Here is a 56772-nt window from a genome sequence, read left to right as displayed (position 1 = left end):
CCACACGCCCTTGGCGTCCACATCGGGCGCGCCGAACAGAACCTCCAGAGGGCGCGTTGTTCCCCTGCCCTCGGAGAGCGTCGTGCCTTCGAGCATCACCGTACCTGCATAGCAGCGCGCCATGTTGAGGCTCGCGGCGTTGGGCGACGGGTTGATCCAGATGCGATCCTGAGGCCAGCCATACCCGCTCGCGACCGCGCCCGAAGGCTCGTCCGGCTGCCAGCCTTCCATCGCCACCACGCGGTAATCGACGTCGAGCGCGAAATGCTCGACGAACCAGTGCCCCATCTCGCCCAGCGTAAGGCCATGGCGCATCGGCATGGGAGCCGCGCCCACAAAGCTCTCCTGCCCCGGCACCAGCATCGTTCCCTCCACCGGGCGTCCGGCGGGATTGGGGCGGTCGAGCGCCCACACCGATTTGCCCGCTTTTGCCGCTTCCTCAAGCAGATAGAGCAGCGTGGTGACAAAGGTGTAGATGCGGCAGCCAAGGTCTTGCAGGTCAAAGAGAAAGACATCCGCGCTGGACATCATCTGCCCCGTGGGGCGGCGTACCTCGCCATACAGCGAGAACACCGGAATGCCGTATTGCGCGTCGGTCTCATCGGCGGTTTCGACCATATTGTCCTGCTTGTCGCCCTTCAGCCCGTGCTGCGGGCCAAACGCGCTGGTGATGTTGACCCCGGCGTCCATCAACGCATCAAGGCTGTGGGTCAGGTCTTGCGTCACGCTGGCGGGATGCGCGACGAGCGCGGCGCGCTTGCCCTTGAGCTCTTCGAGCATGGCCGGGTCGGCGAGGAGGCGGTCGATACCGAATTTCACAGATGAGGTCATGGAAGCCGGGTTGGAACACGCCGCGCGCAAAGGCAAGCGCGGGCTTGGAACCGAACCCGCCTTGCGCTGGTTTTAAAGGTATGGATTACACCGCTCTCACAGCCGCGCTCCTATACGGTGTTGGCCTCAACATCGCTGGCGGCCTGCTCACCGATGTGGGCGAGTGGTACCACAAGCTTGAAAAACCTTGGTTTCAGCCTCCGGGATGGGCGTTTGCCCCGGCCTGGACGATCATTCTGGGTCTGGCTGGCTGGGCGCTCTATATCGGGCTGACCCAGGCGGAAACCTCCGGCCAGTTCACCGCGGTCGCGGTCGCCTTCGGGATCAACGCCCTGCTGCACTTCTTGTGGTCGCCGCTGTTCTTCACCTTCAAGCGCCCGGACTGGTCGCTGATGGAGAATTGGGCTCTGATCGCCTCGACCATCGCGCTGGCGTTCGCCCTGGCGCCGATTTCAAGCTTCGCGGCCTGGTTGATCCTGCCCTATATCGTGTGGACGTGCTTTGCGCAGGCGATCAACTGGGAAGTGGTCAAGCTCAACGGTCCGTTCGGTCCAGCGGCTAACAAGCCCTCCTAGCGCTCGACGATCAGTTGCCGACACGCCTCGGAATGAAACTCGGGCGGTCCGGGCGGAAAGGCGAGCGCCCAATACTGCAAGGCGCCATCCGCGTGTTCGACAATGGCGTTGAGGGCGACCTGAGCGGGTGTGGGCAATTGCGCGGCAACGCTGGCGCTTAACACCAGCTCCCCGGCCCCATCGCTCTCGCGGTGCGAGCAGGAGAGTGAAATGGCGTCGACCGGCGCATCGCGCATGCCTTCACGGAAGCTGTCAAAGTCGTAACTCGCCCAGCGCCCCGAGGGCGATAGGTTGAATTCGACATAGCCGGGCTGTCCGATCGGCTGCCAGAAGATCTCGAAACAGGTCGTCTTCCACAGATTGTCGGTGCGAGCGGCGGGCGCGGGCTCGGGCACCTTGATGCCCGAAACGCGGCCATCGAGGCGAAACTCAGCCTCGCAGCCCGTGTCGGTGGGCGTAATCGCCGCGGTGACCGCACGGATCGGTCCGAGATCGCAGGTTCGATGGAGCATGAGCGGGTGCATGGCCCCCGCGCTATTGCCGAGCGTGCGCGCGCGAGCAAGAGACTTCCCGCGCCGTGTCCACGCTGTTAAGCGCGCGGGCACAATGTCCGACACCGCTTTTGATTCCGACCTTCTGCGCCTCCTCTCGACGCGCGGTCACCTGCACCAGATCACCGATCCGGGCGCGCTGGACCAGCTGGCCACGCGCGAAATCGTAACCGGCTATGTCGGCTTCGATCCGACCGCGCCATCGCTCCACATCGGCAATCTCGCTTCGATCATGCTGCTGCGTCGGCTTCAGCAGGCGGGCCATCGCCCGATTGTGATCATGGGCGGCGGCACGGCAAAGGTGGGCGACCCATCGGGCAAGGACGAAACCCGGCAGCTGCTCACCGAAGAGCGCCTTGCCAGCAATATCGCTTCGATAAAGGGTTCGTTCGAGCAAATCCTGCGCTTCGACGACAGCGACACGGGCGCGCTGCTGATCGATAACGACGACTGGCTGAGCAAGCTGGGCTATATCGAGATGCTGCGAACCGTGGGACCGCACTTCACGCTCAATCGCATGCTGACCTTCGATTCTGTGAAGCTGCGCCTTGAGCGTGAGCAGCCGCTGAGCTTCCTCGAATTCAACTACATGATCATGCAGGCTTATGACTTCCTGGTGCTCGCGCGCGATTACAATTGCCGCTTGCAGCTTGGCGGAAGCGACCAGTGGGGCAACATCGTCAACGGGATCGAACTCAATCGCCGGATCGACGGGCGCGAAGTCTACGGCTTTACCGCGCCGCTTATCACCCGCGCCGATGGTGCCAAGATGGGCAAGTCGGTCGACGGCGCGATCTGGCTCAACGAAGACGCGCTTCCGGCCTACGATTTCTGGCAATATTGGCGCAACACCGATGACCGCGACGTCGGCAAGTTCCTGCGGCTCTTCACCGATCTGCCGCTCGACGAGATTGCGCGGTTGGAGGCGCTGGAGGGCGCCGAGATCAACGAGGCCAAGATCGTGCTCGCGAACGAGGTGACGGGTATGGTGCGAGGCCTCGACGCAGCCAAGGCTGCCGAAGCGACGGCGCGCGATACCTTTGCCGGCGGCGGAGCGGGCGAGGATCTGCCGACGCTGGCACTGGGAGAAGACGGGATCAGGATCGGCGCTGTTCTGACGCAGCTCGGCTTCACCGCTTCCAACGGCGAAGCCAAACGCAAGCTGGCCGAAGGCGCGGTGAAGCTGGATGGAGAGACCATTTCGGATCCGGGGCGTGTGATTACGGCCAGCGAGGGCGCTTCGCTCAAGCTCAGCCTGGGCAAGAAGCGTCACGCGATCCTCACCCGATAAAAGACACGCAATCCGCTCGAAAAATCGGTCTTGTCCGGTGCGCCCGTCCGCTCACCGCATTTCCTTAACCGCCCTCGATTTCCCGCTTTACCAAATATCAGCCTTTATGGCGCATAACCAAGAGAACTGATTTCAACGGACAAGGACGGGGCGCAGTGTCTGGAGCGAACTTGAGTGTGACCGATTTGCGCCGCGCGGCGCGTCATCCGGTCGATTTTCCAGTCATCGTGGAGCATTACACACAGGGCGATCTGAACCTGCATGTGTGCAATCTGTCTGCGCACGGCTTCATGGTCGACGACGCCAAAGAGCTGGCGCGCGGCGATCGGGTGATCATTCGCCTGCCCGTTGTCGGTCGTATCGAAGCCTATGTCATCTGGACCAGAGACGAGCGCGCGGGATTTCAGTTCGAGCGGATCATCCGGCTCGATGATTTCATGGCGATCATAGACACGCTTCAGCCGAATCCGCGCCTGCGCCGCAAGCGTTGAGCCCGCTTATGTGAACGGCGTGGCTTGGCAGCCCGCCGCGCGCCTGCCATGGGCTCGGCGTGACCGTCACCAAGCCTACCGACCCCGAAACGTTAAGCGGACCCCGGCGCGAACCAACGCACCCGGTCCAGATTCACAACTTTCGCGCCTATTGGCTGAGCCGTCTCGCCATGACGCTCGCGCAATACGCGATGATCCTGGTCATCGGTTGGCAGATCTACAATCTGGCGCGCGACGCAGGGGCCACTATCGCCGAGGCCTCCGGACAGCTCGGGCTGATCGGTCTTCTGCAATTTCTCCCGCTGTTCGCCCTCGCCCCCATTACGGGCCTTGCCGCCGACCGGTTCGATCGTCGCGCCATCGCGCGCCTGACCGTGCTTTTGCAATTCCTGTGCGCCGGCGCGCTAGCGTGGGCCACTTACGTCGAAGCCGTGAGCGCGGCGGTGCTGTATGGCGTTGCCGTGGCGCTTGGTGTTGCGCGCGCGTTTGCAGGGCCCGCCTTCTCTGCGCTCTCCCCTAATCTTGTCCCCAAGGCCCTGCTCCCGACCGCCATCGCGATTTCAACAATAGCGTGGCAGGTGGGCGTGATCATGGGCGCGGCGCTGGGGGGGTATCTGTACGCCATCGCGCCCGTCCTGCCCTACGCGGTCGCCAGCGGGTTGTTCGCGCTGGCCATCGTTTCGCTTAGCACCATTGGCAAGGTGCCCCAACCCCCACTGCGCAAGGACAGGCGCCCGCTCGGGCAGATCGTCGATGGCCTGCGCTATGTGGTTCGTAACAAGATGGTGCTGGGCTCGATCACGCTTGATCTTCTTGCCGTCTTTCTGGCGGGGGCAAACGCGTTGCTGCCGGTGTTTGCGCGCGATATTCTGCAAGTGGGTGAGCAGGGGCTGGCGCAGCTCGCCATGGCGCCAGGCGTCGGTGCGCTGACGACAGCGGCGTGGTTCTCCTGGCGTCCCCTTAAGAACAATGTCGGGCCCAAGATGCTGATTTCGGTGCTGATCTTCGGGGTCGCCACCATCGTCTTTGCGTTCTCGCGCAGCATGACGCTGAGCCTGGCGATGCTGTTCGTAATCGGCAGCGCGGACATGCTCAGCGTCTATGTGCGCCAGTCGCTGGTGCAGTTGCACACACCCAATGACAAGCGCGGACGAGTCTCGTCGGTCAGCATGCTGGCCATCGGCGCGTCGAATGAGGGCGGCGACGCGTTTTCCGGCGCTCTTGCGTTCTTGATCGGGCCGATTGCTGCCTTGGTAGCCGGGGGGATCGGCGCGGTCGTCACCGTCGCCGTTTGGTCGCGGATCTTTCCGGTGCTGCGAACGACGAAAACCTTCGATCCGCCCGAAGACCTGCTAGAAGGGTCGACAGGCTAAGAACCAGTGATCACCAGCCTTAAGGAGAGGGACCATGCGAGCTGGCAATATTCTCGAGACCATCGGTAACACCCCGCATATTCGACTGGCGCGCCTGTTCCCGGATCACGAGGTCTGGCTGAAGTCGGAACGCGCCAATCCGGGCGGTTCGATCAAGGACCGCATCGCGCTCGCCATGGTCGAGGACGCGGAGGCTTCGGGCAAGCTCAAACCGGGCGGCACGATTGTGGAGCCCACCAGCGGCAACACCGGCATCGGCCTTGCCATGGTTGCGGCGGTCAAGGGTTACACGCTCGTCTTGGTCATGCCCGAATCGATGTCGATCGAGCGGCGTCGGCTGATGCTGGCTTACGGCGCGACCTTCGATCTGACGCCGAAGGAAAAGGGCATGAAGGGCGCCATCGAACGCGCGACCGAGATCGTGGAGACGACCGAAGGCGCCTGGATGCCCTCGCAGTTCGAGAACCCCGCCAATGTCGCTGTGCACGCTCGCACGACTGCGCAGGAAATCCTGCAAGACTTCGCCGATGAACCGATTGACGTCATGATCACCGGCGTTGGCACCGGCGGCCACCTGACCGGCTGCGCGGAGGAAATGAAGCGCGTCTGGCCGCAATTGAAGGCCTATGGCGTGGAGCCCGCGCTCTCCCCGGTCATCAATGGCGGCCAACCCGGCCCGCACCCGATCCAGGGCATTGGCGCGGGCTTCATTCCCGGCAACCTCCACACCGATTCGATTGATGGCGCGATCACCGTCGAGGCTGACGAGGCCAAGGAAATGGCGCGCCGCGCCGCGCGTGAGGAAGGCATGCTGATCGGTATTTCATCGGGCGCGACGCTGGCCGCCATCGCCAAGAAGCTGCCCGAACTCGAAAGCGGATCGCGCGTGTTGGGCTTCAATTACGACACCGGGGAGCGGTATTTGTCGGTTCCCGAATTCCTGCCGATGGAGTAAGCTTGTCTCCGGGGAAGTTTGGGGGGGAACGGACATGCGACGGCTTCATTCGGGATTGGCGTTGGTTTTCAGCGCGCTGGCTCTGGCGGCCTGCGGAGAGGAGATCAGCGCCACATCGGACATCACTGCTTCGGATAGCGGGCGCGCTGGCGCAGGATCGCCCTTGGCGACTGGATCGCAGAGCGCAGGCGCGTCAGACGCAATAGCGCTCGACGCCGAGGGCGAGCCCATTGATTTTCTCACCTACGGCGCGGGCGCCTTCCCCATTCGGTTTGACGAGGACGCGCAAGGCACTGCCGCCACGGCTGTGCTCGATGGAAGGCTGGGTTACGTCAATGTGACGCGCAGCCCCACCGGGCCCGAAGAGCCGATCGCGCTGCTCATCGAATTGCCCGCCATGACGACCTTCGCTGCGTTCGGCGTTCCGCCGCAGTCGCGGTTCGGGTGCTGCAAGGACGCGCATATCGCGACCGTCACCCTCGAAGGGTCCGCGACGTCGCCCGAAGGCGATTTCGAAACGCTCGCGCGGTTTGATATTGCGGCTGACACATACAAAGAGAGCCAGCGTTTTCCCGCCAGCCAGAAAACGCCCGTGCGATGGGTTCGCGTGACGCTGGAAGGGCGCCAGGTCCCCGACCCGGAGGATTATCGCGGGACGGCTTTCACCGAGCTTTTCGGCTATGGCGTTCAGGATCCCATCACGCCCGAAAAGGACCGCTTCACAGGCCGCTGGTTGACCGGCGGTGGAGGCGGCGGGCCTGAGGGCAACCGGATGGAGCTGATACAGGATGGCGCCCTGGTGACGGGATGCGGCATCTCGGGTGGCTCGAACTACACGGTCTCGGGCGGTATCGAGAACGGCCTGCTGAAATACGTGATCGACAGCGACACGATCCCGCGCGTGGCGGTGATCAATTCCGAAGACCAGTTTTCCGGGGCGCTGATCGGCCGGTCTTTCACCCGAACCATTGGCGAACCGGGCGGCGCGCCCACGCCGTGCACGCCGGGCGAGGAGCCGCCACCCAATCCGGTGGGGCAAGCCATCGATCAATGCCGGGTGGCGGTTGTCTACGGGATCAATTTCGATGTCGATTCCGACGCCATCCGCGAGGACGCCATCCCCGCGCTTCAACAGATTCTGGACGCTCTGGTCGCGCGCCCGGACAGCGCGGTGACGATCGAGGGGCACACCGATTCCGATGCATCCGATGAATACAATCTCGCCCTGTCCTCGCGCCGGGCTTCGGCAGTTGTGACCTGGCTGATCGACAAGGGGGCGACGGCTGCGAAACTGACGCCCGTCGGCAAAGGCGAAGCGGAACCCATCGCCGATAACGAAACGTCAGCCGGCAAGGCGTCCAACCGCCGAGTGGAAGTCGAGCCGATGTGCTGAGCGCTGGTCCAACACGGCTTCGTCAATCCGCGCGCCTTCGATGGCTCCCCTAACCCCGCCCACGACGCCTGCGCCGACCATCACAGCTGTCAGGCGATGATGGCTTTCTTTGACAAGGCGCTGCGATGAGCGGTGATCTGCCCGAGACCGACGAACCCAGCGCTCACTCGCTCAGCGTCAGCCTCTCCCCGATCTGCGCTGCCTCGATCTCGGCGTCGCTGAATGGCAGGCGGTGCCATTGTTTGGCCGAGTAGTTGCGCGTCTGATCAGAGTAGTGAGGCGAGGCTGGATTGGTCGATTGCGAATAGCTCAGGATCGCGTCCGCCACCGGGCCGTCCTCGTCAAAGCCGACGATCTGGATGTAGCTGGAGCCGTGCACGGGCGTGAGACCGCCCTCGACCACGCGGCTGCGCTGGAAGTTGAGGACGCCCAGCGTTCCGGGTCCGCCGTGGATCGCGATCCTCTCCTGCCCATCGGCGCGGGTCTGAACCTCGCCCCATACCGCATCAAGAGCAAGGCCCTCCGCTTCGATCTCTGCCGCCGCTTCGCCCAGCGCCGTGAGCATCGCCTCGGCAGCCTCGCCCTCGGTCACGAGGGTGCGAGGCGTGGTCAGCGGTTTGTCCGCATCGAAAGGGACGCTCCACAGGTCGTTGCGGCCGCGGATCTTGTTCCAGAATTTGACGAACAGATACGCGCCCTTGCTGTCGTTTTCGAACAGACGGTCCCAACCCGAAAGCGCCGCGCACGCCTTGTCGAGACCCTGAGCATTCTCGCACAAGCCAATCAGCGGTTCGACCACCATCTCGGCAGCCAGGCTCTTGTTTCCGAAGGTCAGCGCCTTGGCGCGCGCGTGGTCCATCTTGCCCTGCGCCAGAAACGCTTCGGTCTCCTTGAAATTGGAACGCGTGCGCAGGCTCAACGGGTTGGAGTGCGGGCCAAGGATCGGCGCGAGCTCCTCGTAACGGCGTGATGCGTTGCTGATCCAGTAGCTGTCGTTGGAATTGGTTACATAATCGGCCCTCGTGCGCGAGGCCTGCTGGTTTGCGGGCAACAGACCGGGAAAGGGCGCGGTCGTCTCGCGCGTCTTCCAGTCGCATTCGGAACGCGTGCCATCGAGCAAAGTCACCCGGTCCGCAACCAGAGCGGTGAACGGCGTTGCGCACAGCTCGACCAGCGATTTGGTCACGTTGGGAACCGCGGTGATGTCGGCGTGCAGGGCGTTGCCCTCTCGATCTGCGGCAATCGTGTTGACCCAGGGAATCCCCAAAGTCTCGCTGATCGCGGTCTCGATCTCGGCCACCGATGCCGCGCGGCCAATGCCAAGCCACGCTTCGAGCGCCCGCTGATTGCCCGTATTGGCGTCGCGAATGGCGAAGGCGGTGCCGTTCGACCACTGGAACGGCGTTCCCGGGACCGTCGCAATGCGCCCGAACCGTGTGGAATAGAAGGTGCGGACCACCGGATCAGTCCCTTCGGGCATGGGGACCGTGACTTCGCGCGCCTCCATCTTCACCGGCTCACCATCGACCATGTAAACCGTGGGATCGTCGGGCGACAGCGTGAGGGCGTAAACGGTGAAGTGGCGCGCGGCGGTAACGGTGTGGGTCCAGGCCACATCCTTGTTGAAGCCCAGGGTGGGAAGCGGTGTTCCGGCGATCCCGACGCCCATCACATCGTAGCCATCGGGGCCGCGCACATGCATCTGCCAGAAACGCGAGGGCCCTTCCCAGGGGAAATGCGGGTTGCCGATCAGCAGCCCGCGAGCGTTGGCGGTGGCCTCGCCCCCGAACGCCCAACCGTTGCTGCCAAGCCTCGGCTCGTCCGGGTCGGGCAGCGTGAAATCGACAGCCGTGCTCGTCTCCCCCGGAGGCGCCGCGCCGGCAATGCCGGGCGCCAGCGCGAGCGAACTGGCCAGAAGCATCTGCTTTTCCGTCAGCCGCAGCGCATCGTCGATGGTGATTGGCCGCACCCACGCCTTGTCCCGGCACGCCTCGGGCAGGTCTTCGCGCGGTGTGTCGCGCAGATAGCGATTGTATCCCGCGACGTAACCGGCCAACACCTGGATCGTTTCAAGATGCTGATGCGCCACCATGTTTGCGCGCAGCTGCGCAATGTCGAACTGACTGCGAAAGAACAGGTCGGAGGTCACGTTGTCGGTTTGGCTGAAACCCAGAACGGTCTTGCCCTCCGGCCCGAAATACAGCGAGCGTTCGCCGCCGACGGTCACGAACTCTTCGGCCAGCATGCAGATATTGTCCTGCGCGTAGGCGTAGCCCACGCCGTACCCCACCCCTTGCCACGTGTCCGCGCTGATATGCGGGATCCCATAGGTGGTGCGGGTGATCGTCGCTTCGTAGGTGGTCTGCGCGGTGGCGGCGGTGCCAGCGGCGCTCGCCGCAAGTGCCGCAAGGCCCAAAGCCCAATGGCGCATCGTGTCTCTCCCCTCGGTCCGTCTCGTCTGTGTCGTCTGACTTGTGTCGTGTTGCCTGGGCCGCAACGCTAAAAGAGCGTTCGAGCGAAGACAAGCGCAGGCGTGAGCGGACGGTTTTCCTACTTGTACGCGGCTTGTTAGCTTCGCCGCGGGGTCTTTTACACCGATTCGCCGTGCCTTTTGGCGCGAAAGCGCGTTCATACCCCCTTCCTCGGATGTACTTCATCAACTAACTCGCCGCGACTCGGGCAAAGTCGCCGGAGGTGATCCGGTTCGGGATTGAGGCAGGCAGGTCGGCAATGAACTCGCGCTTTCCGTTCCATGGGGGTAAGGCGATGCGAACGGATCGAGAGGGTATGCAGTCGAACCGACGTGTTTTCCTGGCGGGTGGAGCCGCCGCGCTCGCCGCGTCCTGCGCGCCGACGATGCGTGCAACCGGCCCAGCGCCCTCTCCCCCTCCCCCTCCCCAGGCCCCGCGTCGCGAGCCGTTTCGGGCGGATCGCGAACACCTTATGAAGGTTACCGTTTGCACGCGCCCCTTCCGTCCTGCGGGACCGCGCCTCGAGATCGAGCGGTTTGGCGAGAAGACGGTGGTGCACAATTATGGCCACGGCGGATCGGGCTGGTCTTTGAGCTGGGGCTGCGCGGCGCAAGCAGCGGCGCTGGCGCGATCGCAGGGGCACAGCGAATTCGCGGTACTGGGCGCGGGCGTGATCGGCCTGACCACCGCGCTTCGTCTTCTGGAAAGCGGCGCGCGCGTGACGATTTACGCCGAGGATTTTCCCGCCGAAACGCGCTCAGCCCGCGCGACCGGCGTTTGGTCCCCGAGCAGCCGGATCGGCCTTGCGAGCGAGGTGCCGCCGGGATTTGCGCAGCGCTGGGAAGAGTGGACGCGCTATTCGCACGCGAGGCACCTTCAGATGGTCGGGCTGGACGATGCGCCTATCGAGTATCAGACCCAATACTACCTTCGCGGCGGCGTGATGGAGCGCACGCCGGCAAGCCGGGATTTCCTTGAGCTTGGTCGAGGGCTGCGCAACCTCAACCCGCCCTGGACCGACACCGATCCCGAGCGTGACCCGTTTCCGGGCAAGGCGCGCCGGAAGGGCCAGTCGATGATCTTCAACGTGACGGGCTATTTCGACCGATTGGCGCGCCAATTCGAGCGGCGCGGCGGGAGGATGGTCCGCCGGGCCTTCGCCGAACGCAGCGAGGCTCTGGCCCTGCCCGAGCCCGTGATCCTCAATTGCATGGGCTATGGCGCAAAGTCGCTCTGGGGCGATGAAACCCTCGTTCCCGTGAGGGGCCAGATCAATTGGCTCGTGCCGCAACCGCGGGCTCGCTACGGGTTTTTCTATGACGGCGTCAGCGCGATCTCGCGGCGGGACGGCGTCATCATCCAATACACCGGTCCCAACGATGACTTTGGCTACGCGAACGCAAGCGAAAGCGTGGACGCAGCCGAGACCGATCGGGCTCTGGCGACCGTCCGCCGCGCCTACGAATAAGGGGGCTCAGCCCTGCCAGACCGAGCCCCCATTGCGTGACGAAACTGTGTGATCAGGCCCCTATCTGATCAGGCTGCGGTGGCAAACGCCTCTTCGGGCAGCTTCATCATGTTCTCGCTGCCGGCCTCAAGCTTGCGGCGCAGCGCGCCCGCGTCGGGCAGGAAGCGCTCCGCGTAATACGCCGCCGAGGTCAGCTTGGCTTGATAGAAGGCGGCGTCGTCGGGATTGCGTTCAAGAGCGGCTTTCGCCACCTGCGCTTGCTTGAGCCACATGAAGCCCAGCGTCACGATGCCCATGATGTGCATGTAGTGGTGCGCGCCTGCGCCCAGGTGGTTCGGGTTCGCCATGGCATTCTGCATGAACCACATGGTCGCCGCCTTCTGCTCGCCCAGCGCCTTTTCCATCTTCTCGGCAATCTCTGCGAGACCATCGACGGCCTTGGTCGAAGCGATTTCCTCTTCGACAGCGGCGAAGAAGGCCTGCACCGCGCGGCCACCCTTGCTGGCCAGTTTGCGACCGCACAGGTCCATCGCCTGCACGCCGTTAGTGCCCTCATAGATCATGGCGATGCGGCTATCGCGCACGAACTGTTCCATGCCCCATTCCTTCACGTAGCCGTGCCCGCCATAGACCTGTTGCATGTTGTTCGCGATGTCGTAGCCCTTGTCGGTGCCGTAACCCTTGATGACCGGGGTCATGAGACCGATCAGGTCATCGGCAAGCTGGCGCTCTTCATCGGTCTGGGCCTTATGGGTCAGGTCCACCTGAAGCGCGCCCCACAGGCACAGCGCGCGCATGCCTTCGTTGAAGACCTTCGCGTCCATCAGCATACGCCGCACGTCGGGGTGGACGAAGATCGGATCGGCCTTGGCTTCGGGCTCAGCCGGGCCGGTGAGCGCGCGTCCCTGTCGACGATCGAGCGCGTAAGTCACCGCATTTTGATAGGCGACTTCGGCCTGTGCCAGCCCCTGGATACCCACGCCAAGGCGCGCCGCGTTCATCATCACGAACATGGCGGCAAGACCCTTGTTCTCCTCGCCGACCAGCCAGCCTTTGGCGCCGTCATAGTTGAGAACGCAGGTCGCGTTGCCGTGAATGCCCATCTTCTTCTCGATCGACCCGCACGAGACGCCGTTGCGCTCTCCGGGTTCGCCGTTCTCGTCGAGGATGAACTTGGGAACGATGAACAGCGAAATGCCCTTTGCGCTGTCGGGCGCGCCCGGCGTCTTTGCCAGAACGAGATGGATGATGTTGCTGGTAAGGTCGTGTTCGCCGGCCGAGATGAAGATCTTGGTGCCGGTGATCGAATACGACCCGTCGCCTTGAGGCTCGGCCTTGGTACGGATCATGCCGAGATCGGTGCCGCAGTGCGGTTCGGTCAGGTTCATGGTGCCCGACCATTCGCCCGAGATCATCTTGGGCAGATACATGGCCTTTTGTTCTTCGCTGCCCGCCGCCTCAAGCGCAGCCGCGGCGCCGCTGGTCAGCCCGGGATACATGCCGAACGCCTGGTTGGCGGTGGCGGTGAACTCTTCCACCATGAAGCCAAGCACGTGCGGCAGGCCCTGACCGCCATACTCTTCCGGCTTGGCAAGCGTGCCCCAACCGCCCTCGACATAGGCTTGATAGGCTTCCTTGAACCCGTCTGGAGTTGTCACCGACCCGTCTTCATGGCGCGTGCAGCCCTGCTCGTCGCCGATCTGGTTGATCGGAGCGAGCACTTCGGAGGCGAACTTGCCCGCTTCGTTGACGATCGCCTCGATCATGTCGGGCGTCGCATTCTCAAAGCCCGGCAGGTTGCCGTAGCTGGCAAGATCGAGCATTTCGTTGATGACGAAGCGCGTGTCGCGTGTCGGGGCGGTGTAAGTTGGCATCACTTGATCCCTTTATAGTGTGCGTTGTTTGCTTGTTTGGTGGGTCCTGAGCTGCGTGTGTCAGCCGAGCTCGAGCTTCTCGATCTCGGCGACAAACTCGGTCAGTTCCTTGATGGAGCTATCGATATCAGCGCGCTGCGCCTTGAGTTTCGCGATATGCGCGCGGCATTTTTCCACCGTGACACGGCGCTGTTCGACACGACCGTCGTCCAGATCGTAAAGATCGATCATCTCACGGATTTCAGTGAGGCTGAAGCCGACATTCTTGGCGCGCATGATCCAGGCAAGCCGCGCCCGGTCGCGCTTTGAGTAAACGCGAGTGAGGCCAACGCGCGCAGGCGCGATCAACCCCTCATCCTCGTAGAAACGAAGGGCACGCGCCGTGCATCCGAATTCCGAGGTCAAGTCGGAAATCGAGAATTGCTCTCGTTCCAGCTTGTCCGGCGTGTCGATGTGCGCGCCGTTGTGGCGCTGGTCGGTCTCGGCCTCTGTGGCCTTTGGGTCAGCGGTTGCGGTAGCCATGCGCGGATGTCTACCTTCCCTTTACGTGAGCGTCAAGTCTTGACCTTAAGGAGAGTTGGCGTCCAACGGCTTCAGGGCAAGCGCATCATCGGCATCAAGGTCCAACTCACGATAGAAACACGACCGCGCGCCCGTGTGGCAGGTTGGCCCGACGGGTGTCGCATAGATGACAAGCGCGTCCTGATCGCAATCGACCAGAATGCGTTCAACCCTCAGCACGTTTCCACTCGTTTCACCTTTCATCCAGAGTCTTTGGCGCGATCGCGACCAGAAAGTGACATTGCCACTCTTGCGGGTCGCCTCGATGGAATCGGCGTTCATGAACGCGACGACGAGGACCTCGCCCGATTCTGAATCCAGCACGACACCCGACACCAACCCGTCGGGACCGAACTTCGGGGCGAAGACCGTTCCGTGTTCGTGCTCTTGCTGGGTCAAATTGTCAGCGGATTTCATCACCTACTCCCCGGAATCGCCGCAATCTCCTTCGCGGGCGGCGCTGTGACTTAGCCTGTCGGAAGGAAACAAGATAGCTAGCCTATGCGGCCAAGGTTTGTTGCATCTTCACAACAGATGCCCCCGAAAATCGGTTCGAGCATCATAAGGGGCTTCCCGATCGGTAATCAGAATGGAACATAAGCTTCACGAGCTTTTCGCAAGCTTGTCCTTCCGAACAAAGATGCGGGTTCGCATTTAGGTTCAGGGGGTGATCTGCCGCAAGCCAACAGCGGGGTGTTGGACTGGTGGATCGAACGATGAGGGATTAGATCCTGATGGCGAAGTTAGGGGGTCGCCATCTGAGCTCTCGAGAGCGGATCAAAATCGTTTCGTCACGTGGCGCCCGGGGTCTTTACGGCCTCGGGCGTTTCGCTTTCAAGGTCGGTGGGGCGAAGCTGCTTTCGGCGGAAGCGGCCGAAACCGTTCACGTGTTCTCGACTTCTGCGAAACACACGGTCTTGACGCTGCGCACCTGGCAATCGCGCAGGGCCTCGATGCACGCCGAACTGGTCGCGCCGCTGGTGTAAACGTCATCAACAAGGATCACATCGCGCTCCGTCACCACCGCTTGCATCGAACCGGCGACCTCGATCGCTCCCTTCAGCGTTTCCCGGCGCTGCTTCTTGTCCAATCCCCCCAAGCTGGGTGTCCGCTTGCGTCGGCTGAGCGCATCAAGGCACGCCTCGCCCTTTCCCGCCTTCGCCAGCTCGCCGGCTAACAATGCAGCCTGATTGTAGCCGCGCTCCAACAGACGAAGCCGATGCAGGGGCACAGGCACAAGAAGAGGCGGATTTTCTGGGTCGGCATTCGGCAACCGCGTCGCCATCATTTGGGCCATAAGCTTCGCGAGCGCGATCTTCCCGCCATGCTTTAGGTTCAGCACCAGTTGGCGTGATGTGTCGTTGTAGATCCAAGGCGCGCTGATCGCATTGTCCTCATCGCACGATAGGGCATGTGACGCCTCAAGTTTGCTCCAACAATCAACGCACAAGCCGCCCTGCGCGGCGATCGCCACGCCGCACACGGGGCAGCGCGGCGGATAGATCAGGTCCACGATAGGACGAAGGCCTGCCTTGATGTCGGACACAATGTTCACCCTCACTATGTCGCACGCCTTGCGCTCGACACGCAAGCGCGCCAGAGCGCGGGGGCGATGACGACCCCAAGCGTCCCCACGATTTTCAATCCCCTGCGCCGGGATCGCCGTCTCGACCGGGCGGTGCAGCGCGAAGGGCGCGGGGACCGTGCGCGCTTCGTGTGGCAGGAGATGGCTGAAGACGTGATCGAGCGCCTCGGCTTTGTGCGTCACAAACCCGAGCGCGCGCTCCTGACCGGGGCCGTGCAACCCTGGCTTGCCGAGCGCCTCAAAGCGCGGGCGGTCTGCGTCGAACCCGAAGCGCCCTACCCCGAGAGCGGCTACGACTTCATAGGCGCCCTTGGGCAGTTCGACGCGGTAAACGACCTGCCCGGCGCGCTGATCCATATTCGGGCTGCGCTTGTGCCCGGCGGGCTTGCGATCGTGAGCTTCATCGGCGGGGCAAGCCTCCCGCGCCTGCGCGCCGCCATGATGGCGGCCGAGCCCGATCGCCCGGCAGCCCGCATGCATCCCTTGGTCGATCCGCGCGCTGCCCCTGGCCTATTGCAGCGAGCAGGCTGGAAGGATCCGGTGGTCGACACGCACGCGCTCAAGGTGCGGTATTCTTCGCTCGACCGCCTGGTGCACGATCTGCGCGATCAGGGATTGGGCAGCGCGCTGGCGGATCAGGCGCCTCCGCTGAACCGCGCCGCGCTCCACCGCGCGCGCGCCGCGTTTCTAAGGGGCGCGGACGAGGACGGGAAAGTCACCGAGACGTTCGAGATCCTCACGCTCACGGGGCGCCGCTCGCTCGGCGGAACCTAGCCTTTCGCCAAAGCCGCCTGCGCAGCGGCCAGGCGCGCGATCGGGACGCGGTACGGCGAGGCGCTGACGTAGTCGAGCCCCACTCGCTCGCAAAACGCGATACTCGCCGGGTCACCGCCGTGTTCCCCGCAAATGCCGAGCTTGATGGCGGGCCGCGTGGTGCGCCCGCTTTCCGCCGCCATCTCGACAAGCTGGCCAACGCCATCGACGTCAATGCTGACGAAGGGGTCGCGCGCGAAGATGCCCTTGTCGACATAGGGCGCGAGGAACTTGGCCGAATCATCGCGGCTCACGCCCAGAGTTGTCTGCGTGAGGTCGTTGGTGCCAAAACTGAAGAACTCGCCCTCCTCGGCGATCTCCCCGGCCATCAGAGCCGCGCGGGGAAGCTCGATCATCGTACCGACCAGATACGCAACGCTCGCGCCCTGTTCGGCGAACACCTCTTGCGCCACCCGGTCGACCAGAGCGCGCAGGATGGCGAGCTCCTTTTGCGTGGCGACCAGCGGGATCATGATCTCCGGCAGAGGCGCTTCGCCGCTTTCCTTCTGCACCGCGCACGCCGCTTCGAAGATCGCTCGCGCCTGCATTTCGTAGATTTCCGGGAAGGTGATCCCGAGGCGGCATCCCCGATGGCCCAGCATCGGATTGAATTCATGCAGTTCGCCCGCCCGGCGTTTGAGATGATCGACACCCAAGCCGGTCGCATCCGACAGTTCGGCAAACTCCGCATCGCCATGGGGCAGGAATTCGTGCAGCGGAGGATCGAGCAGGCGGATCGTGCACGGCAGGCCCGTCATCACTTCGAAGATCGCGGTGAAATCGCTTCGCTGTTCGGGCAGGAGCTGGTCGAGCGCCTTGCGCCGACCCGCCTCGTCTTCAGCGAGGATCATCTGGCGCACGGCGCTGATGCGCGAGGCGTCGAAGAACATGTGCTCGGAGCGGCAAAGCCCGATGCCCTCAGCCCCGAACTGGCGCGCCATCTTGCAGTCCGCCGGCGTCTCTGCGTTGGTGCGCACACGCATCCGGCGGCTTTCATCGGCCCAATCCATCAGCGTGCCGAAATCGCCCGCCAGCTCTGGCTCCACGGTCGGCACGATACCGAGCATCACCTGGCCGTTCGCGCCGTCGAGCGTGATCTCGTCGCCCTCTTTCAACTCCTGCGCGCCGATCCGCAGCGTCCTCGTCTGGCGGTCGATCGAGACCGCGCTGGCGCCTGAGACGCACGGACGCCCCATCCCGCGCGCCACGACTGCTGCGTGGCTGGTCATGCCGCCGCGCGCGGTGAGGATGCCTTGCGCGGCGTGCATTCCATGGATGTCTTCGGGCGAGGTCTCGACCCGCACCAGGATCACCTTTTCGCCGCGATTGGCCCATTGCTCGGCCGTGTCGGCGTCGAGCACGATCTTGCCCGCAGCCGCGCCGGGCGATGCCGGAAGCCCCGCTGTGAGAACAGTGCGCTCGGCCTCGGGATCGAGCGTCGGGTGGAGCAGCTGATCCAGCGCCATCGGATCGATCCGCGCGACGGCCTCTTCGCGCGTGATCAGCGCTTCGCCGACCATATCGACCGCCATCTTGAGCGCGGCCTTGGCCGTGCGCTTGCCCGAGCGGGTCTGGAGCATCCACAGCTTGCCGCGTTCCACCGTGAATTCGATGTCCTGCATATCGCGGTAGTGCGCCTCGAGCAGGTCGAAGACGCGAGCCAGCTCACCGTAAGCCTCCGGTAGCGTCTCTTCCATCGACAGCGGCTTGGCGCCTGCTGCCTCGCGCGCGGCCTTGGTCAAATATTGCGGGGTGCGTATCCCTGCGACCACGTCCTCGCCTTGTGCGTTGATGAGGTATTCGCCGAAATAGGCGCGGTTGCCCGTCGCCGGATCGCGGGTGAAGGCAACGCCGGTGGCGCTCGTCTCGCCCATATTGCCGAACACCATCGCCTGCACGTTCACCGCTGTGCCCCAATCGGCGGGGATGTCGTTGAGGCGGCGATAGACCTTGGCGCGGTCCGAATCCCAGCTGTCGAACACCGCCGCAATCGCGCCCCACAGCTGCTCGTTGACATCCTGCGGAAACGGCTTGCCCTGCTCGGTCTCGACGATCCCCTTGAACTCAGTGACCAGCGCGCGCCAGTCGTCGGCGGAAAGCTCGGTGTCGGCGTAGTAGCCGTTATCCTCCTTGGCGATTTCCAGCGCTTCTTCGAACAGGCCGTGATCGAGGCCCAGCACCACATCGGAGTACATCTGGACGAAGCGGCGATAGCTGTCCCAGGCGAAGCGATCGTCGCCGCTGGTGGCCGCCAGCCCTTCGACCGTTGCATCGTTGAGGCCAAGGTTGAGCACGGTGTCCATCATGCCCGGCATCGAGACCCGCGCGCCCGAGCGGACCGAGACCAAGAGCGGATCACCGGCATCGCCAAAGCGCTTGCCCACCGCGCCTTCGATATGCGCCAGCGCCGCCATAACCTCAGCGCGCAGGTCCTCGCGAAACGCCTCGCCTTCCTGAAGGTAGCGCACGCATTCCTCGGTCGTGATCGTGAAGCCCGGCGGCACGGGCAGGCCGATACTCGCCATTTCGGCGAGGTTTGCACCCTTCCCGCCCGTGACCCTCTTGTCGCCCTGGCGTGGGTCATCGTGCGGGGCGTCTCCGCCGAAGGTGTAGACCGTTTGCATCATTGAAGTCCTACAGGATGGAACACATGGAACACGGTCTTGGGCAAGAAAGCCTCACCCTTCGATCCGGCTGAAATCGGCAACCCGATGCACCGCATTGCGGAACCGCGCGAGCAGCGCAAGGCGCGCGTTGCGTTTGTCCGCTTCCGGGGCGTTCACGATCACATTGTCAAAGAACCGGTCGATCGGCTCGCGCAGGCTTGCCAGCGCCGCCATCGCGCCTTCGAAGTCTTCGGCTTCGATAGCGGCGGCGGCCTTGGGCTCGGCGGCGTCAAGCGCGTCGATCAGCGCCTTTTCGCTCGGTTCGGGCGTGTAGGAAAGACCGGTTCCGGGTGGGGACTGTGCAGCGCGCAGCGCATCATCGAAGTCGGGCTTGCCCGCGAGCGCAAGCGGGTCTTCTTCGCCGGTTTGCTCTAAGGGATCGTCAGATGCCCCTTCCCTCAAGGGAAGGGGTTGGGGATGGGTGTTCGACCTAGCCGGCGCGGCACCCCCCACCCCCGATCCCTCCCCAACGGGGAGGGGAGTATCATAACCCTCTTTCTTGAGGATATTCGCCGCGCGCTTGTAGCCGGCGAGGAGGTTGGCGCCGTTGTCGGTCTCGATAAAGCTCTGCAGCGCCTTCACGCGGGCGAGCAGCCGGACAAGATCATCCTCCCCGCCCAGCGCGAACACAGCGTCGATGAGGTCGTGGCGTACGCCTGCTTCGCGTTGTTGGACTTTGAGGCGGTCGGTCATGAAATCAGCCAGGAGCTGAGGAGATGCTAAAACCGAAGCCTTAAGGTCTGCCAGGAATTCGTTCCCCTCCCAGTCTAAGCTGCCTTTTGGAAATGTAAGCTCTGCATCCGTCAGCCGAATTGCTTCTGAAGCAAAAAAGCTCTCAATTTCGGTGACTTGGGTCTTGCTTATTGCGCGGGCGATGGATCCCCCAATGGGGGGTATTCCAAACATCATCGACTCAATGAACGAAAATCTGAGGTTGTTCTCGACAATTAGCCGAAGCGCTGAAAGGGCAGACCGCCGCAAAGCGAATGGGTCCTTAGAGCCGGACGGTCTTTCGCTTATTGCGAAGAATGCAAAGAGGCTATCCAACTTATCCGCCAGTGACACCGCCACCGTAACCGGCGCGGTCGGCACCTCATCGCCCTGCCCCACGGGCTTATAATGGTCGCGGATGGCGTCGGACACCTCTTGCGGCAGGCCCTCTTTCTCAGCGTAGTACCCGCCCATCAGTCCTTGCAGCTCCGGAAACTCGCCAACCATCTCGGTAACCAGGTCCGCCTTGCACAGACGCGCGGCCTGTTCGGCGAGGTCGGCGAGTTCTTCACGCGTGAGTCCCAGCGAAGGCTGGGACCTCCCCGCATCTTGCGCTTCGTCGATGGAGGTCCCAGCCTTCGCTGGGACTCGCTCTGGGCCAACAATCCCCTCTTCGCAAAGCCAGCGCGCGAGCTTCGCCACGCGCTCGACCTTGTCCGCGACGGTGCCCAGCTTTTCGTGGAAGGTGATGCGCTCAAGCTTTTTGGCGTGTTCCTCAAGCGAAGTCTTCTGATCCAGCTCCCAGAAGAAGCGCGCATCCGCGAGCCTCGCAGCCAGCACCTTGCGGTTGCCATCGACCACGACGGCCGGATCGCTCGCGACGATGTTGGCGGTGCAGATGAACGCGTTGGCCAACGTGTGAGTCCCCGCGAAGGCGGGGACCTCTTTAGGTTGCGCGCCATCGCCTGAGGCCCCCGCCTTCGCGGGGGCTCGCGTACACACGAAATACTTCTGGTTGACCCGCGCGGTGAGCTGGATGACTTCGGGCGGAACTTCGAGGAATTCTTCGTCGAAGCGCCCCAGCAAGGGTACCGGCCATTCGGTCAGCCCGGCGTTCTCGACCACCAAGCCTTCATCCTCGACCAGCGTCAGCCCCGCCGCTTGCGCCGCGCGGCGCGCGCCGTCGCGTATCAGGCCCTCGCGCTTTTCATGGTCGACGATCACATGCGCGGCCTCCAGCGCGTTGGCGTAATCGTCTGCGTCCCTGATCGTCACTGGCCCGCTGGAATGGAACCGGTGCCCCATGGTCTCGCGACCGCTGGCAATGCCTTCCATGACAACGGGGACAAGCTCGCCATCAAGCAGCGCGACAATCCCGGTGAGCGGGCGCACCCATTTAAGGCTCTCTGTGCTGATCGAGGCCTCGCCCCAGCGCATCGATTTGGGCCAGGAGAAATCGCGAATGATTGCGGGGATCGCGGCGGCGAGCAGATCGCTGACGGCCTGACCCGGCCTCTCGATGACCGCGAAATAGGTCGCGCGTCCCTTGACCTGGCGCTCCTCAAGCTGATCGCGCGTCACGCCGTTCTTGCGGCAAAACCCGTCCACCGCCTGATCGGGCGCGCCCACCGGAGGCCCCTTGGCCTCCTCACGCACCGCCTCGGTCTCAAGCGGAAGGCCGCGCGCAATCAGCGCGAGACGGCGCGGCGTGGACCAGACGGTGATCGTGTCCGCGCCAACGCCAGCGGCGTCAAGTTCCCGGCGAAGGAGCCTTTCCAACTCGGCCCGCGCGCCCTTCTGCATGCGCGCCGGAATCTCTTCGCCAAGCAGTTCGAGCAGGAAGTCAGCCACGCCCCATACCCCCGCAGTTGATCTCCTGCGAATGCAGGAGTCCAGAAGCGTACTGGGCTCCTGCGTCCGCAGGAGCGCACAAAACTCCGACCAAGTTCACAACGACCACCCCGGAAACTTCGCTTCCCAGTCGGGCGCCATCTTCTGCGCGTAGGCTTCGCAGGACGAGCGCGCCAGATCGCGCACCCGGCCCATATAGCTCGCGCGCTCCTGCACGCTGATCACGCCGCGCGCCTGCAACAGGTTGAAAACGTGGCTCGCCTCGATCGCCTGTTCGTAGGCCGCAATGGGCACGCCCCCATTCAGAGCGTTGCGGCATTCGGCTTCAGCCTTGTTGAACAGGTCGAAGAGCCCATCGGTGTCAGCGACTTCGAAGTTCCACTTGGACATCTGCTTTTCGTTTTCGAGGAAGACGTTGCCGTAGCTCACGCCCTGACCGTTGAAATCGAGATCGTAGACGTTGTCGACGCCCTGAATGTACATGGCGAGACGTTCAAGGCCGTAGGTCAATTCGCCCGCAACCGGCTTGCAGTCAAAGCCGCCCATCTGCTGGAAATAGGTAAACTGGGTGACTTCCATTCCGTCGCACCAGACCTCCCAGCCCAGCCCCCACGCGCCCAGCGTCGGGCTTTCCCAGTCGTCTTCCACGAAACGGATATCATGCTTGAGCGGATCGATCCCGATTGCGCGCAAGCTGCTCAGATAAAGGTCCTGAATGTCCGCCGGGCTGGGTTTGAGGATCACCTGATACTGATAATAGTGCTGCAAGCGATTGGGATTCTCGCCATATCGCCCATCGGTGGGCCTGCGGCAGGGTTGCACAAAGGCGGCGTTCCACGGCTCGGGACCAAGCGCGCGCAGGGTCGTTGCGGTGTGAAAGGTGCCCGCCCCCATACGCATATCGTAAGGCTGGAGGATCACGCAGCCATTTGCGCTCCAGAAATCGTGCAGCGTCAGGATCATGTCCTGAAAGGAGGAGCGTGGATCGCGTCCCGCCGCGCCGCTGGAAAGAGCGGCAGGGTTTGCGTCGTCAGAAACAGAGGCGTTCATGGCGCGTGGCCCATGGCGCATGGCCCCATCGCGGTCAATGGGGCGGCTTAGTGCTGCATCGCCCGTCGCCGTTCTCAGCCGCGCTTTGTGATTTAGCGCAGCTGTGGACGAGCTCATCGTGCGCAAGGCGTGCGGGCTCAAATAACGACCCGCCAGTCAAAGCCGCTTGCCGCATCGAATTTCTTGTTTATCTCCCTTCACAAGGAAAGGATCGCCATCAATGAAATTCTCCACCGTTTGCACCGCGACAGCCCTCGCCCTGGCCCTGCTGGCCTCTCCCCCCGCTCTGGCTGAGGCGCAGGAGGACTCCCCCAAGGCCGAGGCCCAGAGCAATGGTCCGGCGCTTTGGAAGGTCGCTGACGAAGACACCACGATCTATCTGTTCGGGACCGTGCACGCCCTTCCCGCCGATATCGAATGGTACGATGAAGAGATCGCGGCTGCGCTTGCGGCATCGGACACGCTGGTGACCGAAATCCGGATGGACAGCGCAAGCGAGCGCGAGATGCAGCAGGCGGCGATGGAGAAATCGGTCCTGCCGCAAGGCACCACACTGCGCTCGCTGCTCAACCCGGAGCAGACCGCAGCGTATGAAAGCGCGCTCGCCGAACTCAGCCTGCCGCCGGTCGCGTTCGATCGCTTCGAACCATGGATGGCAGGCCTCACGCTCACGATGCTGCCTCTCATGAAAGAGGGCATTTCGCCGGATACCGGCGTCGAAAAGGTGCTGTTGCGCAAAGCGGGCGACAAGCCTCAAGACGCGCTTGAAACCGCTGAATTTCAGCTCAACATCTTCGACACCCTCCCGCAGGATAAGCAGGTCGCGTTTCTGATGGAGGCGGTCGAGGGGATGGACGAGGCCAAGGAAACGCTCGACGCAATGATCGCTGAATGGGTCGAAGGCGACGCGGACGCGCTTGCCGAGCTCATGAACGAAGGGCTGGACGATCCGGAGATCGCCGAAGCCTTGCTCTACGACCGCAACGCGAACTGGGCCGAATGGATCGTGACCAGGCTCGACGCGCCAGGCACCGTGTTTGTCGCGGTCGGAGCGGGCCACCTCGCCGGGAACAAGAGCGTTCAGGACCAACTCGCCAAGCGCGAGATCGAAGTGCAAAGGGTGCGTTAGAACCCGCCTCAAGCGCGTGCGACAGGTCCCTTGCGCGTACCAATCGGGTCGGACCACGCCCCGATCGATCCGCGCAAACGGCTTGCTTTGGTCGCGCATTCGCTCTAACGGGCCGCACTTCGGCGCTCTGGTCATCCCTGGAGGCGGAGCGCGGAGAACACATGTAACCATGCATTCGAAAGGCATTGTCCATGAGCGATTCGCTTACACTGCCGGCCGAACGCCGCGAACGGGCTGGCAAGGGAGCCTCCCGAGCACTTCGCCGCGAAGGTCGGATCCCCGCTGTCATCTACGGCGGCAAGGAAGAACCCACACCGATCCACGTTGAGGAGAAGGAACTGGTCAAGCAGTTGATGACCGGTCACTTCATGAACTCGATTGTCCAGATCGAAGTTGACGGCAAGACCGAGCGCACCCTGCCCAAGGACGTTGCGCTCCATCCCGTCACCGACCGTCCGACCCACGCGGATTTCCTGCGCTTGTCGAAGGACGCCAAGGTCGATGTCTCCATTCCGGTTGTCTTCACCAATGAAGAAGCCTCGCCCGGCCTCAAAAAGGGCGGCGTGCTCAACGTTGTGCGCCACGAACTTGAGCTGGTTTGTGAAGCGGACAAAATCCCCGGCGAAATCGAGATTTCGGTCGAGGGCAAGGAAGTGGGCGATTCGATCCACATCAGCGAAGTAACGCTTCCGCAAGGCAGCACCAGCGCGATCACGGATCGCGACTTCACCATCGCTACCCTCGTGGCTCCATCCGCGCTCAAGAAGAGCGAAGAGGAAGAGGCCGAGGATACCGAGGTTGCTGCCGACGAGGTCGAAGCCACCGCTCAGAAAGGCGACGACGAGCAATCGGAAGAAGGCAGCGAGTAAGCGGCCTGCGGGCATTTCAACCGCTATCACCAAGGCGCCGGGCTGGGAGACCAGTCCGGCGTTTTCTTTTGGCCACAGCCGCCTTAAGGGCGAGCGCATGCAGATTTGGGTAGGCCTTGGAAATCCGGGCGCGAAGTATGCGCTTAACCGGCATAATGTCGGGTTCATGGTCGTGGACGCGATCGCCGAAGTCCATGGCTTCGGGCCGGAACAGAAAAAGTTCGCCGGATCGGTGCGCGAAGGGCGGATCGGGACCGAGAAAATCCTGCTGCTTAAACCGGCCACATTCATGAACGAAAGCGGGCGCAGCGTGGGCGAGGCGATGCGGTTTTACAAACTCGATCTGAGCGATCTCACCGTGTTCCATGACGAACTCGACCTTGCCCCTTTCAAGGTCAAGGTGAAACAAGGCGGCGGAACCGCCGGACATAACGGCCTGCGTTCGATCGACAGGCACCTTGGCAGTGATTTCCGCCGCGTGCGCGTTGGCATCGGGCATCCCGGGCACAAGGACCGCGTGAGCGGGTATGTCCTGGGCAATTACGCCAAGGCGGAGATCGATCTTCTCGCGGACATGATCGGGGCGATGGCGGCCGAAGCGCAGTGGCTGGCCTGTGGTGATGGCGTGCGTTTCATGAACGATGTCGCGTTGAGAATGCAATGAGCACGCAGGACCACGAAAGGCCTGATCCTTTTGCGGATATGTCGGTGCCCAAAGCGCTGGGCTATATCGGCCTGCAAGCGCTTTCCTTCACTGCAATCGGTCTGGCCCTGTGGGTGCTTGCGGACCGAAAGCGCCTCGACTTTGTGACGCTCAGCGGTGCGGAAGCGCTCAGCGGCCTGGTCCTGGCAGCGGTCCTGATCGCTATCAGCGTCGTCCTGGCCAAGGCGTTCCCGCGATACGCCGAATGGCTAATCCGCACACAAGCGCGCAATTACGGCTTCCTGCGACACCGTATCTCGATCGGCGCGATAGTGTTCATCTCTTTATGCGCTGGCATTGGCGAGGAGGCTCTGTTTCGCGGCGGGCTTCAAACCGTCCTTGGAGACTGGCTCCCCATGCCGGTGGCCCTTACCCTCGCATCAGCGCTGTTTGCGGCCATCCACTTTGCAAAGCCGCTCAACAGCGCGTTGATCTTCGTGATCGGATGCCTGTTTGGCCTGGTCTATTGGCGCACCGGCAGTCTGCTCACCGTCATGATCGGGCACGCGGTCTACGACATTTACGCGCTTTGGGCGCTGCAAGAAGCCTTGCATAAACTGGGCGTGTTCGAAGAAGACAAATCGCCAACGCACTTGCCTGCGCACGCCCCGCGTGAGACGCTGGAGATTAGAGAAGACACCAAGGGAGAGTCACCGTGACCCAGATCAATCGCCGCACGCTTCTGGCCGGAGCCGCTGCCACCGGCGTGCTCGCCGCAACCGCGTCGATGGCGCAAAGCGACAAGATCAAGGCGAACCCGAACCTTTCGGGCAAGAGTATCCTTATCACCGGCTGCTCAAGCGGGTTTGGCCGCCTCGCCGCGGAGGATTTTGCCCGTCAGGGCGCGAAGGTTTTTGCTTCGATGCGCCGCATGCCGCGCAAAGAGGCCGAAGAGCTGCGCATTCTTGCGCTCAATGAAAAGCTCGACCTTCAGGTGCTCGAAATCGATGTGACCTCCGACAAACAAGTCGAGGACGGGGTGAAACAGGCGGTCCTAGCCGCGGGCGGAAAACTCGATGTCCTGATCAACAACGCCGGCATTTCCTACGGCGGACCGGTCGAGATTCAGGACATGGACGCAACGCGCCACATGTTCGAAACCAACGTTTTTGGCCCCCAGCGAATGGCGCGCGCGGCGCTTCCGGCGATGCGCGAGGCCAAGAGCGGACTGATCATCAACGTCTCGTCTCAGCTCGGGAAGGTGATCGTGCCCGCCTATGGCCAATATTCGCCGACGAAGTTCGCGCTTGAGGCGATGAGCGAGGCCATGGCTTACGAACTCGTTCCACATGGCATCGACGTGACCGTCATCCAGCCCGGCGGCTACCCGACCGAAATCTGGAAGAACGCCAATGAGAACACCCAGCGCCTGCTGGAACGCGCGGATGAAAGGCACACGAGCGGCTACACGCAGCTGATCGCGCAGCTTGGTCAGCGTACCGGCGGCGGGACGACCGATCCGATGGACGTACCGCGCGCGATGGCTGACGTGATCGCCATGCCCGCTGGCACCCGCCCGCTGCGCCGCGCGGTGCATCCCGGAAACAAGCCACAACTGCCGCTTAACGAACTCGCCGCGAAAGTGCAGACCGACTGGCTGGGCGCGTCGCCCTATGGCCCCTGGATCAAGGCGGTGCATAACGCGTAATGCGGCTCAATCAGGTTACGGTCGGCTGCCTCGACTACGCCGCTTCTGTTGCCTTCTATCAAGCGCTGGGACTGCGGCTGATTGTTGACGCGCCGCCGCGCTATGCCCGCTTCGAAACCGCGACAGGCGAAACGTTTTCGGTGCATGAGGTGAACGAGGTCTCGTCGTCCACGACGGTCGTCTATTTTGAGACCGAGACGCTTGACGAAACGGTCGAGGCGCTCAAAGGGGCGGGCCTGACATTCACTTGTGATCCCGTCGATCAGAGCTGGGGCTGGCGCGAGGCGCGCCTGCAAGATCCGGCCGGTAACGAAATCTGCCTGTTCTGGGGCGGCGAAAACCGGCGGTTCCCTCCTTGGCGCGTTGACGGGGCTCGCACACACGACGCCAGGGAATAGTTCGATGGGTTTTAAATGCGGTATTGTGGGCCTGCCGAATGTCGGCAAGTCCACCTTGTTCAACGCGCTGACCGAGACGCAGGCTGCGCAGGCCGCAAACTACCCTTTCTGCACAATCGAGCCGAATGTGGGCCAGGTTGCCGTGCCCGATGAGCGCTTGGATAAAATCGCCGCTATCGCCAAGAGCGCCAAGGTCATCGCCACCCAGCTCAGCTTCGTCGACATTGCAGGGCTCGTCAAAGGCGCAAGCGCTGGTGAGGGTCTGGGCAACCAGTTCCTGGGCAACATTCGCGAGGTCGACGCCATCGTCCACGTCCTGCGCTGTTTCGAGGACGACGACATCCAGCACGTCTCCAACAAGGTCGATCCGATAGCCGACGCCGAAATTGTCGAGACCGAGTTGATGCTGGCCGACCTTGAAAGCCTGGAAAAGCGGGTCTCCAATGCGGAAAAGCGTGCGACGGCGGGCGACAAGGAGGCAAAGATTCTCGCCAGCGTGCTGGGGCAGGCTCTCGGCCTGCTGCGCGAGGGAAAGCCCGCGCGGCTGACCGAGCCCAAGGACGAGGAAGAGGCCAAGGCGCTGCGTCAGGCCCAGCTTCTGACGGCCAAACCGGTGCTTTATGTCTGTAACGTTGCCGAAGAGGAGGCGGCTGAGGGCAACGCGCTATCCCAGGCTGTCTTTGCCAAGGCCGAGGCCGAGGGCGCGCAAGCGGTGGTTGTCTCCGCCGCGATCGAGGCCGAACTGGTCGCGATGCCGCCGGAGGACCGCGCGGAATACCTCGCTGAGCTCGGCCTCAACGAAAGCGGCCTCGCCCGCGTGATCCGCGCGGGATACAGGCTGCTGGGCCTGCAGACCTTCTTCACCGCCGGCCCCAAGGAATCGCGCGCCTGGACTTTCCCCGCTGGAGCCAAGGCCCCGCAGGCAGCCGGAGAGATCCACACCGATTTCGAACGTGGCTTCATCCGCGCCGAAACCATCGCTTACGAGGACTACGTGACGCTCGGCGGCGAAGGCCCGGCGCGCGAGGCGGGAAAGCTGCGCCAGGAAGGCAAGGATTACCTTGTTCAGGACGGCGATGTGATGCTGTTCAAATTCAACGTCTGAGCCGGTCGATCCTGCCGAGGGCAAAGCGGGCGATGGAACCAACGGGCGTGGCTCCGATCGCCCTTCACCTGGATGCTAGCGCCGATGGTCGTGATCCTCGTGATCGTGGTCGTGGTCGTGGTCGTCATGGTCGTGATCCTGGACGCCGTCCCCATCATGATCGTGGTCATGGCTTTTGTCTTCCGCCCGGCTTTCCTCGTAGTCGGCGGGGTCGATGAAGCCGCTGTTATCCGACTCACTGCCGCACGCGGCCAATCCCAGGACTGCCAGCGAAGCCCAAATTACGCGCATTGTCTGTCTCCTTCGATGAGCGCTCTGCCCGTCGCTCAATGTCTTCCGAACAGCTTCTCGACATCGTCCATCGAGAGCTTCACCCAGGTCGGGCGGCCATGGTTGCACTGGCCAGAGCGCGGGGTGGCTTCCATCTCGCGCAGCAGCGCGTTCATCTCGGCGACCGAGAGCACCCGCCCTGCCCTGACCGACCCGTGGCACGCCATGGTGGCGAGTGTGTATTCGAGCTTCTCGGCCAGCAGAAGCGACCCGCTTTCGTCTTCGGTGCCGTGCTTCGCGATGTCGTCCGCCAGATCGGTCAGAAGCTTTGTCGTGTCGGCCTTCGCGATGGCAGCGGGAACCGCGCGCACCAGCATGGCACCGGGACCGAAACGCTCAACCGCCAGTCCATACCGCGCGAGGCCATCGGCTGCCGCTTCGAGCCGGTCGCAATCGGCTTCGTCAAGCTCGACCACATCGGGCACAAGTAGAGCCTGCGAGCGCTTGGCGGCGGCGTCCGCGCCCGCACGCTTCAATCGCTCGAGCACAAGCCGTTCATGCGCGGCGTGCTGGTCGACGAGGATCAGACCGTCGGCGCTCTCGGCGATGATATAGGTGTTGGCGACCTGGCCGCGCGCTATACCGAGCGGGTAGTCTGCGGCGTCAGCGGGAATGGGTGCAGCCTCCTCGGCTCGACCCTGCAAGCTGGCAAACTCTGTCCGATCGTCGTGCAACATGAGTTCCTTCCCTTGAGGGAAGGGGTTGGGGATAGGTGCAGAGCGCTCCGAAGGATAGGGCAGCCCCCCCATCCCCGGCCTTCCCCCCGCGGGGAAGGGAGAAGAAGTGGGCTCCGCCTGCCAACGCTCCATCGCGGCGCGGTCCGGGCCTTGTACGCTGCGCCGATCACCGGTCGCGAGCGCTTGCCTGAGGCCCGACACGATAAAGCCGCGCACCCCCGAAGCGTCGCGAAAACGCACCTCGGTCTTGGCCGGATGGACATTCACATCGACATCTTGAGGAGGGATTTCGAGAAACAGCGCCAAGACCGCGTGTCGATCGCGCGCCAGCATATCCGAATAGGCCCCGCGCACCGCTCCGGTCAGAAGCTTGTCCTTCACCGGGCGCCCGTTGACGAACAGATACTGATGATCCGCGACCCCGCGATTATAGGTTGGCAGCCCGGCCAGCCCCGTCAGCCGGATCGCCCCGCTTGGCCCATCGCGCTCAAAGTCGATCGCGACCGCGTTATCCTTGAGTTCGCGCGCGACAATCTGCGCGACACGGGTGGCGAGATCTTCATCGCTCTGCGTACTGAGCGCTTTGCGCGTCTTCCCCTCGGCTCCGTTCTCCAGCGCAAAGGCGATATCGGGCCGCGCCATCGCAAGCCGGCGCACGACATCCATGCACGCGATGTATTCGCTGCGCGCGGTGCGCAGGAATTTGCGCCGGGCCGGGACCTTGGCGAACAGCTCCTCGACCCGCACGCGGGTGCCGACCGGCACCGCAGCGGGCCCGGCCTCGATCCGTTGGCCATGATCGACCACGACGCGCCACCCGTCAGCCGCGCCCTGCACGCGGCTTTCAATGGTGAGGCGCGCAACACTGGCGATAGACGGCAAAGCTTCGCCCCGAAAACCCAGGGTCGAGACAAGCTCAATCGCTTCATCGGGAAGTTTGGAGGTTGCGTGGCGCTCCAACGCCAGCTCGATATCCTCAGCGCTCATCCCGCAACCGTCATCGGTTACCTGCAAGCGGCTCAATCCGCCCTCGGTTAGTTCGACCGCGATTCGCGACGCACCGGCATCGATGGCGTTCTCGACGAGTTCCTTTAGCGCCGCCGCAGGGCGCTCAACGACCTCGCCCGCCGCGATACGGTTGACAAGATCGTCCGGTAATCGGCGAATGCGCGAAGGCTTCTGGGGCGGCGGAAAGGGCATTTGTCGCAAGCTACCTGTCAGCGACCGCAATTTCGAGGGCCACCGTGTATAATTACCAAATCAATTAACAAAATTTTTGGCCTTTTTGGCAAGGTTTCGCTAGGCGTCCATGGCATGGGACATCGGCCGGTCGGGTCATCGCGCACAGCGTCTTAATTACCGGATTGTTGAGCGGGGCCCATCAATCTTTGAGCCACCCCAGGCGCATCACGGAACAGAATAAAAATCATGAGCTTCTTTGCCAATCTTTTCAAATTCGGTTCGCAGAACATGGCCATTGATCTGGGCACCGCCAACACGCTGGTTTACGTTCAGGATCAGGGCATTATCCTCAACGAACCCAGCGTGGTCGCGATCGAGACCATCAACGGGATCAAGCGCGTCAAGGCCGTGGGCGATGATGCGAAGATGATGATGGGCAAGACACCCGATACGATCGAAGCCATCCGCCCGCTTCGCGACGGGGTGATCGCCGACATCGAAATCGCCGAGGAGATGATCAAGCACTTCATTCGCAAGGTGCACGGCAAGCGCAATCTGTTCCGTTATCCCGAGATCGTGATCTGCGTGCCTTCGGGCTCGACCTCGGTCGAAAAGCGCGCCATTCGCGACGCGGCTTCGAACGCGGGCGCTTCGGAAGTGCACCTGATCCTGGAGCCGATGGCGGCCGCGATCGGCGCAGACATGCCCGTGACCGAGCCGGTCGGCAGCATGGTTGTCGATATCGGCGGCGGCACCACGGAGGTCGCGGTGCTTTCGCTGCGCGGCCTTGCCTACACCACTTCGGTGCGGACCGGCGGCGACAAGATGGACGAAGCGATCGTCTCTTACGTGCGCCGACATCACAACCTCTTGATCGGTGACAGCACCGCGGAACGGATCAAGAAGGATTACGGCATCGCTGTTGTGCCGGAAGACGGCGCGGGTGAGAGCATCACGCTCAAGGGTCGCGATCTGGTCAACGGGGTGCCAAAGGAAATCACGATCAATCAGGCGCATGTTGCCGAAGCGCTTTCCGAACCGATCGGCGCGATCGTCGAGGGCGTGCGGATTGCGCTCGAGAACACAGCTCCTGAGTTGGCCGCCGACATCGTCGATCAGGGTATAGTGCTTACCGGTGGCGGCGCGCTCATCCGCCGTCTTGATGAGCACCTTCGGGAGGAGACCGGGCTGCCGGTATCCATTGCGGAAGATCCGCTTACATGCGTGGCGGTCGGCACGGGCCGGGCCATGGAAGATCCGGTCTACCGCGGAGTTTTGATGACGGCTTAAGTGCGGTCGGACCCCCTGTGTCAAGAGGGGGCTGCTGAGAAGGGACTTGGAGCCATGGCGCCGTCAGCCTCGCGCCTATCGGGCTTTTCGAAGAAAGCGCAGTACTCGGTCTTTACCGGGTACCTTCTGGCGACTCTTGGCGCTCTGATTGGTCTTGGATTGCTGGCGCTGTCCTTGTGGCAGCCCTCGACGTTTGCGCCTTTGCGCGGTGCGGCGCAGGACGCCGTTTCGCCGGCGGGAGAGGCAACGGCCGCGGTCCGTTCGGGTTCCGGCGGCGTCGTGGACACAATCGCGGCCTATTGGCGCGCGGGCTCGCAGAACGCCGCGCTTCGCGAAGAGGTCGAAATTGCGCGCATTCGGTTGGCAGAGGCTGAAGCCGTGGCTGCGGAGAATGCGCGGCTCAAAGCGTTGCTGGCCCTTGCCCAGGGCGAAATCGAACCGGTCGCAACCACCCGCCTGATCGGCTCGAGTTCGACCAGCAGCCGCCGTTTCGCCTATGTTGGCGTGGGCCGAACCGATGGTATCGAGCCGGGAATGCCGGTGCGCTCCGCGCGCGGTGTCGTCGGGCGCATTCTTGAAGTGGCGCGCAACTCCTCGCGCGTGCTTCTGTTGACCGACAGCGAGAGCGTTCTCCCCGTCCGCCGAGCGTCCGATGACACGGTCGCGTTCGCGGAAGGGCGCGGCGATGGGCTGCTGCGCATCCGCCTGATCAATCTTGGCCTCAACCCTCTGGCAGAGGGCGACATCTTTGTGACCAGCGGCGCTGGTGGATATTATCGGCCCGGCGTCGCCGTGGCGGTGTTGACGAACCTGGCGTCTGATGGCGGTATCGCTCGTCTCATCGCGGATCCGTCGGCGACCGACTTTGTCAGCGTCGAGCCGGTTTTCGATGAGGCCGCCGTGTCCACCGCGAGCACCGCGTCGGAAGTGCGGATCGATGATGACACGGCCGTATCCCCCGGCACGCAGGCGATTGAATGATGGAGCGCCTTGCCCCCGCCGCGCGCTCCGACCGCTATGGCAGTCGCATCAATCGCGACCAGTCCCCCTGGCGCGCTCTGAGCGTCCCTTACCTCACGATAATGCTCGCATCTCTCCTGCCCTTCGTTTTGCTCGCCGACGTCATGCCGATCGCGCCCCCGCTCGGCTTTCTGATGTTTATAGGTTGGCGGATCATGCGTCCCGGCCTCCTTCCTCTTTGGGCCGGTGTGCCCTTGGGCGTCTTTGACGATCTGTTCAGCGGCCAGCCCTTTGGTAGCGCCATCCTGCTATGGTCCATCACCATGATCATAATCGAGTTGATTGAGAGCCGCTTCCCCTGGCGCGGCTTCTGGCCGGACTGGTTCACAGCCGGTCTAGGGACGACCCTCTATATTCTGGCTGCCATGCTGGTTTCCGGAACTGAGCCCACGGCTGCGATGGGCCTTGCAGCGCTTCCTCAGATTGCGCTCGCTATTCTCTTGTATCCTTTCCTTGCGCAATTGATCGCAGGGCTCGACCGCTTCCGCCTGTCTCGCTCGCGGAGGATCGGGTGAAGAGCTGGTTTTCGAGCGGCGGGCTGACCAAGCGCTCTCAGGTTGTCAACGCGGTTACTCTCAAGAACACTTTTGATCGCCGCAGTGTTCTCATCGGCAGCGTGCAGGGCGGCGTCGCGGCGCTGCTTGCGGTGCGCATGGGGTACCTCGCCATCGCCGAAAACGAGAGATATCGGCTCGAATCCGAAAGCAACCGGGTCAACCTGACGCTTATCCCGCCGCGCCGCGGGTGGATCCTTGATCGCAACGGCTCCCCCCTTGCCTCGAACCGTGCCGATTTTCGCGTCGATGTGATCCCCGAACGCCTTTCCGAACCCGACGCGATGATCGAGCAGATCGGATCGCTGCTCAAGCTGGAGCCGGACAGGATCGCCGATATCAAACAGGAAGTGGCGGTCTCCAGCGGCTATCAGCCGGTCGAAGTCGCCAGTCGCCTGAATTACGAACAGTTTGCCGCGCTCAGCGTGCGCCTGCCCGACATGCAAGGCGTAGTGCCGCAACGCGGCTTTTCACGTTTTTACCCGATCGGGCCAAGCGTTGGTCATCTGATCGGCTATGTGGGTCCGGCAAACGCCGAAGAATACGCGGAGGAGGATCGAAACCCCTTGCTGGTCACGCCGGGCTACAAGATCGGCAAGGACGGTCTTGAGAAGCAGTTCGAGAAGGAATTGCGAGGCACGCCCGGAGCGCGGCGCGTCGAAGTCACGGCGAGCGGACGTATCATCCGTGATCTCGAAACCCGTGAGGACATCCAGGGAGATCCGATCCAGCTCACGATAGACGGTCCCTTGCAGGACTACGCCTCGCGCCGGATCGGGCTTGAAAGCGGCTCGGTGGTCGTGATGGATTGCGACACCGGCGATCTGCTTTGCATGGCATCCATGCCAAGCTTTGATCCCAACAGCTTTTCCGACGGCATTGGCAGCGTCGAATACGCCATGCTGCGCGAAGACGAACGCGTGCCCCTGCGCAACAAGGTGCTGCAAGGCCTTTACCCGCCGGGTTCGACCATCAAGCCCATGCATTGCATGTCCTTCCTTGAGGCCGGCATCGATCCCGAGGAGTCGATCATATGCGGTGGTGGCCGGCGGATCGGGAACCGCTTCTTCCGCTGCCACTCCAACCATGGCCGCGTGGATATGAACAAAGCCATCGCCCAAAGTTGCGACAGCTATTTCTACCACTTCGCACAGCAGGTCGGCTTCGATCGGGTCGCGGACATGGCCACACGCTTTGGGATGGGGCAGCAGTTTCCCCTTCCAGTCGGGAGCCAGTTCTACGGGACAGTCCCCAACCCGTCCTGGAAGGAGGAAAAGTTCGGCCGCAAGTGGGAGCCGTATGATACCGTAAACGCCTCGATCGGTCAGGGATACTACCTCGCCAGCCCGCTGCAACTGGCGGTCCAAAGCGCGCGGCTTGCGACGGGAAACATTATCAACCCACGCCTCATCATGGACGATACGGTCAGCAAGCCCCCGAGCTACAATTTCGGCGCTCAGGAGATCGCGTATATCCGCCAGGCAATGAGCGATGTGGTCAACGGCGCCGGGACCGCCAGACGGGCGCGGCTGCCGATCGAGGGCGTCGAATTGGCGGGAAAGACGGGCACAGCGCAGGTTGTCTCGCTGAGCGTCTCCGACGGACGAAGCGGCCCGTGGAAGTATCGCGACCACGGCTTGTTCGTTTTCTTCGCCCCTTTCGACAAGCCTAAATATGCGGGCGCGGTCGTGATCGAACACGGAGGGGGTTCAGGCTCTGCCTATCCCATTGCGCGTGACGTCATGACCTTCCTTTTCGATCCGCAAAAGGGGCTCGACGCTTTGCGCGAACTCGAAAAGCAGTGGGGCGGGACAGCGCAGGAACGGCTCGAGAAACGCTACGCGGCCTACGCGGCCGAGCGCGGGGCGACGGTCACACCGCCCCCACGCCGCGATGAGGATATCTTCGATCAGGTCGAAGCTGAGGCCCGGCTCGCCGCGCAGCAGTCCGAGGCGATCGCCGATGACGTGATCGTCCCGCGAGAGGACCAGACCGCCTCGGGCTCACCGCCTCCCGATGCGACGGCCATTCCGGGCATAGTGGGAGCGAGACGGTGAGCGCCCAAAGATCCGGTATCATCCCCTACCCCATAGCTCGCCAGCCCTGGGGAATGCTTATTCCTCTGTTTGCCCTGGTGGCCTTTGGCGCGGCTGTCCTCTACTCTGCGGCCGGTGGCTCCATGCAGCCCTACGCCAGTTCGCACGTTCTGCGTTTTGGCGTCGCCCTTGTCATAGCCCTGGTGATATCGGCGCTCCCGCGCGACTTCGTGCGGCTGATGACCTACCCCGCCTATGTGGTCGTGCTCCTGATGCTCGTTGCCGTGGAAGCGATGGGCGCGCTGCGCGGAGGGAGCCAGCGCTGGTTGCAGCTGGGGCCCATGGTGCTGCAGCCGTCCGAATTGATGAAGCCTGTCATCGTGGTCACGCTTGCCCTGTTCTACTCCTCGCTACCCAACAGCATGGTCACCAATTGGCGCGCCCTGTTTGTGCCCGGGGCGATGATCGTTATGCCGGTCGGGCTCGTGCTGATGCAGCCCGATCTGGGCACAAGCCTGGCCATCGCTTTCGGCGGCGGCGTCGTGATGCTCTTGGCTGGGCTTCCGATGCGGTGGTTCATAGGAGCGGGCGCCGCCGCCGCCGCTCTGGCTCCGCTCGTCTTCCTCTTCGGCCTGAAGGAGTATCAGCAGCGCCGCGTCATGACGATGTTCAATCCCGAAGAGGACGCGCTGGGAGCGGGCTATCACATTACCCAGTCCAAGATAGCCATCGGCTCGGGCGGGATCTTCGGCAAGGGCTTCAACAACGGATCGCAAAGCCACCTGCAATACCTGCCCGAACCGCACACCGATTTCGTCTTCGCGACGATGGCAGAGGAGTGGGGCCTTGTCGGCGGCCTGTTCGTGATTGCCGTGTTCAGCGTCATCCTGCGCTGGGGCATGGGAGTGGCGCGCGCAAGCCGTGATCGGTTCGCCAGTCTGATCGCCGCCGGCATGAGCGCAACGATCTTCTTCTACATAGCTGTCAATCTGATGATGGTGATGGGAATGGCTCCGGTTGTCGGTATTCCCCTACCCTTCATGAGCCATGGCGGGTCTTCGATGCTTACGAACATGATCTGCATCGGGGCCTTGATGATGGTCCGCCGCTGGAACCAGAACGCACCCAAAGGGGGGCTTTCGGGCACCTAAACCGTGACAAGCCCAAGCTTGAGCGCCGCGACGGTTGCACCAACGCGATCCGAGACGTCGAGCTTGGCGTAGATGCGTCGCGCGTAAGTCTTCACTGTGTCGGGTGCGATACCGAGGATTTGCGCGATGGCGGCAAAGGATTTGCCGCGCACCACCCATTGCAGGACTTGCCGCTCGCGTTCCGACAATTCGGGAGTGGCGTCCATCGCATCGAGCAGGACGCAGATCCTCTGGTGCGCGGCTTGGGGCACCGCGCGCACAAAGCCGAGTGTTTTGGGCGCAATCTCGCAAATCGGCTTGCCGAAATCGAACGAGGCGTAGGCGTTGCGCCCGCGCGGACCAAACAAGGGTAAGCCAAAGCCATAACGCAGCCCCTCCTTATCCATCGCCGCGAAATAAGCTTCGTTTGCCGCCGTGTTGGGCGCTGCGCTGCGCGCATCCATCCAGCTCAGTATGGCGCCGCGCTGCATCGTCCGCTCCGGGATCGGATCGCTCTTGCGAAATTCCTCGTCCTCGTAGCGAGCCAGCCACTCCTCCCTAAAGCCGTCGGCGTAGACCAAAGCGTGAGCTGAGTTCTGCGCGTCGAAAGGCTGTGTGAGATGATAACTCTGCCGGATCACGCCCTGATCCCGGCACAGCTGGCTCGAATAGAGCAGGATTTCCCCGATATCGCTGAGGCCCTCGATCGTTTCGAAATGCCGCTGCATGATACGGCTTTATACCTTATGTCACCCATTTGGGCGACTTTCCGTTGACGTAAGGCACAGTAAAGAGGGTCCAGGCCTCTTGAGGCTCGGGCGTTCGGGTCGCCGTCTGCGGAGCATCGCGCCGCAGGCCAAAGTGTTGGACGCTCGATGAAAGTCCTGGCGGTGGGGTTCCCCCACAATGATCCCTGCCGTCAGGCAACCGATACCGTAAGCCAGGCAAGCCGCACCCGCCTGGAGACTCCGCGACCCGTTGCCCTGCGCATCGCTTTCGACATCGAGCAAATCGAGATCGCAGCAACCGGACATGACGGAACGGACACGCCCGCTCCTACCAAAGCTTTCTTGCCCAAACCGACCGCGATTGGATTTCCAACAAGGAATGCCTTGATCTGCGGCGGCGGATCGCTAAATGCAACGCCTCTCGCGATTCGAGACCGGCCCCATGGCCTCTCGACCCGCGCACCCGGATCATGGGCTCGCAGCCTGTTCGGTGTGGACGCATAGCTCAGTTGGTAGAGCAGCTGACTCTTAATCAGCGGGTCCTAGGTTCGAACCCTAGTGCGTCCACCATTTTTCTCAATATGCTCAGCCAGTTGTTCGCTCCAACATCCCCTAGAGCCCACCACGCGATACTCGTGTAAGCCTGGTGTAAGTCCTATCCCCAGTGACCTTCAGAGTGGCATTATGAACTGACCATCATCTTCTGCTGGGAGGAGGTCGCTTCTGACATTCTGTGCATTTCTTGACTCGACTTGCATCAAAACATCATCAGATTGGATACGTGAAGCGAGCCAGCGTCTACGCCAAGCATCGGCTATCAGATCGACACTTGCTTGCTTGGCTGGTTTTCGCGAAGACAACCCAATCAGTTGGTCTTTTGCTTGTTCGTTCAACGCGCAAGCATAGAAAAGCCTTGGCGTAGCGTGGTTCAGTACGTCATCGCTTTCGATGCCTAGTGCATCCAGACCTTCACGAACTTGGCGCAACCGTGGGCTGGTGCCTTCACCAAACCGATTGTTAATCCTGCGCGCGCCGTATGAGTCTTCTGAGAATTGTCTTAGCCTTTGTACGGTTTCAGCACCCATGTGAACGGTACCGTATCCCGCCGTGGTCTCCTCAAGCTTCTCCCATTCCAATCCGTCCTTCAAGCCGCGGAATGTTCCGGCTTGCAGTCTCAGTCGATTGTATTGGCTCGAACCACGTCCGTACAACGAGGTTGTCGTCAGCACCTTCAAATCCGCCGGACGACTGATCGGCCTACCAGCCATTTGCGAGCTGATAATGCTTACCTGGTCTTGGTACTTCGATCTCCAAGCCTCATGTGCCTCGCGCGAGGCCGCTAAGAGGGCCACAAGTTTTCCACCTAAGAGAGCGTTGTAAGGCGCAACCGCTCCGCAGACCGACAAGTCAGCAATCTGGCTAGCCAATCCTGCCTTTCTGAACTCCTGAAGCGCTACTGAGATGGCTTGGGCGCCCTGCCTCTCAGCCAGAAAATGGTCTAACAGATCATCGCCACGAAGCTTTCGGTCGAGACTCTCAAAGGTAATTTTTGCCTTCATTAGCTTAGCAAGCGTTTCCGCGCGCTTGCGAACATAAAGCACCTCCCCCGACGCTTTATGCCAATCAGCTTCGGACCAGCCCTGATGTGCGGCATCTTTCTGGGATTGGACTTGCCCTTTCGACGCAGCGTAAGCCGCTTTCAACTGGTTCTCACGTTTGGCAGCTGCCCCTGCAGCTTTTTGCTCTAGCCTAAAGATCAGGTTCTCTGTGGGGTTCGCTATCTCGTCAATGTCAGCCAGGTCATCGAAGCGGATCTCACTAGCGCTTTGACCGACCCTATCCGCCAGAGCGGCAAGAGTATCATCAATAGGCCACACGCCTCTCTGAAGTGCGTCAATGAAGGGCTCTGGCGTCCATTGAAGCCAATTGTCACGTGGCTTGGTTCTTAGGATCGGGCTTGCGAGCTGAGCAATTCCTATCACCGGTCGATTTGGTCTAGCGTCATTCCGGATCAAAATCGGCAACTGCCTCCCTGGAATCGAGCGATACTCGAGGGACCAGGTGTGCCTAAAGAACCGCCAGATATCCATCAGCCGAAGCCCGGTGGTCGCACACCTCGCTCCTTCTTCGACCACTTCAAGGGATGGGCGCACAATTTTACGCAGGTCCTTCAAAGTAGCTTCAAACGGCTTGTCGCGAGTTGTGCGGAGCAAAGCCGCCAATTCAGCGCCATCGTCAACAAGATCGAGCACTGAAGACTTTACGCCTCCACGCCAGCGCTTTGCCATCACACGATCCAAGAACTTCTGCACACTCGGGTCTTGCAACTGACGCTTTCGACCAACTTGCAATGCATGCCTCAGTCTGAGCTTCGCATCCTCGGCTGTCTCGGTGCCGGTCTTAAGACCAGGAGGAACAAGTTCAATCGATCGGGTCAAAGCAGAAATGCTCCATCCCTGATCAAGCAAATCTGCAAGCACCAAGGCCGTTGCTCTCAGTTGCAGGCTCCAAGGCTCATTCCGCCATGTCACGTCCAAGCTTCTTAATGACGCTCGCAACGATTCACCTTGCTCCTGCTTGGTGCGGATATATGCACATAGCTTGGACATGATCGCCGGCGGCAAATAGGGCGTCACTTTGCGCACCTCTGAAGCCATCGATCGGTCCCCTTTTTTCGTTGCCAGAATCAAATCCGGGCCCCCCGTTAGGGGGGCCCGGTTGTTATTGCACGATTGTGGCTACGAATCTAAGCGGCTGCCTTCGTGTCTTCCTCATCATTTTCTTCTTCATTGCTGGTGACCTGCAATTGCAACTGGCCCAATGAAAGCTCCAGTTTACGGGACCATTCTCCAATTTCAAATTGATACCAGTCTCTTTGCGTGTCCTTTGTGTCCAGAATCCGGTCACCAATCGAGAATAGAAGCAGTTCCAATGCCGCCCGAACATCAGGCGTACTCTTGGGACCAGAATGTACTTCCTGGAAGAAACGGGATGCTTTGTTGATAAAAAGAGCTTTGGCTCCACCGATTTGTTCAACCCGAAAGATAGGCGCTCCAGCCGAATTGTCGAAAGCTACCTTGTACCCTCGATCTTTTATTTCGAGTTCGAGTTGCCGCCTCGTCGTGTCAGGGTCGACACCAGTCTCGCTAGAACGCCGCGCTGCTTCACGCTCTAGGCCTTCTTCACCTCGCTTCTCTCGACGCTCTGCATCGTCCTTGTTCGGGCGTGGATCAGCGAGTTCTGCCGCGCGCTCCATAGCTTCCTCAGAAGCTCTTTTCTTGTTCTTATCCTGCTCCCGAATATTTTTGAGCTCTGCATTCTTCTCTTTGAATTTCGCGCGAAGATGATCAATTGCCTTACTTAGTCCAGCCTCGCGAAGCCTATCCCAGATTTGCTCGGACACATCAACGCGTTGCTTCGAAGTCGAGATATTGAAATGCTCATCGAGCTCAGCTGGGAAATCGATTTCCACCTTGATGTAGCGATCATTCGTCTGGAAAGACGTTAATGGATTTCGCGTGACGACATCAATTATCCGTCCATTTCGAGAGAAGATAAAACCGTTGAATTTCCGAAGGATAGAAAAGCGATCATTCGCATTATTCGCGGTTGCCTTCTTCATCTTGTCTAAAGAAGCGAAATCTGGACGCATGTATGACATTCGGACGGTGATCTTGCCCTTCACCGCCTTGGTCTTTGGGTCTTTCACATCGATTACAATCGGCTCCAACGCTTCTGCGCGTTGCTCATCCAAGTCATAGTATCGATATCCCGGCGTAATGAACAACGGATCGATAGGTTGAACAAGCTCTCCGTTGACCACAATGTCGAAGTCACCCCGCAGCTTGTGGTAAGTTACTCCAAAGTGTTCCATAAGAAACTTATGCAACCCACTGGTGGTGGTCCGCTCGATGCGGTCCAGTTTTTCCATGACTACGATAGTTCCGTGGTCCCAATCACCACCGAGTTGCTCGTCGATGTATTTACTCACAAAGGCCGGGAGTTTGGCCTTGCGCGCTTCAGGCACGACGATCAGACCATCCTTGTTGGTGTTACGTCCTTCGGAAATATCCTCGACGTCGATTGTTACAGCGTTGAGTTCACCATCGCTCGTCTTTGAGAATACGGTGTATTTCGTACCTTGGCTAATAGCCGAACTCGGCAGGCCATACCCGTAGCGACCAAAGCCAGTTCGGTCGCCCTCTCTGTGAGTACCGCCCCAAGTAACCGCAGCGCGAACCATCTCAGGTTCCATGCCGTGGCCATTGTCTAGCACCGCGATTTCAGTCGGCTTCTTCTGGGATGTGCTGCCGCCATATCCAAAAATCACATGGATTTGGTCTGCGCCGGCCTGGTAACCATTATCGATCTGCTCGTCGAGCGCAGTTCCCGTGTGCTTGTATCCAATATCACGGATACCGCGGACGAATGCATCTCCCACGGTAAGACCAAAATTGAACTTCTTGCGCTTGAGTTCTTCGACGTACTTCCTTTGTTGCTGAAGTGCAGAGGTAGTCATGTTTGTTCTCCGAATCTGAAATTTGCTTATCACGCCAAAAGGGCGTCACGTTGAGGGATGAGGATCGTAGCCAAGCGCTTGAGGGCTTTCTTGCGCAGCTTAACGACCGCAGATGCGCTGATCTCGAGCGCCTTGGCCGTCTGGGTGACGGTATGGTCCGAAAAGAAGATTGACCGGATCACCTCACGCTGACGAGGAGGAAGGTTTTCGACGGCAGTATTCACTTCTTCCCCGGCAGCATCCTTGGCCACCTGAATATCAGGTGTAGGAGCATAATCAGGGATTTGGAAAGGACGTCCATCCTCGCCGGGCACGTCCAGAAGTTGATCGAGCGACGTTACGCTCAAATAAGGCGAGCAGTAGATATGGCTGTCCAGGGGGTTAGCCATGGCAGGTCTCCTTCGACTAGTGTTCGAGGAGGCTCTGCAAGAGGCCTAAGTCAACGTTTCGAACGTTGGATCCAGTCCGCCTGTTTTGCCAGGAGTATTTAACCCCCAGAGCGAACCTCCTTGACTATCAGTGTATGCTCTTGAAGTCTGATTGTTAACCCCCCCTTCACCATAGTTGGAGGGAACGCACACCAAGGATTAGAAATGGGCGAAATCTACGGCCTCTATTCTACGAGAAAGGGACATATCCAGTATGTCGGTCAAACCGAATATTCAGCACAGAAGCGCCTCGATTTGACGGTCACTAAAGCACTCGACAAGGAACCGGGGGCTCTTTTCGAATGGGTCCGCGAGGAATGGCGCAACGACAGTGAGGTCCGCTACCATGTGCTACAGGACGATATAATCCCTGCCGACCTAGATATGTATGAAGGTTATTGGAACCAGCAGTTTGGCGGATTGCTCAATGTGAAGCCACCAGCCGATCTGAACCGAACGACCACTGAGATTGGGCAAGGCATTCATGAAGACATTCGCGTGCTTCTGAAGGGCGAAACGCAAGCGGAAGATTGATGCGGACTATTGGCCGCAAGCTGTTGACAACAATCAATACCTGCTCAATTGTGGAACGCAGCGTGAACAAAGGTGCAGGATCGATGGCAGAAGTCATACAATTTCGGAACTCATCGAGCTTGAGTTTTGAAGACATCTCAAGTGAGCGATGGCGCGAATACAGGTTCCCGGACGGGCAGACCGTGCGAATTGAGAACCCACTAAAACTCCACGTCAGCGATAACGGTCATCGTATCTTTGATGCATCCGGTGTTTCTCACTACGTGCCTTTAGGTTGGGTCCACTTGAAGTGGGAAGCTGGCGACGGGGAGCCCCATTTCGTTACTTGAGTAACTCTATAAACTCAGTTTTTCTTTTGCGATCGTGACCAAGCCCACGATCAGGCCAGCAATGGCCGCAGCGATGATTACAGGCACATTGTTATTTGGGTCGCTGTAACTCCTGACAATAAACGGCGCTGCAAAACCGATTGCCACGATTGCTATGTAAGCGATGACCCAACCCCATGACGGTTTGATCTCGATTCCCATTTGGAAGTCTTGCCACACCAGTTTGTCAGTTCCAGTTTCGACGCGTTGAAAAGACAGATCAGTCGATGTGCCCAGTATCTTTCTGATCGTCTTGAAGCGAAACACAATCCGATCATAACGTGTGTCTAGCACCCGATTGCTCCCATTCAGAAAGCGGATGCCATCATCCTCATCTGCCAACCTTAGTGTGCAGTCTGGAAAGTCCTTCCTAGGGTGAAAATGGTACACCTCGATTTCGTACTTTCGTCCTGCCCGCAATTCGAAGCTCAGACGGCCATCGGCGACCATTGGAGAAACTGGCTCTGCAGTCTTCGAGTCCCTTAGCTCGGTGAAACGATAGAATGGAACTTCATCGTTGAAGTTGGGTGTCTCGCTAAGCCCATTGATTACGCCCTCCCAAGCACCGAGGCTTCCCCCCTCCTCAACTAAACTCGAAGCTCCAACCCCACCAAACAGCCAGTATCTACCTTCGATGATGTGCTGGTCGTTGTAGTCCGGCAGTGCCAACGGAAGCGCCCGAATTGCCGAGTTGAAAGCTGAAAGCCCATCGGTCTTGCAGAATTCACCTAGCTCGAGAGTTAAAGTGACGGTTGACCCCAGTTCGTGGACACCCACAATTTTGGCAAAACGAATAGGAAAGAGAACAGGAGTTAGTGTCGTATCCTTCTGATCGACAAATAGTATGAGTGCTTCTTGAGCATCGTGGTATGTCGCTTCTCCTATGCGGTTCTTGATCCCACCGTCGATCCAATCGAGCGCGTATCGAAACTGGTGACTGAAGCCAACGGGCTTGGCGAGAAGATCGACGAGGCTCTGAGAATATCCTCCACGACTGTTGGACGAAAGAAGAATATCCATTGACTACCTCAGACAGGATTGAGTGTTCGAATTAGGTTTCAGTCCCAAGAATAGCGCACAAACCTGACTTTTGGACAGGCACCTACATGAACTTCTCCCAAGACCTTACTGCGCCCACAACATCAGCCATCTCTCTGGGACAAACTTTTCCCGCTTTGATGCTCGGGACTATGTAGGCATCAATCCATGTGTCCATCGAACCGCACCAAGAAACAATGGGGGATGGTGTCGGCGAAGTGGCCGCCTCTAAGCGTCGTAATCGTCTTTTCAAAGCTCGCGTCTGCATTCAACGCACACACGATGCCAAGAAGCCACTCAGGTCTCTTTCGCCAAAGGCCGAGCATCTCCTATCCGACGAGCGATCACCTAAGAGCATGGCAACTCTCAAGAGCCTCTATTCTAGCTTCTAACTCTTCTGCCACGCGCACGTCCGACAGGACCTTCACACTCTCGATGATCTGACGCCCCGCATCGGGTGCGAGCACGCCTCCGGCCACGGCAGCGAGCACCTGTGCAAGCTGGTCACCGGTGGATGCATCTGGGTCGAGGGCAAACTCCACCCTTTCCATTTGTGCCTTAATCGCTGGCGCAATACGCCCCAGGATGAGGGCCGCCGCACCCACATCACCCTCAAGCGCCTTAGCCACAACAGCATCAATAACCCCGTCCGCATCCTCAAGCATACGCTCGACTAGCTTTGTTCGGGCGCTGGAGCCCTTTGGGCGACCTGCCGGGTTCGGACTCCTCATACCGGGGTACCAGTTAGGATTTCCTGCCGGCCGCTTCGTCTCCGTTGAAGCCCGTTCAACGGTCACCTTGCCAGTTTGCCACGGCGGAGCGCTTTGCACCGTCATGACCCGGCGTCCGTTTGAAACAAGAGACACAGATCAAATTCTTGCTGCATTGAACGCTGACTTTCAGTGACGGGGGATACACATGCCTTACCGCATAAGAAAGTCGCCAGAAGGTCCGCAACAGAAATCAAATATATCAGCGCATTAGGTCTGAGTAAGGCGCAATGACCCACTAATTCGATATTTGTTGGTCGGCTCAATCGCGTCTTGATGACCACAATTGCATAGGTCTATTTGTGAGCACTGATGGACGTAGTTGAAGAAAATCTAGCCAACTGGGGTGGATCACTATTTCAGAGTATTCCTCTCGCCGGGCTCATTTCCCGGAACGCAATCGCATATAAATGGAAATCCCTTTATCGGGTATGGATGCTAAGGGAACTCACCCTATGGCGCGAGCATGATGTGCTGGTCCAATCGTATGCACTTTACAAGCAGGGCCATGGACTTGGTGCCCGAACACTACTGAGAAGTGGGCTTGAAACACTCGCGACGCTCACCTTCCTAAATATGCTGATGCAAGATGTGCTCGATGGAAAGGTAGACTTCCATACTTTCTCAGAAAAGACTGCCGTGCTTTTGCTGGGGTCGCGCAACAACGATGCGATGCCCGTAGCAATCAATATTCTGACCGTATTAGGGAAATGCGACAAGCGATACCCCGGCATCATGAAGCTATACACGGGCCTGTCAGAGAGCACCCATCCAAACTACGAGGGGCTAATGTGTGGTTACTCAAAAACTGACTATGATGAGTACGAGACCACTTTCTCAAATCTTTGGATGGAGAACCTCGGGGGACGACATCTGGACGAGATGATGTTTTGCATCGAGACCTTCTACCATGAGTACAACACAGTTTGGTCTGAACTAATTGTAAAATTAGAAGAATGGGTCGAAGCCAATGATGCCGACCTCGAAAGAACAAAGCCCAATAGCGCTTAGACCAAGTAAGCATGTTAGCAGTTAGCCCCGTTCACTATGCAGCCCAGCAAAGCGCGCGCATTCGAGCCCGACACAATTCCTCCTAGGCAGCCCAGACTAACGCGCTAACTTTCCTTACTTGCAGTACTAAGTATGTTGATTTTCTGCAGTTTGCAGCGCTAGCCACCCCAACGCTAATTGTGGCTACATTCATCTGTAAATTGTGAACTGGCGGGGCTTGCGTGGCTAGCTAAGTCACACTGGTAGCCCCGCCATGTCATAACTCAGTTGGAACTCAGCAGCCTATAGGCCTGCCCGGAATAGCCATACAACTCAGCCGCTTTGCTTTTGTTGACTTCCATTAGATTGCCGTTCGTGATCGCAGTCTTAATAGCCAAGTTGAGAGCGGCGGTATGACCAAGTCTGTGCTTTTCAAACGCGGCAAGACGCTGCGTTCGCTGCTGAAGGTACTTGCGTGGGATGATGGCCGCTTGCTGCATTTTGCCTGCGTGCTTGAGCCAACCTGGAATCTTGCCGGCAGGTAAGAACAGAAACTCTTTGCAAAGATCCAGCACCTTCTGCTCACGCCCACCATCCGTGCCCTCACCAACATCGCCAGCACGAATGCGATGTTCGAAGGCCGAAATGCCGTGTCTGATTAGCGTGATCGCCCATTCAACTTGTTTCAAATTGACTGTCGGTGCCGCTGGGTAGTCGCTCACCGCTAGTAAGGCAGAGACACGAAGGACCTTGAGATGGGCTCTGTTCCAGAGTTGCCTTCTCCCCTCATCATCGCCTGCAGCCCTAATATGTTGGTCACATTCGAGCGAGAATTGATCCAGTAGGGTTTGCGCATTCGTATCGACGATGACTTGCATGAAGTTCTCTTTAGAGCTGAGCAAGTCGGCCTGCCTCGCTATTTCAACAAAGTGAGCGACTAATTCAGGGTGGGGCTCCTTTAGGCGTTCTCGGTTCTCCTCAGGGCGCTCGCCGGTGTAATCAATGACGCAGAACCGGGACATAAAGCCATCGCCCATCATGGCCGATGTGATCGACTCGTAGAAATTAGTTGGCGTCGTCTCTCCTATTAGGCTGAACGCCACGCCATGCACCGAAGCAGCGTTCTCATCCCTGTTGCTATAGGTTATCCCGCCCGCGATGCTGTGTGGTCCCGATTTCGAATATAGATCGGTCAACGCCTTCCGATAGCTACGCACCGCTTGTTCGCGATCCTTCGCCATAGCCAAGAATTTGTGTCCAATTTCACTCGACACATTCACAAAGCAGGGCCTTTGAGCACAGGCTTTCACAAGCGCAGGTCCGGAGGCATAATCGCTAAAATCGAAGGCGTTAGCGACCTGGGGGTATTGTGAGGAAGCTGCGCGGACCAGCATCGTTATGCCGCTATGCATCGCTTCCTTCCCTATCGCCGAGCGCGCGACAAGGATAACAAAGAGATTCAGCCCAGTATCCGATATGCACCATGATCTTCCTGCAATCCCAGCCATCGCGCCCAGAGCCGCAACAATTGCTACCTCGGCCACCGGACGAGGTGCTTGGTCATAGACAAAGCGTGCAATCAGCCCAGTGAAACCTGGGGGGAATGCAAGCTGGCAATCAGCATTGAGAGGGTTTCCGGTTGCATGGGCTTTTTGGGTGGAAGACTGCTGCGCAAGCGCCGCCCGCACCAATTTTGCCTCCTCTTGTTGAACTTCTGCAGCGATCTCAGCTGGTGTCTTCTCATGGAGGAATCGCAGATCAACCACGCCGTATCTCCCTCGGGCACACCCCGGATCTCGGCTTCTGCACTCCATCTGGCCCGTCAATCCCGCAGCACGATTTTGCCGGGCGAGTTTTCGGGGCATTCAGTCCAGTCAATTGCCGCTCTCTTGGCTTGGGTGAAGTACCGACTGAAACGGCTGAAGTGCTCGAAAACTGTCGCTCTGCAAGCCAAGCTCGTAGGGCTGTGTGGTCATATCGCACAGATGCTTGGGGCGTCGCGCCAAGCTTCAAATAACATGGCCCTTTGCCGGCTAGTCGCCACATTCGGAGAGTTTTCGGCGCGATCCCTAAGATGCGCGCAGCTTCTTTGGTAGTGAGTAATTTGTCCATTGGAGCACCCAACTGTGCCTGCACGCCACAGGGGGTCACGCAGGCGATAAGCCTGCGGTTTACCCAGAGCAGGTTCTTGGGGTGAAAGGCTTCAATAACGAAGCTCGATAGGCGCCTCTGGTTATGTACCTAAGGCTTGGATGAGACTACATAAAGTAACAAAAAATTGAAAGAAGATTTAGCCGTTTTTTAGAGCGAGGACGTCATCCAAACAGATATTGAGCTAGCTGCTCCTTGTCCTGCTTGCTCAGTGGCGACTTGCTATATAGGCCTTTGTCCCAGCTTTGCGTTTTGGTGTGGCGTTTTCCGAGTATCAGCAGTTCATCGTGGGGCACCAAGTACCACTGTTCCCCATCGGGAAATGCGATCCATATGTCCCGACCTATATACTTCTTGTCGATCGTCCAGCGTGCCTTTTGCTGAACAAGCTTCGTATCGCGATCCTCTTCCCGATGCAGTATAAGGTCTACACCGCTGTCGTAGACCGGCAAATATGCGTTGTAGCCCTGCTTCAATGCAATCGAGACGAGTTGATTTCGATAAATCACCTCTTTTGCATCGCCACTCAAGGTAGTCATATCTCTCTATCTCCAATCGCAACCAGTTTAGGGCAGCCGCCATGCGATTCAAAAAAGCGATCTCGGGGATGATTCAAAAAAGTGATCGTGGGGTTTGGAAACCGTTGCCTTTCAGCTGGGGGCCGCTTTAGCGCGTTTTCCAGCAGCAGAGCCGGTACACTGGCACCCCCATGCACTTTCACGCTTGTGCGCCCCCTGTGGGCCGCTGTCACCCGCGCAGCACCACCACATTTGCCCCGCTTGCCTTGGCTGCAGCTATCTTGCCCTCGCTTTCAATCCAGCCACCAATCTTTTGCACCTCAGGCTGAAGCCAATCCAAACGCGCAAGGTCAAGGTAGTTGCGCGATGTGACGTCTTCTTGAGCGGGCTTGTGCCCTGTGAGCAGGTCAGTCCGGAACTTCTCAATCAGGCAATCGCGCATCGCTATGTTGGTAAAGGTGCGTCGGAGGTCGTGCAGGCTTAGATGTTTTCCAACCAATTCGCTGACTAGCTCCATCGGAGCACGCGCATCGGTGATATGGCCTGTCTTGCTCCAAGTCGGAAACACATAGGGACTGCCCTCGCCTTCCCCGTTATTGTTAACCTGACGCGATTTGAGCAGGGCGACCGCCTGCGAAGACAGCGGAAGCCAGATAGGGTCCCCACGCTTGCGGTCATCCAGATACCAGCAGCAATTGCGAGGGTTCTCATCGTCGATAGTGACCCGATCCCATGTCAGTGTGGTCATCTCGCTGCGCCTTGCTCCGGTCAGCATGGCGAACAAAGTCAGATCGAAGCCTGCAACCTGATCGCGCGTCCGAGCCGTCTCGCGTGCCGCATGAAGCGCGTTCCAAACCTCGCCGACCTTGTTGCGCTCAATATAGCGGTCGGTGCGCGATCCAATTGGTGCCCAATGGTCTTTCAGCACCTCAACCGGATTGTGCGTCATCAGCGGACTGCCATCTAGGCGGCGGTATTGGCGGTTGGCGAAGTTGATAAGGATGCGCAGCGTGACCATCACCGAGTTTGCGCTGGCTGGTGCGCCGCGCTGGCCACTTAATCCGCCCTCGACAAGCTCCCGGTGCCGCGCCTGCACCATGTCTCGCGTAATGGCAGCAATCGGCTTATCTAGCCATGCACTCAGGGCCTGCTCCACCAATCGCGTGTATTCGGCAGCGGTGCCAGTTTTCAGCTTGCCCGGTCGCGTGACATAAGCCTCCAGCACCTCCCGAAGCGTTACCCGCATGGCGGCATCGGCTTTCGCTGCTTCACGCGGATTTATGCCGTCCTCAAATTGATGCTTGTACTGCTCTGCTTTGCGGCGGGCCTGATCGACGGTCCAAGCGCCATAGGTGCCGATGGTCATGCGCACCTCTTTGCCCATACCCCTGACCACACCTTGCACGATGAAGCTGGCAGCGCCCGAAGCCGTTACTCGGAGGCCGAAACCCTTGGTCTCTGTGTCCCAATAGAATTCGGTCTTTGCCCCGGTCTTGCGTACCCGGTCGATATTGGTCTTGGTGAGCTTGAGCTTGGGCATGAGCGTTTCCTGTAAGAGCATTGTAAGATGCTAAGACGGACCTGTGAGGACCTACGGTAACGCTCGACAAATCAAAAAACGACTAAAATCAGTGCCTTGAGGACTTACCGGGACCTATGTGGTCCAATGGGGACAAAGAAGGCTGCACACTCTTAATCAGCGGGTCCTAGGTTCGAACCCTAGTGCGTCCACCATCGCTCACCGCCTTAGTCGGCCATCCCCATTCCAGCAGGCGGTTGAAAGCGGCTGTCTTCCACAGCTTCGCCGACTGCAGCGCTGCTCCAGAACACGGTGTTGCTCATCACACCACCATACAAGAGGGTGACACTGCGCGCCTGCACCCAGCCATTATCCAGCCTGATGAAATCGCCATAGAGCCGCTCATGAAAGCCGCGTGGCGCGTCGAATGCCATGTAGGTGATGAAACCGCTTTCAACGTCGAACCCGAACAGTGTGTGCGCGCCCTGGGGGTCGGTAATGCGAACGATGTGGGTCTCTCTCCCACCGATGTTCCGCGGCGGTGCGAGGGATAAAGTGAAGCCTTCATCTAGCGCGCGGCGGACAATGCCGAACCCGAAATTGCTCGCCCAGTAGGCGTCCGCCTTCGCCTTGGGCATGATCCCGCGCTCGGTCCACGTCGTTTTCCCATCATAGCCGATATCAAACAGTGTGCGCTCGCCCGCTCTCGCTGTGATGCGCACCTTTCCGGAAGCGCCGTGCGCGCTCGTGCGAGCCTCATCGAACGTCCGCCACATCCGGTAATCGTCAGCCGTGCTGCCGGCCTTACCTGTCTGCGCATCATAGAACGTGGCAGTCCCGCTAAGCTTGAGGCTGCTTGGGTTGCGAAAGAGCTCTCCCCCGTGCGCTGCGATCCCTCGCTCGATCACAGCGCGCGCGGTCAGAGGTTCGTTAGCGGCTGCGGCGGTGGAGAGGGCAGCGGCGAGTGCCAGCAGGGCTGATCCGATCACCCTTGAAATCATAGCATCTGCCTCCGCGCATTTGTCCGGACAGCTTTTCAACCATCGGATCGTCGGTTACGCAAGGCAGATGAGCACACTCACCCGCACAATCACTGTTTCATTCGCCTTGGCCGCAAGCGCGCCGACGCTTGCCGAAGATCGTCTCTCACCGGGCATCTGGACCAACACGGAGGACACCCACTTCGCGAAAGAAGAAGGACGCGAGAAGGCCGATTGGGTTGCCTTGGAGGTTGCCGAGGACGGAGCGTGGCGCAGGATCGACGCCTTTGGCGAGCCCCTGACCGAGTACAGCGCCGGCCCTATCCCTGAGCTCAATCGGAGAAATGGTGCGTCTGGCTGGCAGTACGGCGCCAGCGAACTGCGCAAGGCGCGGCGCTTTAGCTGCTGGGTCTCGGCGCGGAAATTCGCTGGCAAGCCCGATGGTTCCTCCGCCTGGACCTTTGCCAACAGGCTCTCGATGTTCGATCAAGGGGGCCGCGTGTTCGTACCGGGCAATGGCGAAGCGCCGGACGTCACCATCCGCATGCGTAATGTGACCTGGGCAACGGGCAGCCGCAACAAACCTTCGCTCGTCCTCTACGTGCATAAGGACGATCCTGAGAGGGCGGAAAGCTATAGCTGGGCGTCACCAGATGCGTCGCTGGTCGGGGTGAATCTGCGCTGGGTGCAAGGGAGTTGCTCGCGGGCCGAGAACATCAGTGCCGCTGATCGCGAGGCGCAGTTGGCCGAGCAAGGTGCGCGGTGGCGTGCGCTGTATGAAGCTCAGAACTGGGAAGCGCTCCGCCAACTCTACGCCGACGATGCGGTCTTGATGACACAGGGGCAGGCCAAGATCGAAGGCGCTGCGGCGATCATCACCTATCTTCAGCGGCTCGCGAAGGCTGGTGGAACAGCGCAATTTGCATTCGAGAATGAGGAGGTCGTCGCCGAAGGATCGCAAGGCTTTGTCACGGCGCGCTATCGGATGGATATCGACTTTCCCGGTCGCGAGACGCAGACCGTCGTCGGGCGGTCCTTCCTCGTTTACAAATGGGATGGCACGAGTTGGAAATTGTGGCGCGATATGGACAATTCCGCGCCCGACTTGACGCCGGATAGCTTCGCGCAATGACGAGAATAGCTCCGAAGGATCCGGCCGAGGCGCTGGGCGGTGAGGATGCCGCTGCCTTTGCCCGCAACCTTATGGGCTATATTCCCAATTCGGTGCTGACGATGGCGCATTGGCCGGAACTGCTTGATGTGTTCCGGCAGTTTGTGGCGGTGGTTTATGGTGAAAGCCAGCTCGATAACGGCTTCAAGCGCCTGATCGGGCACGCCGCAAGCCTTTCCGCCGGATGCCGATATTGCCAGGCGCATACCGGGCACAGCGCGATCGAGCAGGGTATCCCGGAGGAAAAGCTTGCCGCGCTCTATGATTTTGAGAAAGCGGCTGTTTTCTCAGACGCAGAGCGTGCCGCCCTGGCGCTCGCCTTTGCTGCGGGAGCCTCTCCTAACGCGGCGACCGACGCGCATTTCAACGAGTTGCGTAAGCACTTCACGGATCGCCAGCAGGTCGAGATTATGGCCGTGATCGCGATGTTCGGGTTCCTCAACCGCTGGAACGATACGCTGGCAACCACTCTCGAAGCTGCACCTCTGGAGGCGGCGGAGATGCGATTGTCAGCGCTTGGGTGGGACAAGGGCGAGCATTAAGCGCTCACTTCTTCCACGCCGCCCCGCCAACCCAATCGCCAGCCACGCCATGGAACGCCGTGGCATTGATCGATTTCCATACACCGGCAGTGAAATAGGGATCCGCTTCGAATTTGGCACGAGCTTCTGCCTCGTCATCAGCGTTGATAACCAGCAAGGATCCGATCGTTGTGTCACCCTGTTTCAGCGGCCCAGCGACGGCATAGTCCTCGATATGCGCTTCTATGTGGGCCAGATGGTCTTGGAGAACCTTCTCGCGCAGCTGCGGCCCGGCTTCGCCATCGCGGCAATAAAACGCATAAAGACCCATCAGCCCACTTCCACCACTTCAACCAATTCCCCGCCATCACCGATGGCAGTCGCCGCGCGCCGCCCATCATACAGCGCACCCTCACGCGTGGCCGGAAGGGTGATCCAATCAAGCTTGCAATCGTCGATGCTTTTCACTGCCAATGTGACCAGAGCGTTGCCTGGTGACAAATGATCTTCGTGCCGTGCGCGGACGGTCGCCCTTTCCGGATAATCGTCAACCTCGACAATCGGCATCCGCTCTTGCTGCACCATCGTAATCGTCGTCTGCGTCTCGGGCGGCATGTCAAAGGCATCGTTGATCATCGAATAGGGCAATGTGTAGTCACTGCCGCGCGTCAGACCCAGATTATCGACATACCAGGCAATTGACCGCTCCCGATCAGGCGTCGCCAGCACTACGATGAAAATCTTGTCCACTGGGGATGCAGCGCGCGGCAAATCGGTGCCTGGCATCTGTCCCAAGACCTGATTGAGGTAGATCATCTCACGCCCCGGCCCCAGCGCTTGCATGGGAATAAAGGCTGGCTCGATATTCTCGAGCACTTTGGGCGGGCCGACGATCTCGAAAAGGTCCTCAGGCAAAGCGTCTGGCCAGTGCCAGACATCCTCCACGGTCGTCTCAAAAGCTGCCCAGCCATAGGTCCGCGTCGGTCTGAAGTCAGGGTGACTCGGCTGCTCGACCAGTCGGAACCAGCATGGAGCGCCGCTTTGGGGGCGCAGCACAGCATAGCGTGATCCCGCATTGGCCGGAGTGCCCCAGCTTTCGGCGAGATCGGCGGCCAGTTCCCCCTGTTCGACCAACTCAAGCCCTAGGGTATCGCGATAGGCTCTGAGGCCCTGATCCAGATCGGGAAGCGTCGAAAGCCCGCCCATGATCGTGCCGTGGGGAATGGTCATGCGGCGTTCCCCTACCCAAACTTTGGCTTGCGCTTCTCGACGAAGGCAGCGGTCCCTTCGGCGAAGTCTTCGCGGGTGAACGCCGCGCCAAAAATACCCAGGGTCTCGTGATCATCCTCGCTCTGACCATCCAGCACGCGGCGAATGAAGCGCTTTGTGTGCCGTGCGGAATAGCTCGAAGCCGCGAGCAGCTGATCGATCAGGAAATCGCTGCTGTCGGCGATAAATTCTATCAGGCCAATGCGCTGTGCCTCCTCGGCATCGAGCAATTCGCCCGTATACAGCATCCGCTTTGCCTGCCCCGGACCAACAAGATCGACCAGCAGTTTGACATCGTGCAAGGGGTAGACAAGGCCCAGCTTGGCCGGCGTGATCCCGAAGCGTGCTTGCGGTGTGGCGATACGCAGATCGCAGGCCATGGCCAGACCGCAGCCGCCACCCACGCAATCTCCTTCGACGAAGGCGATCGTCGGCAGGTTGGCACGTGCAAGCTCATGCTGGACCCGGTTGATCTCCGCCTGATTGGCCGCACGCCAGCTCGGATCATCCTTATTGGCGAGCAGTTCCTTAATGTCAGCGCCCGCGCAAAAGGCGGTGCCCGGCTCTGCTGAGCGCAGTTCGAATACGCGGATCGCGGGGTCCTGGACCGCATCGGCCAGAAGGGGCGGAAATGCCTCCCACATCGCCATGTTAAAGGCGTTGAGCTTATCCGTCCGGTCGATCAGCAGACGCGCAACGGCGCCGTCTTTCTCAAGCCGCAGGCTCACGCTGGGTTCTCCGCCATGAAATGGTCAGCAATCGCCTTGCGCGTGGTGACCCAGACATCGGGCTTTGAGCGGACATGTTTGAAAAACTCCTCAAGCGCCCAGATCCGCCCTGGCCGCCCGATGATCCGAAGGTGCAGGCCAAGGCTCATCATCTTTGGGTTGCCCTCTTCGCCTTCGGCATAGACCTGGTCGAAATTGGCCTTGGCATAGTCGAGCCATTGATGTGGGGTCAGCGCCGGATCGGTCCACATCTTCATATCGTTGTTGTCGAGCTGATAGGGGAGGATGCACATCGGAGTGCCGGTGGTTTCGCGATCCCAGAACGGCACGTCGCCCGAATAATCGTCCATGTGATAGGTGTATCCCTCCTCCTGCAACAGCCGCCGGGTGTTGTCGGTGAGCAGATAGCGCGAGAGCCAGCCATACGGGCGCACGCCGCAGGTCTTTTCGATACTCGCCGTCGCCTTGCGGATGAAGTCACGCTCTGCTTCCTCATCCATCTTGAACTGGTGCACCCAGCGCCAGCCATGGCTGACCGGCTCGTGGCCCAACTCAACGATGGCTTCAGCAATCTCGGGATGATTTTCGAGCGCGAGCGCGGCCACGGTCCAGCTAGCCACGATGTCATAGCGTTTGAGCAGTTTGACGATGCGCGGCGCGCCTGCCTTGATGCCGTAGAGATAATTGCTCTCATTGGAATAATTGCGCATCTTCGATTTGACGAAGACGCCGAGCTCATCGACCGGCTCCATCCCGCGATCGCCGCGTGCGATCGTCATTTCCGAGCCCTCTTCGACATTGACGACGACCGAAAGGGCCATCTTGGCGCCGCGGGGAAGGTCCATGCGTTCTTCTTGTAGTTTCATTAAGTCTCGCTTTCGCTCGATGCCGGGCCGTCCGCTCCCTCCGCCCCTACAATCAATGCATCTCCTCGCCACCGCTCACATTCAGCGCTTCACCCGTCACATAGAATGCCGCATCGCTCGCAAGCCACAGACAGGCCGCAGCGGTGTCGCTGGGCAATCCCGGCCGGCCCATCGGGTTCTTGGCCGACATGTTGGCGAGGTAGTCCTCCACGGTCTCAAACCCGAGCAATTTCGAGAAATACTCGTTCTGCATCGCGCCAAGGCCAGTGGTCACATGGTTCGGACAGACGGCGTTGACGGTGATCCCGTGCGCGCCAAGCTCCACTGCGGACGCGCGGGTCAAACCCACCATACCGTGCTTGGAGCTAACATAGGCCGGTAAATGCGGGAAGCCGGTCTTCGCAGCCTGGCTGGCGATATTGATGATGCGCCCGCCCTGCCCGCGTTCGACCATGGCGCGCGCGGCTGCTTGCGTGCCATAAAATGCGCCGGAGAGATTGACCGCGATCACTTGATCCCACTCCGATGCTGTATCGACATCGAGTAGCGGCTTCATCTTGAAGCCAATCCCGGCATTGTTGACGAACACATCCACTGCGCCAAACGCATCGACCGCACCCGCCACCAAAGCAACGCATTGATCCGCCTCGGACACATCGCAGGGGATTGTAGCGACTTGCGCCCCGCGTCCGCGCAATTCCTCGGCGACGCCTTCGGCTTCGGCATCGATCACCAGATCGCTGACCACGCAATTTGCGCCTTGATCGGCAAAGGCTTGTAGTATGCCTTGCCCCAGACCTTTCTCCTTGCCCGAACCGGTGACGACAATTGTCTTTCCCGCAAAGTCACCCACGGCTCAAAGATCCTCGGTCAGGATAAACTGGGGGCTGTCAGCATAGTCCTGAAACGGCGCGGCCTTGGCCTGGAACTCCGGGTCAGAGACATCGGCGACAAAAGCATCCATGTCAGTGATGTCGAGCACTTCGACATAGGCATAAGGCGGCGGGGTATCGGGATCGCCGAACAGACCTGTGGCCTTATGAATTGTGAAACTCTTGACCGATGGCAAGGCGCTGGCCGTGGGAATGTCCTT

The 56772-nt window shown here is 60.4% G+C and carries 53 protein-coding genes and 1 tRNA gene (2 of these 54 only partly in view); 25 read left to right on the top strand and 29 right to left on the bottom strand.

Annotated features, from left to right (window positions below; all coding sequences use genetic code 11):
* Positions 1-819, bottom strand: the 5' portion of a protein-coding gene (locus tag QNI87_RS04090) for a DUF1343 domain-containing protein (RefSeq protein WP_300595303.1). The gene continues 396 nt to the left of window position 1, outside the view; 819 of the gene's 1215 nt are visible here — the first part of the coding sequence; its start codon is at positions 817-819; its stop codon lies off the left edge, out of view.
* Positions 820-911: 92 nt separating this feature from the next.
* Between QNI87_RS04090 and QNI87_RS04085 the strand changes: the two genes are divergently transcribed.
* Positions 912-1406, top strand: coding sequence for a TspO/MBR family protein (locus QNI87_RS04085; RefSeq protein ID WP_300594342.1), 495 nt, complete (start codon positions 912-914; stop codon positions 1404-1406).
* On the opposite strand, the gene QNI87_RS04080 is transcribed toward QNI87_RS04085, so the two are convergent.
* Positions 1403-1930, bottom strand: a complete 528-nt coding sequence (locus QNI87_RS04080) for a hypothetical protein (RefSeq protein WP_300594339.1) — start codon at positions 1928-1930, stop codon at positions 1403-1405. The two genes, QNI87_RS04085 and QNI87_RS04080, sit on opposite strands and share 4 nt — an antisense overlap.
* A gap of 82 nt (positions 1931-2012) precedes the next feature.
* Here QNI87_RS04080 and tyrS point away from each other — a divergent pair, with 82 nt between their 5' ends.
* From tyrS to QNI87_RS04055, 5 genes are all read left to right on the top strand, one after another.
* The gene (gene tyrS, locus QNI87_RS04075; protein ID WP_300594336.1) at positions 2013-3248 is read left to right on the top strand and encodes a tyrosine--tRNA ligase; all 1236 of its coding nucleotides are present in this window, start codon (positions 2013-2015) and stop codon (positions 3246-3248) included.
* Between the two features lie 176 nt (positions 3249-3424).
* Positions 3425-3739 carry a PilZ domain-containing protein gene (locus QNI87_RS04070; protein WP_300594333.1) on the top strand — a complete coding sequence of 105 codons (315 nt, stop codon included), beginning with the start codon at positions 3425-3427 and terminating at the stop codon, positions 3737-3739.
* Positions 3740-3798: 59 nt separating this feature from the next.
* Positions 3799-5112 (top strand): MFS transporter, encoded by a 1314-nt coding sequence (locus tag QNI87_RS04065; RefSeq protein WP_300594331.1) that lies wholly within the window; start codon positions 3799-3801, stop codon positions 5110-5112.
* A gap of 34 nt (positions 5113-5146) precedes the next feature.
* On the top strand, positions 5147-6067 hold the full coding sequence (gene cysK / locus QNI87_RS04060; protein ID WP_300594328.1) for a cysteine synthase A: 921 nt from the start codon (positions 5147-5149) through the stop codon (positions 6065-6067).
* A gap of 34 nt (positions 6068-6101) precedes the next feature.
* Complete coding sequence (locus QNI87_RS04055) at positions 6102-7460, top strand: OmpA family protein (RefSeq protein WP_300594325.1); 1359 nt, start codon at positions 6102-6104, stop codon at positions 7458-7460.
* Positions 7461-7623: 163 nt separating this feature from the next.
* On the opposite strand, the gene QNI87_RS04050 is transcribed toward QNI87_RS04055, so the two are convergent.
* On the bottom strand, positions 7624-9891 hold the full coding sequence (locus QNI87_RS04050) for a penicillin acylase family protein (protein ID WP_300594322.1): 2268 nt from the start codon (positions 9889-9891) through the stop codon (positions 7624-7626).
* Positions 9892-10403: 512 nt separating this feature from the next.
* Between QNI87_RS04050 and QNI87_RS04045 the strand changes: the two genes are divergently transcribed.
* Complete coding sequence (locus tag QNI87_RS04045; protein ID WP_300594319.1) at positions 10404-11399, top strand: FAD-dependent oxidoreductase; 996 nt, start codon at positions 10404-10406, stop codon at positions 11397-11399.
* Positions 11400-11467: 68 nt separating this feature from the next.
* Here QNI87_RS04045 and QNI87_RS04040 read toward each other — a convergent pair whose 3' ends face one another.
* The 4 genes from QNI87_RS04040 to QNI87_RS04025 form a co-directional block, all read right to left on the bottom strand.
* Positions 11468-13273, bottom strand: coding sequence for an acyl-CoA dehydrogenase C-terminal domain-containing protein (locus QNI87_RS04040; RefSeq protein WP_300594316.1), 1806 nt, complete (start codon positions 13271-13273; stop codon positions 11468-11470).
* A 60-nt stretch (positions 13274-13333) separates the two neighbouring features.
* Complete coding sequence (locus tag QNI87_RS04035) at positions 13334-13795, bottom strand: MerR family DNA-binding transcriptional regulator (RefSeq protein WP_300594313.1); 462 nt, start codon at positions 13793-13795, stop codon at positions 13334-13336.
* Positions 13796-13840: 45 nt separating this feature from the next.
* A complete protein-coding gene (gene hisI, locus QNI87_RS04030; RefSeq protein WP_300594310.1) occupies positions 13841-14251 on the bottom strand; it encodes a phosphoribosyl-AMP cyclohydrolase in 411 nt (136 codons plus the stop codon).
* Positions 14252-14717: 466 nt separating this feature from the next.
* Positions 14718-15395, bottom strand: coding sequence for a ComF family protein (locus tag QNI87_RS04025; RefSeq protein WP_300594307.1), 678 nt, complete (start codon positions 15393-15395; stop codon positions 14718-14720).
* 51 nt (positions 15396-15446) lie between these two features.
* Between QNI87_RS04025 and QNI87_RS04020 the strand changes: the two genes are divergently transcribed.
* Complete coding sequence (locus tag QNI87_RS04020; protein WP_300594304.1) at positions 15447-16193, top strand: methyltransferase; 747 nt, start codon at positions 15447-15449, stop codon at positions 16191-16193.
* On the opposite strand, the gene ppdK is transcribed toward QNI87_RS04020, so the two are convergent.
* The 3 genes from ppdK to QNI87_RS04005 all read right to left on the bottom strand — a co-directional run bounded on the left by ppdK (position 16190) and on the right by QNI87_RS04005 (position 22423).
* Entirely contained in the window at positions 16190-18859 is a 2670-nt protein-coding gene (gene ppdK, locus QNI87_RS04015; RefSeq protein ID WP_300594301.1) for a pyruvate, phosphate dikinase, read from the bottom strand. The two genes, QNI87_RS04020 and ppdK, sit on opposite strands and share 4 nt — an antisense overlap.
* 51 nt (positions 18860-18910) lie before the next feature.
* Positions 18911-21460, bottom strand: a complete 2550-nt coding sequence (gene glyS, locus QNI87_RS04010; RefSeq protein WP_300594298.1) for a glycine--tRNA ligase subunit beta — start codon at positions 21458-21460, stop codon at positions 18911-18913.
* Between the two features lie 96 nt (positions 21461-21556).
* Positions 21557-22423, bottom strand: a complete 867-nt coding sequence (locus QNI87_RS04005; RefSeq protein WP_300595302.1) for a glycine--tRNA ligase subunit alpha — start codon at positions 22421-22423, stop codon at positions 21557-21559.
* Positions 22424-22730: 307 nt separating this feature from the next.
* Here QNI87_RS04005 and QNI87_RS04000 point away from each other — a divergent pair, with 307 nt between their 5' ends.
* The 7 genes from QNI87_RS04000 to ychF all read left to right on the top strand — a co-directional run bounded on the left by QNI87_RS04000 (position 22731) and on the right by ychF (position 28362).
* Positions 22731-23639 carry a TraB/GumN family protein gene (locus QNI87_RS04000; protein WP_300594295.1) on the top strand — a complete coding sequence of 303 codons (909 nt, stop codon included), beginning with the start codon at positions 22731-22733 and terminating at the stop codon, positions 23637-23639.
* A 191-nt stretch (positions 23640-23830) separates the two neighbouring features.
* The gene (locus QNI87_RS03995; protein ID WP_300594291.1) at positions 23831-24508 is read left to right on the top strand and encodes a 50S ribosomal protein L25/general stress protein Ctc; all 678 of its coding nucleotides are present in this window, start codon (positions 23831-23833) and stop codon (positions 24506-24508) included.
* 97 nt (positions 24509-24605) lie between these two features.
* Entirely contained in the window at positions 24606-25172 is a 567-nt protein-coding gene (gene pth, locus QNI87_RS03990; protein ID WP_300594289.1) for an aminoacyl-tRNA hydrolase, read from the top strand.
* Complete coding sequence (locus tag QNI87_RS03985; RefSeq protein ID WP_300594286.1) at positions 25169-25870, top strand: type II CAAX endopeptidase family protein; 702 nt, start codon at positions 25169-25171, stop codon at positions 25868-25870. The genes pth and QNI87_RS03985 overlap by 4 nt, the downstream gene beginning before the upstream one ends.
* Positions 25867-26859, top strand: coding sequence for an SDR family oxidoreductase (locus QNI87_RS03980; RefSeq protein WP_300594283.1), 993 nt, complete (start codon positions 25867-25869; stop codon positions 26857-26859). Before QNI87_RS03985 ends, QNI87_RS03980 begins: the two co-directional genes overlap by 4 nt.
* Positions 26859-27257: a VOC family protein gene (locus QNI87_RS03975; protein ID WP_300594280.1), complete on the top strand. Its 399-nt coding sequence runs from the start codon at positions 26859-26861 to the stop codon at positions 27255-27257. The genes QNI87_RS03980 and QNI87_RS03975 overlap by 1 nt, the downstream gene beginning before the upstream one ends.
* A gap of 4 nt (positions 27258-27261) precedes the next feature.
* Positions 27262-28362: a redox-regulated ATPase YchF gene (gene ychF / locus QNI87_RS03970; RefSeq protein WP_300594277.1), complete on the top strand. Its 1101-nt coding sequence runs from the start codon at positions 27262-27264 to the stop codon at positions 28360-28362.
* 75 nt (positions 28363-28437) lie between these two features.
* Here the strand turns inward: ychF and QNI87_RS03965 are convergent, their stop codons facing one another.
* Both QNI87_RS03965 and mutL read right to left on the bottom strand, forming a co-directional pair.
* The gene (locus tag QNI87_RS03965) at positions 28438-28653 is read right to left on the bottom strand and encodes a hypothetical protein (protein ID WP_300594274.1); all 216 of its coding nucleotides are present in this window, start codon (positions 28651-28653) and stop codon (positions 28438-28440) included.
* Between the two features lie 35 nt (positions 28654-28688).
* A complete protein-coding gene (gene mutL, locus QNI87_RS03960) occupies positions 28689-30569 on the bottom strand; it encodes a DNA mismatch repair endonuclease MutL (RefSeq protein WP_300594271.1) in 1881 nt (626 codons plus the stop codon).
* A gap of 228 nt (positions 30570-30797) precedes the next feature.
* Here mutL and QNI87_RS03955 point away from each other — a divergent pair, with 228 nt between their 5' ends.
* Genes QNI87_RS03955 through rodA form a run of 5 tightly spaced genes read left to right on the top strand, consistent with a single transcriptional unit; the run spans position 30798 to position 36602 of the window.
* Positions 30798-31841: a rod shape-determining protein gene (locus tag QNI87_RS03955; RefSeq protein ID WP_300594267.1), complete on the top strand. Its 1044-nt coding sequence runs from the start codon at positions 30798-30800 to the stop codon at positions 31839-31841.
* Positions 31842-31895: 54 nt separating this feature from the next.
* Entirely contained in the window at positions 31896-32822 is a 927-nt protein-coding gene (mreC, locus tag QNI87_RS03950; protein ID WP_300594265.1) for a rod shape-determining protein MreC, read from the top strand.
* Positions 32819-33376: a rod shape-determining protein MreD gene (locus QNI87_RS03945; RefSeq protein WP_300594262.1), complete on the top strand. Its 558-nt coding sequence runs from the start codon at positions 32819-32821 to the stop codon at positions 33374-33376. Before mreC ends, QNI87_RS03945 begins: the two co-directional genes overlap by 4 nt.
* Positions 33373-35472, top strand: a complete 2100-nt coding sequence (gene mrdA, locus QNI87_RS03940) for a penicillin-binding protein 2 (RefSeq protein WP_300594259.1) — start codon at positions 33373-33375, stop codon at positions 35470-35472. Before QNI87_RS03945 ends, mrdA begins: the two co-directional genes overlap by 4 nt.
* Positions 35473-35525: 53 nt before the next feature.
* Positions 35526-36602, top strand: a complete 1077-nt coding sequence (gene rodA, locus QNI87_RS03935; protein ID WP_300595301.1) for a rod shape-determining protein RodA — start codon at positions 35526-35528, stop codon at positions 36600-36602.
* On the opposite strand, the gene QNI87_RS03930 is transcribed toward rodA, so the two are convergent.
* Positions 36599-37309, bottom strand: a complete 711-nt coding sequence (locus QNI87_RS03930; RefSeq protein ID WP_300594256.1) for a LuxR C-terminal-related transcriptional regulator — start codon at positions 37307-37309, stop codon at positions 36599-36601. The two genes, rodA and QNI87_RS03930, sit on opposite strands and share 4 nt — an antisense overlap.
* Positions 37310-37803: 494 nt before the next feature.
* Here QNI87_RS03930 and QNI87_RS03925 point away from each other — a divergent pair.
* Positions 37804-37879: transfer RNA gene (locus QNI87_RS03925), tRNA-Lys, on the top strand.
* A gap of 101 nt (positions 37880-37980) precedes the next feature.
* Here QNI87_RS03925 and QNI87_RS03920 read toward each other — a convergent pair.
* The 3 genes from QNI87_RS03920 to QNI87_RS03910 are packed head-to-tail and all read right to left on the bottom strand — an operon-like array spanning position 37981 to position 42217.
* Positions 37981-39999 carry a Druantia anti-phage system protein DruA gene (locus QNI87_RS03920; RefSeq protein WP_300594254.1) on the bottom strand — a complete coding sequence of 673 codons (2019 nt, stop codon included), beginning with the start codon at positions 39997-39999 and terminating at the stop codon, positions 37981-37983.
* Between the two features lie 56 nt (positions 40000-40055).
* Positions 40056-41828: an ATP-binding protein gene (locus QNI87_RS03915; protein WP_300594251.1), complete on the bottom strand. Its 1773-nt coding sequence runs from the start codon at positions 41826-41828 to the stop codon at positions 40056-40058.
* A 29-nt stretch (positions 41829-41857) separates the two neighbouring features.
* Positions 41858-42217 carry a sigma-70 family RNA polymerase sigma factor gene (locus QNI87_RS03910; protein WP_300594248.1) on the bottom strand — a complete coding sequence of 120 codons (360 nt, stop codon included), beginning with the start codon at positions 42215-42217 and terminating at the stop codon, positions 41858-41860.
* Positions 42218-42421: 204 nt separating this feature from the next.
* On the opposite strand from QNI87_RS03910, the gene QNI87_RS03905 reads away from it, so the two are divergent.
* On the top strand, positions 42422-42790 hold the full coding sequence (locus QNI87_RS03905) for a hypothetical protein (RefSeq protein ID WP_300594245.1): 369 nt from the start codon (positions 42422-42424) through the stop codon (positions 42788-42790).
* A gap of 335 nt (positions 42791-43125) precedes the next feature.
* Here the strand turns inward: QNI87_RS03905 and QNI87_RS03900 are convergent, their stop codons facing one another.
* The gene (locus QNI87_RS03900; protein ID WP_300594242.1) at positions 43126-44178 is read right to left on the bottom strand and encodes a hypothetical protein; all 1053 of its coding nucleotides are present in this window, start codon (positions 44176-44178) and stop codon (positions 43126-43128) included.
* A 362-nt stretch (positions 44179-44540) separates the two neighbouring features.
* Positions 44541-44927, bottom strand: a complete 387-nt coding sequence (locus tag QNI87_RS03895) for a hypothetical protein (RefSeq protein ID WP_366146165.1) — start codon at positions 44925-44927, stop codon at positions 44541-44543.
* Positions 44928-45278: 351 nt separating this feature from the next.
* Between QNI87_RS03895 and QNI87_RS03890 the strand changes: the two genes are divergently transcribed.
* Positions 45279-45977 (top strand): hypothetical protein, encoded by a 699-nt coding sequence (locus tag QNI87_RS03890; protein ID WP_300594236.1) that lies wholly within the window; start codon positions 45279-45281, stop codon positions 45975-45977.
* 263 nt (positions 45978-46240) lie between these two features.
* On the opposite strand, the gene QNI87_RS03885 is transcribed toward QNI87_RS03890, so the two are convergent.
* The 5 genes from QNI87_RS03885 to QNI87_RS03865 form a co-directional block, all read right to left on the bottom strand.
* Positions 46241-47722, bottom strand: a complete 1482-nt coding sequence (locus QNI87_RS03885) for a DUF3987 domain-containing protein (RefSeq protein WP_300594233.1) — start codon at positions 47720-47722, stop codon at positions 46241-46243.
* Positions 47715-48068, bottom strand: a complete 354-nt coding sequence (locus QNI87_RS03880) for a helix-turn-helix domain-containing protein (protein ID WP_300594230.1) — start codon at positions 48066-48068, stop codon at positions 47715-47717. The genes QNI87_RS03885 and QNI87_RS03880 overlap by 8 nt, the downstream gene beginning before the upstream one ends.
* A gap of 203 nt (positions 48069-48271) precedes the next feature.
* Positions 48272-48646 (bottom strand): hypothetical protein, encoded by a 375-nt coding sequence (locus QNI87_RS03875; RefSeq protein WP_300594227.1) that lies wholly within the window; start codon positions 48644-48646, stop codon positions 48272-48274.
* 208 nt (positions 48647-48854) lie between these two features.
* Positions 48855-50165, bottom strand: a complete 1311-nt coding sequence (locus QNI87_RS03870; protein WP_300594224.1) for an integrase family protein — start codon at positions 50163-50165, stop codon at positions 48855-48857.
* Positions 50166-50371: 206 nt separating this feature from the next.
* Positions 50372-51133 carry a hypothetical protein gene (locus QNI87_RS03865; RefSeq protein WP_300594221.1) on the bottom strand — a complete coding sequence of 254 codons (762 nt, stop codon included), beginning with the start codon at positions 51131-51133 and terminating at the stop codon, positions 50372-50374.
* Between the two features lie 79 nt (positions 51134-51212).
* On the opposite strand from QNI87_RS03865, the gene QNI87_RS03860 reads away from it, so the two are divergent.
* Positions 51213-52256 carry a nuclear transport factor 2 family protein gene (locus tag QNI87_RS03860; RefSeq protein WP_300594218.1) on the top strand — a complete coding sequence of 348 codons (1044 nt, stop codon included), beginning with the start codon at positions 51213-51215 and terminating at the stop codon, positions 52254-52256.
* On the top strand, positions 52253-52837 hold the full coding sequence (locus QNI87_RS03855) for a carboxymuconolactone decarboxylase family protein (protein ID WP_300594215.1): 585 nt from the start codon (positions 52253-52255) through the stop codon (positions 52835-52837). The genes QNI87_RS03860 and QNI87_RS03855 overlap by 4 nt, the downstream gene beginning before the upstream one ends.
* Positions 52838-52841: 4 nt before the next feature.
* Here the strand turns inward: QNI87_RS03855 and QNI87_RS03850 are convergent, their stop codons facing one another.
* The 6 genes in view from QNI87_RS03850 to QNI87_RS03825 are tightly spaced (at most 52 nt apart) and all read right to left on the bottom strand, a layout consistent with a single transcriptional unit that may run on beyond the window.
* Positions 52842-53147, bottom strand: coding sequence for a YciI family protein (locus tag QNI87_RS03850; protein WP_300594212.1), 306 nt, complete (start codon positions 53145-53147; stop codon positions 52842-52844).
* Positions 53147-54046, bottom strand: coding sequence for a hypothetical protein (locus QNI87_RS03845; protein ID WP_300594208.1), 900 nt, complete (start codon positions 54044-54046; stop codon positions 53147-53149). Before QNI87_RS03845 ends, QNI87_RS03850 begins: the two co-directional genes overlap by 1 nt.
* 11 nt (positions 54047-54057) lie before the next feature.
* Positions 54058-54813 carry an enoyl-CoA hydratase-related protein gene (locus tag QNI87_RS03840; protein WP_300594205.1) on the bottom strand — a complete coding sequence of 252 codons (756 nt, stop codon included), beginning with the start codon at positions 54811-54813 and terminating at the stop codon, positions 54058-54060.
* Positions 54810-55679: a polysaccharide deacetylase family protein gene (locus QNI87_RS03835; protein WP_300594202.1), complete on the bottom strand. Its 870-nt coding sequence runs from the start codon at positions 55677-55679 to the stop codon at positions 54810-54812. The genes QNI87_RS03840 and QNI87_RS03835 overlap by 4 nt, the downstream gene beginning before the upstream one ends.
* 52 nt (positions 55680-55731) lie before the next feature.
* Positions 55732-56532, bottom strand: a complete 801-nt coding sequence (locus QNI87_RS03830; RefSeq protein WP_300594199.1) for an SDR family NAD(P)-dependent oxidoreductase — start codon at positions 56530-56532, stop codon at positions 55732-55734.
* Between the two features lie 3 nt (positions 56533-56535).
* Positions 56536-56772, bottom strand: partial view of an REDY-like protein HapK gene (locus QNI87_RS03825; RefSeq protein WP_300594195.1) — the 3' portion only. Its footprint extends 72 nt past the window's final position; only the last 237 of its 309 coding nucleotides appear in the window; the start codon falls outside the window, past its right edge — the gene reads right to left on this strand; its stop codon occupies positions 56536-56538.

Source organism: Erythrobacter sp. (assembly GCF_030066995.1).
Taxonomy (GTDB): Bacteria; Pseudomonadota; Alphaproteobacteria; order Sphingomonadales; family Sphingomonadaceae; genus Erythrobacter.
This window is presented reverse-complemented; position numbering and strand designations above follow the sequence as displayed.

What these genes read in the sequence shown, in the direction of transcription:
- QNI87_RS03955 (WP_300594267.1), top strand. Translation starts at nt 30,798, where the DNA reads ATGAGCTTCTTTGCCAATCTTTTCAAATTCGGTTCGCAGAACATGGCC.
- QNI87_RS03870 (WP_300594224.1), bottom strand. Translation starts at nt 50,165, where the DNA reads ATGCCCAAGCTCAAGCTCACCAAGACCAATATCGACCGGGTACGCAAG.
- QNI87_RS03875 (WP_300594227.1), bottom strand. Translation starts at nt 48,646, where the DNA reads ATGACTACCTTGAGTGGCGATGCAAAAGAGGTGATTTATCGAAATCAA.
- QNI87_RS03880 (WP_300594230.1), bottom strand. Translation starts at nt 48,068, where the DNA reads ATGGACAAATTACTCACTACCAAAGAAGCTGCGCGCATCTTAGGGATC.
- cysK (WP_300594328.1), top strand. Translation starts at nt 5,147, where the DNA reads ATGCGAGCTGGCAATATTCTCGAGACCATCGGTAACACCCCGCATATT.
- QNI87_RS03945 (WP_300594262.1), top strand. Translation starts at nt 32,819, where the DNA reads ATGATGGAGCGCCTTGCCCCCGCCGCGCGCTCCGACCGCTATGGCAGT.
- QNI87_RS04005 (WP_300595302.1), bottom strand. Translation starts at nt 22,423, where the DNA reads ATGATCCTGACGCTGCACGATTTCTGGAGCGCAAATGGCTGCGTGATC.
- QNI87_RS03850 (WP_300594212.1), bottom strand. Translation starts at nt 53,147, where the DNA reads ATGGGTCTTTATGCGTTTTATTGCCGCGATGGCGAAGCCGGGCCGCAG.
- ychF (WP_300594277.1), top strand. Translation starts at nt 27,262, where the DNA reads ATGGGTTTTAAATGCGGTATTGTGGGCCTGCCGAATGTCGGCAAGTCC.
- pth (WP_300594289.1), top strand. Translation starts at nt 24,606, where the DNA reads ATGCAGATTTGGGTAGGCCTTGGAAATCCGGGCGCGAAGTATGCGCTT.
- QNI87_RS03890 (WP_300594236.1), top strand. Translation starts at nt 45,279, where the DNA reads ATGGACGTAGTTGAAGAAAATCTAGCCAACTGGGGTGGATCACTATTT.
- mreC (WP_300594265.1), top strand. Translation starts at nt 31,896, where the DNA reads ATGGCGCCGTCAGCCTCGCGCCTATCGGGCTTTTCGAAGAAAGCGCAG.
- QNI87_RS03965 (WP_300594274.1), bottom strand. Translation starts at nt 28,653, where the DNA reads ATGCGCGTAATTTGGGCTTCGCTGGCAGTCCTGGGATTGGCCGCGTGC.
- ppdK (WP_300594301.1), bottom strand. Translation starts at nt 18,859, where the DNA reads ATGATGCAAACGGTCTACACCTTCGGCGGAGACGCCCCGCACGATGAC.
- QNI87_RS04040 (WP_300594316.1), bottom strand. Translation starts at nt 13,273, where the DNA reads ATGCCAACTTACACCGCCCCGACACGCGACACGCGCTTCGTCATCAAC.
- QNI87_RS04035 (WP_300594313.1), bottom strand. Translation starts at nt 13,795, where the DNA reads ATGGCTACCGCAACCGCTGACCCAAAGGCCACAGAGGCCGAGACCGAC.
- QNI87_RS04000 (WP_300594295.1), top strand. Translation starts at nt 22,731, where the DNA reads ATGAAATTCTCCACCGTTTGCACCGCGACAGCCCTCGCCCTGGCCCTG.
- QNI87_RS04050 (WP_300594322.1), bottom strand. Translation starts at nt 9,891, where the DNA reads ATGCGCCATTGGGCTTTGGGCCTTGCGGCACTTGCGGCGAGCGCCGCT.
- QNI87_RS03995 (WP_300594291.1), top strand. Translation starts at nt 23,831, where the DNA reads ATGAGCGATTCGCTTACACTGCCGGCCGAACGCCGCGAACGGGCTGGC.
- QNI87_RS03985 (WP_300594286.1), top strand. Translation starts at nt 25,169, where the DNA reads ATGAGCACGCAGGACCACGAAAGGCCTGATCCTTTTGCGGATATGTCG.
- mutL (WP_300594271.1), bottom strand. Translation starts at nt 30,569, where the DNA reads ATGCCCTTTCCGCCGCCCCAGAAGCCTTCGCGCATTCGCCGATTACCG.
- QNI87_RS03915 (WP_300594251.1), bottom strand. Translation starts at nt 41,828, where the DNA reads ATGACTACCTCTGCACTTCAGCAACAAAGGAAGTACGTCGAAGAACTC.
- QNI87_RS03855 (WP_300594215.1), top strand. Translation starts at nt 52,253, where the DNA reads ATGACGAGAATAGCTCCGAAGGATCCGGCCGAGGCGCTGGGCGGTGAG.
- QNI87_RS03895 (WP_366146165.1), bottom strand. Translation starts at nt 44,927, where the DNA reads ATGAGGAGTCCGAACCCGGCAGGTCGCCCAAAGGGCTCCAGCGCCCGA.
- tyrS (WP_300594336.1), top strand. Translation starts at nt 2,013, where the DNA reads ATGTCCGACACCGCTTTTGATTCCGACCTTCTGCGCCTCCTCTCGACG.
- QNI87_RS04080 (WP_300594339.1), bottom strand. Translation starts at nt 1,930, where the DNA reads ATGCACCCGCTCATGCTCCATCGAACCTGCGATCTCGGACCGATCCGT.
- QNI87_RS03845 (WP_300594208.1), bottom strand. Translation starts at nt 54,046, where the DNA reads ATGACCATTCCCCACGGCACGATCATGGGCGGGCTTTCGACGCTTCCC.
- rodA (WP_300595301.1), top strand. Translation starts at nt 35,526, where the DNA reads ATGCTTATTCCTCTGTTTGCCCTGGTGGCCTTTGGCGCGGCTGTCCTC.
- QNI87_RS03835 (WP_300594202.1), bottom strand. Translation starts at nt 55,679, where the DNA reads ATGAAACTACAAGAAGAACGCATGGACCTTCCCCGCGGCGCCAAGATG.
- QNI87_RS03905 (WP_300594245.1), top strand. Translation starts at nt 42,422, where the DNA reads ATGGGCGAAATCTACGGCCTCTATTCTACGAGAAAGGGACATATCCAG.
- QNI87_RS04045 (WP_300594319.1), top strand. Translation starts at nt 10,404, where the DNA reads ATGAAGGTTACCGTTTGCACGCGCCCCTTCCGTCCTGCGGGACCGCGC.
- QNI87_RS03930 (WP_300594256.1), bottom strand. Translation starts at nt 37,309, where the DNA reads ATGCAGCGGCATTTCGAAACGATCGAGGGCCTCAGCGATATCGGGGAA.
- QNI87_RS04020 (WP_300594304.1), top strand. Translation starts at nt 15,447, where the DNA reads ATGACGACCCCAAGCGTCCCCACGATTTTCAATCCCCTGCGCCGGGAT.
- QNI87_RS03910 (WP_300594248.1), bottom strand. Translation starts at nt 42,217, where the DNA reads ATGGCTAACCCCCTGGACAGCCATATCTACTGCTCGCCTTATTTGAGC.
- QNI87_RS03860 (WP_300594218.1), top strand. Translation starts at nt 51,213, where the DNA reads ATGAGCACACTCACCCGCACAATCACTGTTTCATTCGCCTTGGCCGCA.
- QNI87_RS03975 (WP_300594280.1), top strand. Translation starts at nt 26,859, where the DNA reads ATGCGGCTCAATCAGGTTACGGTCGGCTGCCTCGACTACGCCGCTTCT.
- QNI87_RS03900 (WP_300594242.1), bottom strand. Translation starts at nt 44,178, where the DNA reads ATGGATATTCTTCTTTCGTCCAACAGTCGTGGAGGATATTCTCAGAGC.
- hisI (WP_300594310.1), bottom strand. Translation starts at nt 14,251, where the DNA reads ATGAAATCCGCTGACAATTTGACCCAGCAAGAGCACGAACACGGAACG.
- QNI87_RS04085 (WP_300594342.1), top strand. Translation starts at nt 912, where the DNA reads ATGGATTACACCGCTCTCACAGCCGCGCTCCTATACGGTGTTGGCCTC.
- QNI87_RS04055 (WP_300594325.1), top strand. Translation starts at nt 6,102, where the DNA reads ATGCGACGGCTTCATTCGGGATTGGCGTTGGTTTTCAGCGCGCTGGCT.